Origin of the sequence: Enterobacter sp. 296B2, assembly GCF_034106185.1 — a bacterium.
Lineage (GTDB): Bacteria > Pseudomonadota > Gammaproteobacteria > Enterobacterales > Enterobacteriaceae > Enterobacter > Enterobacter cloacae_N.
The window spans coordinates 1-57,671 of record NZ_JAWNCA010000012.1 but is presented as its reverse complement, the minus strand read 5'-3'; the positions used below and the strand labels follow the sequence as shown (position 1 = coordinate 57,671).

Sequence of the window (57,671 nt, the reverse complement as noted above, 5' to 3'; positions counted from 1 at the left end):
TTCGTGCTGCGCCTGTTCGTCCGTGCCGCCCTGCTTTTTGACGCGGTCGAGGGTGATTTGGCGGAAGATAATCGCGATCATCTGGAAGGTCGAACCGCTGCCCAGCCCGGCGGTAAGGAACAGGCCCATAAACACCAGATAGAAGGCGACAAAGCTGCCGGAGCCAGAGCCGGGCAGGGTCAGGAAGATCAGGGCGCTAAAGAGGGCCATAAAGACGAAGTTAATCAGCGTGACCCGCACGCCGCCCAGTTTGTCAGAGATCATCCCGCCCGCTGAACGCGCCAGCGCGCCGATAAGTGGGCCAAAGAAAGCGAGGTGCAGGATGTTCACGTCCGGGAACTGGGTTTTTGACAGCATGGCAAAGCCCGCCGAGAAGCCGATAAAGGAGCCGAAGGTCGCCAGATAGAGCAGGCTCAGGAGCCAGAGGTGAAAGCGCTTCAGCACCGGCAGCTGGCTGGCGATGGAGGCTTTTGAACTGGCAATATCGTTCATGCCAAAAAACGCCGCAAGGGTTGCCAGCAGCAGCAGCGGCGCCCAGATCCAGGCCGCATTGGCCAGCCACATCGTCGAGCCGTCTTCCTGCGGCACGCCGTGCACGCCGAGGAAGGTAAACATCGGCAGGAAAATCACCAATGGCGCCACCAGCTGCATCACGCTGACGCCCAGGTTGCCCAGCCCGCCGTTGATGCCCAGCGCGCTGCCCTGTCTGGCTTTCGGGAAGAAGAAGCTGATGTTACCCATGCTGGATGCGAAGTTGGCCCCGGCAAAACCGCAGAGCAGCGCGATGATGATAAAAACCCAGTACGGGGTGGACGTATTTTGAACGGCAATCCCCAGCCAGACGCAGGGAATAATCAGGATAACGGTACTCAATACCGTCCAGTAACGTCCGCCAAATATTGGCACCATAAACGAGTAGGGGACGCGTAATATCGCGCCGGAGAGCGAAGGTAATGCCGTTAGCATAAAAAGCTCATCGGTGGAGAAATTAAATCCGACTTTATTGAGGTTGACCGCAACGGCGCTAAATAGCATCCACACGCAAAACGCAAGGAGCAGACAAGCCACAGATATCCATAGGTTTCTTCGTGCGATATGTTTTCCTTTATTCTCCCAAAATTGCGTGTTTTCAGGTTTCCAGTTACTCAACAGATGCTGATTATTCTTTTCACTTTGTTGCGACATATCGCCCTCTTGCTTACCTTAACGGAGAGAAAAATGAAGTAAAAACAAAAAGATGGGTGGTTATGTATTATTGGGTTTTTAGGATGCTTTGGGATACATCTGAAAGGATAGATAAAAAAGCGAACCCCCGAGATTAGAATGGAAATAAGGGTTCGCTTAATGTGTTACTAATTGTAAATGTCGCGTAAATTAATACTCCAGAAGGAGTATTAAAACAATTCCAGCGTGATATGTTTGTCGAGATGCTTATTAAACGCCGTATCGTCCATTTCAGGCATATTTAATACGGCGATCCCATCCAGGCCACAAACCAGCCCTATTAAACGCCAGGCGATATTTTCCGCCCGATCGCTAAGCGTGAACGCGCAGGCAGCCGCCCCGGCACGGATAATCGCCACGGTCTCCTGATGCCACATCTCCATGGTCAGGACATAAGCCGCTTTGATCTCGGGATCCCGGCTGGCGAGAATTTGGGCTTCCCGCCAGAGGCGAATGTAAGGTTCAAGGCCACCGTCGTCACTGCCGAGCATGCTGTGCAGCCGTTCCCGCCAACTGGCGTTTTCGCCCACCACGTCGGCATCCAGCAGCTCGCGGATCACGCGCACAAACGCCAGCGATTTTAACTCGCCGCCGGAGGCAAAGTGGTGGTGGACCTGTCCGGTCGCGACGCCCGCTTCTGCGGCAATGCGCCGTACCGTCATGGCGGCCAGCCCCTCGCTCAGGGCCACACGCATCGCGGCCTGGAGGATTGCTTCCCGTCTCTCTTCCTTGTTCAAATACCGCATTTCTTTCTACCCTCAATAGGACCGAAACGAGTGTAACAAAAAGCTGGACATGCGTTCAACTTTACGTAGGATCGCATCCTGGACATGTGTCCATGTTTGAATAAAAAGGAAATTTATGTTTCGTCAGTGGTTAGCGTTAGTGATTATCGTGCTGGTGTATATCCCGGTGGCGATTGACGCGACGGTGCTGCACGTGGCGGCGCCGACATTGAGCATGACGCTGGGCGCCAGCGGCAATGAATTGCTGTGGATCATCGATATTTACTCGCTGGTAATGGCGGGAATGGTGCTGCCGATGGGCGCCCTGGGTGACCGCATCGGTTTTAAACGGCTATTGATGATCGGCAGCACGCTGTTTGGCCTGTCGTCGTTGGCGGCCGCGTTTGCCCCCTCTGCAGGGTGGCTGATAGCGGCGCGCGCCTCGCTGGCGATCGGTGCGGCAATGATCATCCCGGCTACGCTTGCGGGGATCCGCACGCTCTTTACCGACGCGAAAGATCGCAACATCGCGCTCGGCGTCTGGGCGGCGGTGGGTTCAGGCGGGGCGGCGTTTGGTCCGCTGATTGGCGGTATGCTGCTGGAGCACTTCTACTGGGGCTCGGTATTTTTGATCAACGTGCCGATCGTGCTTATCGTCGTTACCCTTGCCGCGCGCTTTGTCCCGCAGCAGGAAGGGCGCCCTGAGCAGCCGTTAAATATCAGCCATGCGATCATGCTGATTGTGGCCATTCTACTGCTGGTCTACAGCGCCAAAACTGCGTTAAAAGGCGTTCTGTCGCCGTGGCTTGTGGCGTGTACCTTGCTCACGGGGGCCGTGATGCTGTTTATTTTCGTGCGTATCCAGCTGCGCGCCCGGGTGCCGATGATCGACATGCGCCTGTTCTGTCACCGCATCATTTTAAGCGGCGTGGTGATGGCGATGACGGCGATGATCGCGCTGGTGGGCTTTGAACTGCTGATGGCGCAAGAGCTGCAGTTTGTCCACGGCTTTACGCCCTTCGAGGCGGGCATGTTCATGCTCCCGGTGATGGTGGCTAGCGGATTCAGCGGGCCGATCGCCGGTGTGCTGGTGGGCCGTCTGGGGCTGCGCATTGTCGCTGCGGGTGGTATGGGCCTCAGTGCGGTCAGCTTTATCGGTCTGTCGATGCTTGATTTCAGCACGCAGCAGTGGCAGGCGTGGGGCCTGATGGTGCTGCTGGGCTTTAGCGCCGCCAGCGCGCTTCTGGCCTCGACCTCGGCCATTATGGCGGCCGCGCCGAAAGAGAAAGCTGCCGCCGCAGGGGCCATTGAAACCATGTCCTATGAACTGGGCGCCGGGCTGGGGATCGCCATCTTTGGTCTGCTGTTGACCCGCAGCTTCTCCGCGTCAATTAATCTGCCGCAGGGGCTCAATGCATCGCTCGTCGACCAGGCTTCGTCATCCATAGGTGAGGCAATGAAGGTAGCGCAGGATCTGACGCCAACGCTGGCGGAGCCGGTGATTGAAGCGGCGAAAAGCGCGTTTATCACCTCGCACAGCGTGGCGCTGGGCAGCGCAGGAGGAATGCTGTTGCTGCTGGCCGTCGGGATCTGGTTTAGCCTGGCGAAGGTGCCGAAGCCGTAAAATGTGCCAGGTTGAGCTTACCGGGCCTGCGGGAGCGTTTTTGCAGGCCCGGTAAGGCGGCTTATGTGTCCTGCGCGGCGGCAAGCACGCTGTGCAGCAGCACGTTTGCCCCTTTCTCTGCCCACTCCGGCAGGATCTTCTCGGCTTCGTTGTGGCTGATACCCTTCACGCAGGGAATGAAGATCATGCTGGCAGGCGCGACTTTGCTGACGTAGCAGGCGTCGTGTCCCGCGCCAGAGACCATGGATTTCGACGAATAGCCCAGTTCCGCTAGTGCTTTCTCCGTGCGGGCCAGGCATACGGCATCAAACGCAATCGGCGCGTAGTCAAAAATCCGTTCCACATCAGCCGTTACGCCCCGCGCGCTCAGGCTTTGCGCCGCCAGATGCAGCGCTGTCTCCATCGCTTCCAGCGCCTCCCGGGCAGGATGTCTGAACTCCACGCTGCACACCACGCGAGACGGCACCACGTTGCGCGAGTTTGGCGTAACCTGCGCCATACCGATCGTCGCGCGTCCGTCCGGCGCATGCCGATAGCCAATCTCTTCCACCTTCAGCGCCAGATCGGCAAATGCGGTTAACGCATCGCGGCGGCTGTGCATCGGCGTGGTGCCTGCATGGGCGGCGAATCCATCCAGCGTGAGGGTAAACCAGCGCTGGCCCATAGCCGCACGGACTAACCCGATATCGACGGCTTCATCTTCCAGGATCGGGCCCTGTTCGATGTGCAGTTCGTAGCAGGCGTGAACCGGAAACGCGCGGGCAGGGGCTTCCCCCCGGTAGCAGATGTTATCCAGCGCTTCCCCCACGGTGATGCCTTCGTTATCCGCGCGGGAATGCGCGTACGCTTCGCTAAACTGTCCCGCCCAGACCCCTGAAGCGAGCATGGCCGGTGCAAAGCGCGCGCCTTCTTCGTTAGTCCAGTTCACCAGCACAACGTCACGTTCAGTCTCAACGTGATAATCGTTAAGGGTTCGCAGCAGCTCCAGCCCGGCCAGCACGCCGTACACCCCGTCGTAGTTACCGCCCAGCGGCTGGGTATCCACATGTGAACCTGTCATGACCGGAGCAAGCTGCGGGTTTTTCCCGGCGCGGCGGATAAACATAGTGCCCATGCTGTCGATGTCGCAGGTGAAACCCGCGTCCAGCGCCCAGTCGCGCAGCAGGTTACGCGCAATGCGATCTTCCTCGCTCAGTGCCAGACGGGTCACGCCACCGGCGGGCGTGCCTCCGATCTGCGCCATCATCTCAAGGGTTGACCACAGCCGTTCGGCGTTAACGCGGATCATGTCTTGTCCTTACTGCTGCGGTAGCGGAAATCACAGCACGAACCGCCCTGCATGATGGTGGTCGTGCGGGTCAGCTTTACGTCCGGCGCATAGCCAACGATGAATTTTTCATCGCGCGCGCAGGAGAGCAGATGACCAATCTCGCCCAGCCCCATTTCGTGATACATCTCCGCGTAGCGGCAGCGGGTCACGTTGTAGTTGTACTGCTGGTCGTCGGCGTCGATCACTTTCACGTCAAGCGCGTTATCTTTTTCCCACAGATACTGCAGAGCGATGAAACTCTTGACGTCCGCGCCGTTGGGTTCTTTGCTGGCAAACGCTTTGCCTGCGTCAATCGCGGCCTGCTCGATAGCCTCGCCAATGACCGCCTGTGCGCGAGCTTTTCCTATCTCGCGCACCAGGATTTCATAAATTGGCTTAATAATTTCTGCTTCAATTTTGCGGCGGGCGAGAATGCCCAGCTCGTTATTATCACTCATCACATTGCCCTCACTGCGTTACTTCGCTTTTGCGCCACCCAGCACGGTCTGCGGCTGCCATTTGCCATCGACAACTTTGTAAACGGTGAAAGACGGCGATTTCAGGTTACCTTCTTTATCAAACGCGATCTGTCCGGTGACGCCGGCGTAGCTGATGGCGCGCAGGCCGGGCAGATAGTCGGACGGCTCAACGGAGTCTGCTTTTTCCATCGCCGCAACCAGCACGCGGGTAGCGTCATAGGCGAACGGGGCGTGCAGTTCGATATGGGTGTGGTAGCGTGACTGGTACGCCTGTTCGAACGCTTTACCGCCCGGCATCTGGTCTACCGGCAGACCCGGCTCCAGCGCGACCACGCCTTCGCCTTCTTTCTGCGCCAGCTGCAGGAACGTCTGGCTGACAAATCCGCCTGCGCCCATCAGGGTGGCGTTCATGCCCAGCTGTTTGATACGACGCGCCAGCGGTGCGGCCTGGCTGTCGACGCCGCCGAAGAAGATCAGATCGGCGTTTTTACTCCGGATAGCGGTCAGCACGGCGCTGAAGTCCACCGTTTTGTCATCCACATACTGACGATCGACAACCTTCACGCCCTGCGCTTCAAGCGATTTAATAAACTGGTCCGCCAGACCCTGACCAAAGGCGGTACGGTCGTCGATCACCGCAATGCGTTTGGCTTTCAGCGCGTTGACCGCGTACTGGCCGGCGAGCTGGCCGCCGTCATCGTCGTGGCCCATCACGCGGAAGCTGGTGTCAAAACCCTGTTTGGTATAGGCATGGCCGGTTGCGACCGGTGCCACCTGGGCGATGCCCGCATCGTGGTAAATGCGGGCCGCAGGAATGCTGGTGCCGGTGTTCCAGTGGCCGACCACACCTGCCACGCCGCTGTCGACAAGGCGCTGCGCGACGGCTACGGCAGTGCGCGGGTCTGACTGATCGTCTTCGGACTGCAGTTTGAAGGTTACCGCTTTGCCGCCGATGGTCGGGTGCTGCTTGTTGATGTCATCGATAGCCAGCTGCGCGCCGTTTTCCAGATCTTTACCGATACGGGCAGACGGGCCGGTGAGCGGGCCTGCCAGACCGATAACTACGGTTTCCCCTTCGGCGGCCCAGGCACCGGTAGAGGCAAAACTACCGAGCAGAATAGCGGCGCTGAGCGCACTGATTTTTACTGTTTTCATTGTATTTCCCTGATGTTGGCTGGTGTTGTTAAACAGGCATTTCGCCCAAATAAATCTGTGCAATCTGGTCGTCATTGAGCAGCGCTTTCGATTCGCCATGATGAACAATGCTGCCGCTGTCCATGACCCACGCGCTGTCGGTGACTTCCAGCGCGAGACGGGCGTTTTGTTCGATGAGAAGCAGGGCAACGCCGCGCTCGCGCAGGTCGGCGATGACGGAAAAAATGTTTTCTACCATCTTCGGCGCAAGGCCCATCGAGGGTTCGTCGAGGATCAACAGCCGCGGGTGACTGAGCAGGGCACGGTTAAGGGCCAGCAGCTGTTGCTCACCGCCGGACAGCAGGCCGGCAAGCTGATGCTGGCGTTCGCCCAGACGCGGGAAGCGCCCGAAAATATCGTTCATCTCGCGCTTAACGGTGACAGTGTCACGCCTGAGCCAGGCGCCCATCTGCAGATTTTCCAGTACCGTCATGCGGGAGAAGATCCCGCGTCCCTCCGGGACCATGACCAGCCCGTCGCGGAGCAGGGCTTCGGGGCTGTGTTTACGTACCGCTTTACCGCTGAATTCAATGCTGCCGCTAAAGCTTTCCAGCCCGGTAACGGCGCGCACGGTGGAGCTTTTCCCCGCGCCGTTAGCGCCGATCAGCGTAGCCTGTTCGCCCTCGTGAAGGGTAAAGGAGACATCGCGTACGGCCTGAATGCCGCCGTAATGCACGTCCAGACGTTCTACCTTCAGTAATTCAGACATGGGGGTTGCCTCCAAGCCAGGCGGCGATCACCGCCGGGTCGCGACGCACGCTTTCCGGCGTGCCGGTGGCGAGCGTTTTGCCGTAATCGAGCACCGTCAGGCGGTCGCAGATGCCCATCACCAGCTTGACGTCATGCTCAATCATCAGCAGGGTTTTACCGTCATCCCGGATACGGGTAAGTAGTTCGCCAAGCGCCACTTTTTCCGCCGCGTTCATCCCGGCGGCGGGTTCGTCCAGCGCCAGCAGCAGCGGTTCCGTTGCCAGCGCGCGGGCAATTTCGAGACGGCGCTGGTGACCATAGGCCAGATCGCGGGCGCGGTAGTGGGCGAACTTCGCAATACCGGTGTACTCCAGCCAGTGCCAGGCCAGCTCCCGGGTCTGCCTCTCTTCCTCGCGTGCACGTCTGTGGCGGCTCAGCGCGGCCCACAGACCGTTACGGGTGCGCACGTGGCGGCCCACCATCACGTTTTCCAGCACCGACATGTCGTTAAAGAGGCGCACGTTCTGAAAGGTGCGCGCAATCCCGGCGGCGGTAACGTTCTCAATGTGCTTCGGGAAATAGGGCTTATCGGCAATAGAAAACTCACCGCTGTCCGCCGGATAAAGCCCGGTGATCAGGTTAAAGCAGGTGGTTTTTCCCGCCCCGTTAGGGCCGATGAGTCCGTAGATCTCACCCTTATTTACGCAGAGCGAAACGTCGTCCACGGCGGTAAGGCCGCCGAAGCGTTTTGACATATTACGCACGGTTAACAGACTCATGTATTCACCTCTTTGTGGCGTACCGGCCAGATCCCAGAGGGGCGCACCAGCATGACCAGTACCAGCGCCAGGCCGTAGAAAAGCTGACGCAACACTTCCGGGTCAATCAGTACCGTGCCGAACAGCGCCTGCTGTATCGGGGCTGCCTGGCTGCGCAGCAGTTCCGGCAGGGCGGTAAGCAGTACCGCGCCGAGGATCACGCCGGGAATGTGCCCCATACCGCCCAGCACCACCATCGCCAGCACGGCAATGGATTCCTGTAAAGTGAAGGATTCCGGGGAGACAAAGCCCTGAAACGCGCCGAACAGGGCGCCCGCCACGCCACCAAAAGAGGCGCCCATCGCAAAGGCCAGCAGCTTGTAGTTACGCACGTTGATGCCCATCGCGCGGGCCACATCCTCGTCTTCACGGATGGCGTGCCAGGCACGACCAATACGGGAATGCTGCAGGCGCAGGCAGACAACAATAATCGCCACAATGACCAGCATCAGCAGGTAGTACCACAGCCACAGGGCAGGCACTTTAACGCCGAACCAGTGATAGACGCCGCTGAACTTCAGGCCGAACAGATTCAGCGTATCTACCCCAGTGATGCCCTTTGCACCATTGGTGATGTTCACCGGACGGTCGAGGTTACGCATCAGGATGCGGATAATTTCCCCAAATCCGAGGGTCACTATCGCCAGGTAGTCGCCACGCAGCTTCAGCGTGGGAGCACCCAGTAAAATGCCGCAGACTGCGGCAACAAGCGCAGCCAGCGGAATAATCAGCAGATATGATGTGTGCAGCCCGTCCGGGAACCAGACGCCGAGGAGAGGAAATACCTCCAGCAAATGTGGCGAGGCCATTAGCGCAGCGAGGTAAGCCCCGACCGCGTAAAAGGCGATAAACCCCATATCCAGCAGGCCGGTATAGCCCACCACAATATTGAGCCCCAGCGCCAGCATGATGTAGAGCAGGGCGAAGTCGATAACGCGCACCCAGTAGTTGCCGCCCAGCTGCGTGGCTACCATGGGGGCAACCAGCAGCGCAAGGCAGAACAGGCTCATGCCTGACCAGAATTTGCGCGTTGTTGCCGGGGTCTGGAGTTGAAGTGTTGTCATGGTATTCCTTACGCTCTGTGCGCCACGCGCTCGCCCAGCAGGCCAGCCGGACGGAAGACCAGCACCAGGATCAGCACCATAAAGGCAAAGACGTCCTGATAGTTGCTGCCAAATACGCCATCGGTTAGTTCACCAAGGTAACCTGCGCCCAGCGCTTCGATAATGCCGAGCAGGATGCCGCCAACCATTGCGCCACGAATGTTGCCAATGCCCCCCAGTACGGCGGCGGTAAAGGCTTTAATCCCGGGCAAAAAGCCCATTGAGAAGCTGGCGTTGCCGTAGTTGCTCGCCATCATCACGCCTGCCAGCGCGGCAAATACGCCACCAATGGCAAACGTCAGGGTAATAATGGCGTTTGGGTTAACCCCCATCAGCATTGCCACGCGTGGGTTTTCCGCAACGGCGCGCATGCCGCGCCCCAGGCGGGTGTATTCCACCAGCAGCCACAGCCCAGTCATTACCGCCAGCGCCAGGACAACGGTGACGATACCGGTGACGGTGATGATGGCGGGAGGATGCGCTTCGCTGCCGGATGTGACGGCGATAGGGTCCATCGGCAGGATCTGCGGGAACATCAGCGGGTTGCGCGTCCAGATAATCATCGCCAGGGTTTGCAGCAGGACGGAGACGCCGATACCCGAGATCAGCGGCGCCAGGCGCGGGGCGTTGCGCAGCCGGCGGTAGGCAAAGCGCTCAACGGCCATGGCCAGCAGGGCGCAGACGGCCATCGCAATCACAAGGGCAACACCAAGCTGCAACAGCAGCGGCATGTGCGGAAAGGTGGCGTTCAGGGCGTTAATGGCGGAAAGCGTGGTGAGCGCCCCGACCATCAGAATATCGCCGTGAGCGAAGTTAATAATGCGCAAGATGCCATACACCATGGTATAGCCCAGCGCGATCAGCGCGTAAATGCTTCCCAGCATCACGCCGTTGATCAGTTGTTGTATGAGTGTATCCAACGTTTGTACCCGCAAAGAGCTTCTTCTGCGGCTACCATCCGATAAATGAATTAAATTGTAAAATACACATATATTATTTCTTATGATAAACCGATATTGCTTTATCTTGATGATTTATATAAAGATAGTGTAAGCCTGTTTTTGGCGGATAAGCCTAAAGAAATCAATATATGAATAAAACAGAACAATTAGCGGATGCGTCTGCTTATGCAGACAGTCGCCTGGCAAACGATCCACCGCTTCGGGCCGTACGTGCCTTTGAGGCCATTGCCCGGCTGGGCAGCGTCACGCTGGCCGCGCAGGAACTTGAGATCTCACCGTCGGCTGTCAGCCATCAGCTCAAGGTGCTCGAAGGCTATCTGCAAATGCCACTGACGGAGCGTCAGGGGCGAAGGCTGGTGCTGAGCCAGCACGGACGTGAATACTACCGCTCGATCCGTGCGGCGTTTAACGTGCTGCGCCAGGCAACGGAACATCTGGCTGAGCAGGCGCAAACGCGTCAGGTCACCATCAGCCTGATCCCGCTCTTTGGCATGGGGTGGTTTATCCCGCGTCTGCCTGCTTTTATGCGCGCGAATCCGCAGACCGAGATCAACGTAGTGTATGCCAACCATCGTAACTATCTGAGCGATGCGTCGGATATGTCGATTCGTTTTGGTAACGGTCAGTGGGCGGGCTATCAAAGTGAAAAGCTAATTTCCGGACAGATGGTGCCGGTGTGCAGCCGCACGTTTTTGCGTATTCATGGCCATATCGACACGCCTGAGCAGCTGCTGCAAATGCCGCTGCTGCATGATGAAGAGCGCACCACGTGGGCGCAGTGGTTTCTGTTGCAGGGGGTAAAACGTCCTCTCCGGCGCAGCGGCCCTCTGTTTGAAGACGGGCTGTTGACGCTGGCAGGTGTGCAGGCCGGGCTGGGCTGCGCGTTAATGCGCGAGCCGCTGATCGCACCTTACCTGGAGAGCGGTGAGCTGGTGAAGATATTTGACCTACCCATCGATGACGGGCGCGACTATCACCTCTGCGTACGTACAGATTCAGAGATGACCGAGGACGGTAAGCTGCTGCAAAACTGGCTTCGCAGGGCTGCGGGCGGGGAGTCGTCTGCGGGGTAAAGAGAAGAAAAAAGCCAGCTTATTCAGCTGGCTTTTGTACAAACAAGGTTTAGAACTGGTAGGTCAGACCCAGCGCAACGATGTTGTCGGTACCGATACCTGCCTGGCGAGTGAACTGGTTATCGTCCAGCAGGTTGATTTTGTAATCCACGTAGGTGGACATGTTTTTGTTAAAATAGTAGGTCGTGCCAACATCGATGTATTTAACCAGATCCTGGTCGCCGAAGTTCTCGATGTCTTTACCTTTAGACTGCAGGTAAGCAATGGATGGACGCAGGCCAAAGTCGAACTGGTACTGAGCCACAACTTCGAAGTTTTGCGCCTTGTTTGCGAAACCGTAAATGTCGCTGCGGTTGCCGTTAGAGGTACCGAAGCGGGTCGCGTTGTAGGTCTGAGAGTACTGCGCGGCAAGGTAGATATTGTTCGCGTCGTACTTCACGCCGCCGCTGTACACTTCAGCGCGGTCGCCTTCACCGTATACGCCAGCCGCATTCTGGTCAGCGGTACGTTTGGAGGAGGACATTGCCCCCCCAACGCTGAAGCCTTCACCCAGATCGTAAGTCAGGGATGCGCCGTAGCCGTCGCCGTTCTGGTTCAGCAGGCTGCGGCCGTTGGTGTTTTCACCGCTTACGCTGCCGTTTTTACCCTGGTACTGCAGGGCAAAGTTCAGGCCGTCAACCAGACCGAAGAAGTCCTGGTTACGGTAAGTTGCTACGCCGTTTGCACGAGACTGCAGGAAGTTGTCTGCGCCGTAGGTGTCTCCGCCGAATTCTGGCAGAACGTCGGTCCAGGAGGTCACGTCGTAAACCACGCCGTAGTTACGACCGTAATCGAATGAACCGGCTTCAGCGAACTTCAGACCTGCGAAGGCCACACGGGTCCAGGACTGGTTGTCGCCTTCGTCTTTGTTACCCTGAATCTGGTATTCCCACTGGCCGTAACCGGACAGCTGGTCGTTAACCTGGGTTTCACCCTTGAAGCCGATACGCATGTAGGTTTTATCACCGTCTGCGCCAGCGTCATCAGAGAAATAGTGCAGACCTGTCACTTTACCGTACAGATCCAGCTTGTTACCGTCTTTGTTATAAATTTCAGCTGCGTTTACAACGCCTGCTGCCAACATGGAAGTGACTGCCACTGCAACTAATTTAAGTTTCATCTTAAATATTCCTTATAATTTTTTTTCAGTATTTCCTGAACCATTGCGAGCAATTTCTATACGAGGCTGTTCGACAACGGCGTGCTATTTTTAAAAATCTTGTCGCTGCCTTTCAATAATAAGTTTCAAAATATGAGTAATAATTTCATTTAGTGTGATCGAGATCGGGTTAATGACGCCATGATAATTTGAGGTGGCGAATATTTAATCGGCGTGGATTTATTTTTAAACGGTTCCGGAGGCGTGGACTATTGCATTTCTTACTATTAAGGACGGTAATATTCGCAGGGAAGTAGTTACGCGCAGGTGTCAGGTTATGTCAATTTAAGATGTGTGGAATTTACGAAAGGAAGATAATATAAACAGAACCTAAACGATCTCACTAATGTTCAGATTAATATTTTCTGGTGCGATCACATATTAAATTTATGTTAATTTTCTGCCGGGTTTAATCACACCCGGCAGAAATCCGGACGCTATTTCCGGGTGGCGTACCAGCAGAGCAATGACCCGGCGCAGACCATCAGCGCGCCCTGCCAGAACGAGAAAGAGAGGGGAGAGCTCAGCAGCACGGCAGCAAGCGCGGCAGAGAGAACGGGAGTAAAATAGGACACGGCAGCCAGCACCGTAACGTTACCGTGCAGAATGCCAATATTCCATGCGGCATAGCCAAACCCAAGCGCGATACCGCACATAACGAGCTTCACGATAACCGGAAAACTGAACACCATTTCCGGCTGATCGCTCAGAGAATATTTCACCCACAGGCTGAGCGCAGTTAACAAAACAAAGAGGGTAATACCGTTTTGGCCTCTGGCAAATTTAGCGGTTACCGTGCAGTAAGCGGCCCAGATAAATGCCCCCGCAAAGGCCAGTGTATAGCTGAGCGGGTTCGAGACGATATTGCGGATTATTTCATCAATATGTAGCCCTTGCTCACCGCCTAATACCCAACACACGCCGAGCAGCGCGATAGCTAACCCGGGAATGACCCACAGCGTTGATTTCTGTCCGTTGAATAAAATAGCAAAGACGATCGTCAGGCTCGGCCAGAGATAATTTACCATACCGACTTCAATGGCCTGCGCTCGCGTGGCGGCATAGCCTAACGACAGCGCCAGGCAAATTTCGTAACTGACAAACAGTACGCTGCCTGCAATAAGATACCCGGGAGAAAAACGTTTAATATCAGGAAATCCTACCGTCACCAGGCAAAGCAATCCGCTGAGGGTATATATCATCGCCGCGCCGCCGACCGGCCCAAGCCCTTCACTCACGCTGCGAATCAGGCCCACCATGGTGCTCCACAACAGTATTGCCGCCAGTCCCGTGAGCGTTGCTCTCTTTCTGTCCATTACGTCTTCATCGCTAAAAAAACAAAGGAAAAATGTATCGCATTAATCCTGACCCTGTCGCGAATTATTCTCTCAGGCGTTTAACCCTAAAGGATTATTCAAACGCGGCAGCGGTGACTATTAAGGGGGCGAAGTCAGGCGACCTTGATTTGACGCAAAAAAAACAGGGACTTTGCTGTTAGTTTGCGGCGCGAAGTCTTATCAGATAACGAGGACAACAATGGACGTCAGCCGCAGACAATTTTTCAAAATCTGCGCGGGCGGTATGGCCGGAACCACAGCCGCAATGCTGGGATTTGCTCCCAAAATGGCGCTGGCTCAGGCACGCAACTATAAGCTGCTGCGTGCGAAAGAGATCCGTAACACCTGCACATACTGCTCCGTGGGTTGTGGGCTATTGATGTATAGCCTGGGCGATGGCGCGAAGAACGCCAGAGAAGCGATTTACCATATTGAAGGGGATCCGGATCATCCGGTGAGCCGCGGGGCACTCTGCCCGAAAGGGGCGGGCCTGCTGGACTATGTCCACAGCGAAAACCGCCTGCGCTACCCGGAATACCGCGCGCCGGGCTCCGACAAATGGCAGCGTATCTCCTGGGATGAGGCTTTCTCCCGTATTGCAAAACTGATGAAAGCCGACCGTGACGCCAACTTTATTGAAAAGAACGAGCAGGGCGTAACGGTCAACCGCTGGCTCTCTACCGGGATGCTGTGCGCATCTGCGGCAAGCAATGAAACCGGCATGCTGACACAAAAATTTGTGCGCTCTCTCGGCATGCTGGCGGTAGACAACCAGGCGCGCGTCTGACACGGACCAACGGTAGCAAGTCTTGCTCCAACATTTGGTCGCGGTGCGATGACCAACCACTGGGTTGATATCAAAAACGCTAACGTCGTGGTGGTGATGGGCGGTAACGCCGCTGAAGCCCATCCGGTGGGGTTCCGCTGGGCGATGGAAGCGAAAAACAACAACGATGCGACGCTTATCGTCGTCGATCCGCGCTTTACGCGTACAGCATCTGTGGCCGATATCTATGCGCCGATTCGCTCCGGTACGGACATTACGTTCCTGTCCGGCGTGCTGCTGTACCTGATTGAAAACAACAAAATCAACGCGGAATACGTTAAGCACTACACCAACGCGAACCTGCTGGTGCGGGATGATTTTGCCTTTGATGACGGGCTGTTCAGCGGCTATGACGCTGAAAAACGCCAGTACGACAAGTCCTCGTGGAACTATCAGTTCGACGAAAACGGCTATGCGATGCGGGATGAAACCCTGACGCATCCGCGCTGCGTGTGGAACCTGCTGAAGCAGCACGTTTCCCGCTATACGCCGGACGTGGTGGAGAACATCTGCGGCACACCGAAAGCGGACTTCCTGAAGGTGTGTGAAGTGCTGGCCTCCACCAGCGCCGCCGACAGAACCACCACGTTCCTGTATGCGCTGGGCTGGACACAGCACACCGTGGGCGCGCAGAACATCCGCACCATGGCGATGATCCAACTGCTGCTCGGCAACATGGGGATGGCAGGCGGCGGCGTGAACGCGCTGCGCGGCCACTCTAACATTCAGGGCTTAACCGATCTCGGTCTGCTCTCCACCAGCCTGCCGGGCTACCTGACGCTGCCGTCTGAAAAGCAGGCCGATCTGCAAGCGTATCTTGAGGCCAATACGCCAAAAGCGACGCTGCCGGATCAGGTGAACTACTGGAGCAACTATCCGAAATTCTACGTCAGCCTGATGAAATCCTTCTACGGCGACGCAGCGCAGAAGGAGAACGACTGGGGCTTTGAGTGGTTGCCGAAGTGGGACCAGGCTTACGACGTCATCAAGTATTTCAACATGATGGATAAGGGCAACGTCACGGGCTATATCTGCCAGGGCTTCAACCCGGTGGCCTCCTTCCCGGACAAGAACAAAGTCGTTCGCAGCCTGAGCAAGCTGAAGTACATGGTGGTTATCGATCCGCTGGTGACCGAGACCTCCACCTTCTGGCAGAACCACGGGGAGTCAAACGATGTCGATCCGGCGTCGATTCAGACCGAAGTGTTCCGCCTGCCATCTACCTGCTTTGCGGAAGAGGACGGCTCTATTGCCAACTCCGGCCGATGGCTGCAGTGGCACTGGAAAGGGCAGGACGCGCCGGGCGAAGCGCGTAACGACGGCGAAATCCTGGCCGGCATTTACCATCGCCTGCGCGAAATGTACCGCACTGAAGGCGGCAAAGGCGCTGAGCCGCTGCTGAAGATGAGCTGGCACTACAAGCAGCCGGATCGTCCTGAGTCTGAGGAAGTCGCGAAAGAGAACAACGGCGTGGCGCTGGCAGATCTCTACGACGCCAACGGCAACCTGGTGGCGAAGAAAGGCCAGTTGCTGAACAGCTTCGCGCTGCTGCGTGACGACGGTACCACGGCATCATCCTGCTGGATCTACACCGGCAGCTGGACGGAGCAGGGTAACCAGATGGCGAACCGCGACAACGCTGACCCGTCAGGCCTGGGCAACACGCTGGGCTGGGCTTGGGCATGGCCACTGAACCGTCGCGTGCTGTACAACCGTGCGTCCGCCGACGTGAACGGCAAGCCGTGGGATCCGAAACGGATGCTGATCCAGTGGAACGGGACGAAGTGGACGGGGAACGACATCCCGGACTACAACACTGCCGCGCCGGGCAGCAACACCGGGCCGTTTATCATGCAGCCGGAAGGGCTGGGACGCCTGTTCGCCCTCAACAAGCTGGCGGAAGGGCCGTTCCCGGAACACTACGAGCCGATGGAAACGCCGCTCGGTACTAACCCGCTGCACCCGAACGTGGTCTCCAGCCCGGTGGTGCGGATCTACGAAGAGGACGTGCTGCGCCTGGGCAAAAAGGACAAATTCCCGTATGTAGGAACGACCTATCGCCTGACCGAGCATTTCCATACCTGGACCAAGCACGCGCGGCTTAACGCCATCGCGCAGCCGGAACAGTTTGTGGAGATAAGCGAAACACTGGCGAAAGCGAAGGGCATTTCCAACGGCGACCGCGTGAAGGTGAGCAGCAAGCGCGGTTTTATTCGCGCGGTGGCGGTGGTCACCCGTCGTTTGCAAAGTCTGAACGTGCACGGCCAGCAGGTAGAAACTGTCGGTATCCCGCTGCACTGGGGCTTTGAGGGCGTGGCGCAAAAAGGTTACATCGCCAACACCCTGACGCCAAACGTCGGCGATTCCAACTCGCAAACGCCGGAGTACAAAGCGTTTCTGGTCAACATCGAGAAAGCGTAAGGAGCGATTAAATGGCGATGGAAACACAAGACATTATTAAACGCTCCGCGACCAACCCGATCACCCCCGCGCCCCGCGCGCGGGACTATAAGGCAGAAGTCGCCAAGCTTATCGATGTCTCCTCCTGCGTGGGCTGTAAAGCCTGCCAGGTGGCCTGTTCGGAGTGGAACGATATCCGCGACGAGGTGGGGCACTGCGTCGGGGTCTACGATAATCCGGCGGATCTGAGCGCCAAATCCTGGACGGTGATGCGCTTTAGCGAAACCGACCAGAACGGCAGGCTAGAGTGGCTCATCCGCAAAGACGGCTGCATGCATTGTGAAGATCCGGGCTGCCTGAAGGCTTGCCCGTCTGCCGGCGCGATTATTCAGTACGCCAACGGGATCGTCGACTTCCAGCAGGACAACTGCATCGGCTGCGGGTACTGCATCGCGGGCTGTCCGTTTAATGTCCCGCGCCTCAATAAAGAGGATAACCGGGTATATAAATGCACCCTGTGCGTGGACCGCGTCAGCGTCGGGCAGGAGCCTGCCTGCGTCAAGACTTGTCCCACTGGTGCTATCCACTTCGGCACCAAAAAAGAGATGCTGGACGTGGCGCAAGAGCGGGTGGACAAGCTGAAAGCGCGCGGCTACGACAAGGCGGGCATTTACAACCCGCAGGGCGTGGGCGGCACGCACGTAATGTACGTGCTCCACCATAACGATCAGCCGGAGCTGTATCATAATCTGCCGAAAGATCCGGCGATCGATACCTCCATCAACCTGTGGAAAGGGGCGCTTAAACCGCTCTCCGCGGCGGGCTTTATCGCCACCTTCGCGGGGCTGATTTATCACTACATCGGTATCGGGCCAAACAAAGAGGTGGATGACGACGAGGAGGAGCATCATGAGTAAGTCGAAAATGATTGTGCGCACGAAGTTTGTCGATCGCGCCTGTCACTGGACGGTAGTGATCTGCTTCTTCCTGGTGGCGGTCTCCGGGATTTCGTTCTTCTTCCCAACGCTACAGTGGCTGACCGAAACCTTCGGTACGCCGCAGATGGGGCGCATTCTGCACCCGTTCTTCGGCGTGCTGATTTTTGTGGTGCTGATGTTTATGTTCGTGCGTTTTGTCCACCATAACATCCCGGACAAGCAGGATATCCCGTGGGTGAAAGGGATCGTCGAAGTCCTGAAGGGCAACGAGCATAAAGTCGCGAAGGTGGGCAAATACAACGCCGGACAGAAGATGATGTTCTGGACCATCATGAGCATGATTTTTGTGCTGCTGGTGACCGGCGTAATTATCTGGCGTCCGTATTTTGCCCAGTATTTCCCCATTCAGGTAATTCGCTACGCGCTACTGATCCACGCCACGTCGGCCATCATTCTGATCCACGCCATCCTGATCCATATGTATATGGCGTTCTGGGTAAAAGGGTCGATTAAAGGCATGATTGAAGGGAAGGTGAGCCGCCGCTGGGCGCAGAAACACCATCCGCGCTGGTATCGTGACGTGGAACGCCTGGAAGCGAAACAGGAAAGTACGGAAGGGATCAAGTAAGACCTGCGCCGTCGGCTCTGCCCGGCGGCGCTGCGCTTGCACGGGCCTACCCCTGCTATATCAGAACCGCTCTTCCACATACCGGAACGGATATTTTGTGGGTTTAACTTTACCAATTTTACGTTTCGGTAAATCCACCTTGTCTACGTGTATTTCTTTATAGGGGATTTGCGTCAGCAGGTGCGAAATAATATTCAGGCGCACGCGTTTTTTATCTTCTGAACGGGCCACAAACCACGGTGCCCAGGCTGTATCGGTGGCTTCAAACATGGCGTCGCGGGCGAGGGTATACTCGTCCCACAGGTTAAAAGATTTAATGTCCATGGGGGACAGCTTCCAGATTTTGCGCCCATCGTTGATGCGGTCGCGCAGGCGGCGCTCCTGCTCTTTTGGCGTCACCTCCAGCCAGTATTTCAGCAGGATAATGCCGGCATCGACCATCGCTTTTTCCATGACCGGCGTGCCGTCCAGAAATTTCTCCACCTGTTCTTCGGTACAGAAGCCCATCACGCGCTCGACGCCCGCGCGGTTATACCAGCTGCGGTCGAAGATGACGATTTCGCCCGCTGAGGGCAGATGCGGCACGTAACGCTGGAAGTAGAGCTGGCTTTTTTCTTTATCGGTAGGCGCGGGAAGCGCGACGACGCGAAAGACGCGCGGGCTGACGCGCTCGGTAATCGCTTTGATGGTGCCGCCTTTACCGGCGCCGTCGCGCCCCTCAAAAACGATACACACCTTCAGTCCTTTGGCGACAACCCACTGCTGGAGCTTGACCAGTTCAACGTGCAGGCGGCGCAGCTCTTTTTCATATTCTTTAGTCTTTAGCGGAGCACTCTTTACGACTTCAACAGCGACAGGGGCTTTCTTTTTACTTCCCATAATTGTCATCCTCTGGTTGTCCGGCACGGGAAAAACGAGGCCGCACGACAAAGTGTAATCCACCTGAATTAATGGATTAATGTGTCAGCCAGCTGATTTGAACTGGCTCACCATACAAGATTGTTCAATAATGCCCGTCGCGAGTTTTTAACCTGTGGTTGCGGTATGAAAAAGACAATTTTTTCGCTGGCGCTTGGCACGTTTGGCCTGGGAATGGCTGAATTTGGCATTATGGGCGTGCTAACCGAGCTGGCGCATGACACCGGCATTTCGATTCCCTCCGCCGGGAATATGATCTCGTTTTATGCTTTCGGTGTGGTGGTTGGCGCCCCGATTGTGGCGCTGTTTTCAGGCAAGTTCTCCTTAAAAACCACGCTGCTGTTTCTGGTGGCAATGTGCGCTGTTGGCAATGCCCTGTTTACGTTTTCTACGTCGTATTTCTGGCTGGCGCTGGGGCGGCTGATTTCCGGTTTTCCGCACGGGGCCATTTTTGGCGTCGGGGCGATAATCCTCTCCAAAATTGCACCACCGGGTAAGGTGACGGTCGCGGTGGCCGGGATGATCGCCGGTATGACCGTAGCCAACCTGGTGGGCGTGCCGCTGGGGACCTGGCTGGGGCACGCCTTTAACTGGCGCTATACCTTTTTCGTGATTGCGGTGTTCGACGCGCTGGTGATCCTCTCAGTTCTGCTCTGGGTGCCGGACATCCGCGACACGTCAGAAATCAAATTGACCGAGCAGTTCAAATTTCTGAGGAAACCTGAACCCTGGCTAATTTTTGCCGCCACGATGTTTGGTAATGCCGGGGTGTTCGCGTGGTTTAGCTTCGTTAAGCCCTTTATGGTCAATGTTTCCGGCTTTTCGGAAGGGCTGATGACGGTCATCATGATGCTGATGGGGCTTGGCATGGTGTTAGGTAATCTGCTGAGCGGTAAGCTCTCTGGCCGGTTTAGCCCGCTGCGCATTGCGGCGGCTACCGACATGGTGATTGTCGCCTCACTGCTGCTGCTTTTTGCCTTTGGCGAACTGCAAGCGGCCTCGCTGGTCATGGGCTTTATCTGCTGTGCCGGGCTGTTTGCGCTCTCCGCGCCGCTGCAGATCCTGCTGCTGCAAAATGCGAAGGGCGGTGAGATGCTGGGGGCGGCAGGAGGGCAGATGGCGTTTAATCTCGGCAGTGCGATCGGTGCGTACTTCGGCGGGATGATGATTACCCTCGGCTTTAGCTGGCGTTACGTCACGCTGCCAGCGGCAATACTCTCTTTCTCGGCCATGAGCGCGCTGCTGATTTACGGTTACCTGCGGGCGAGACGTGCTCAGGCTAACGCTCGCGCGCTAGCCTGATGGGGTTCACGCAAGCCAGGGTTCACCCAGGGTCAGCATCAGGCGGTTGGCCCAGGCGAAAAACGCGGCAGACTGCACCAGATCAAGCTGCGCCAGGGTATCCAGCCCCTCTTTTTCCAGCGCGGCGAGGTGTAGCGGCGTGGCGGCAGGCGGCGTGACAGACAGCGCCCCCGCAAAGTTAATTTCCGCCTGCCAGCGTGCAGACTGCCCCTCGCTGAGGGACTGCCCCGGCCGCACGGCCAGCAGGGCCTCTACCGCAGCGTCATCCTTTGACAGCTGGCTGGCTTTACGCGCATGGACAGATGCGCAGTAGATGCAGCCGTTAATTTTACTGGCGACCGTTGCGGCCAGCTCGCGCTCGGCGCGCGGTAATCCCCCCGGCGTATAAAAAATTCCTTTATCCGTTAGCGTGCGCTGTTCAAGTACCGGCAGGTTGCGCCCCAGCAGGCGGAAGTAGTCGGAATCGGTATGGCCAAATTTCGCCAGGATGGCAACCTCATCGTCACGGAAGTCCGCCAGCGGTTTGGCCGCTATCCACGGTTCCCATCCCAGCTCCTGCTGGGTGAACGCGACGGGTGCCGCCTTGCCGGTGACCGTGGTTGCGGTCGTGTGCCAGACGCCTGCCGCCACCGGCGTTTCGCTTGCCGCGACGGGCCTGTCGTTCAGCAGCCGCAGCCCGGCGACGAGTCGGCTCTGGAAGCTCACAAACGCGACGAGCTGCGCCAGGGTAACGATGCCTTCCTTGCTCCACCCGGCCTGGGTCAGCGCCGTTAACGCGGCCGGCGTGGCTTCGACGGGTGAAAATGTCAGCAGGCGCGCGAAGTTCAGCGCCGGGGTCAGGCGCTCCGAGGTGGGGTCGGCCAGGCCAAACCCCGCATAGTGCGCGGCCAGCGCCTCCGCGCTGTGCCACCTGGCGACTTTGGCCGCCACGGCGAAGCGCTCGTCGAGTGCAAAATCATTATCCTGCTGGCTAAACAGAATTTCGTAGCTGCCCTGGGCGTGGCGTGTGGCGGCATCTCGCGTAGCGCGCGCCTCTGCCAGAGGGGAACCGGGTTTAATTTCCGCCAGCTCGGCGAGAATGTCCTGACTTAATGACATAGGTGTCTCCTCAAAGGATGTGGGGGGCAATCTTTTCTGCGATCAGCTCAACGGAGCGCAGCGTGTCGCGGTGCGTGGGTTCGACCGAATGGACCTGGAATGAGATATCCGTGGCGCGCCTGAGAACGGAGTCAGCATTCAGCGAATGCAGCACCGTATCGGGGGAACCGATATGCGCGTCAAACTGGCGGATATAATCGGTGACGGTGTCACCTTTAACTGCGTGCCCGGCAGCGCGATGCTGCCAGGCCTGTTTCGTGAGGCCCGGCGTTGCGACCCTGAGTGCATAGTCATCGCTGTCGGCGACGAACGCCGTACGGGAGGCCAGAATACGCGGCGCGATGCCCGCAGGTAGCGCATCGAGGTAGGCATCCACAATCGGGTTCTGGATCGCGTCGAGCGTTAAATTCGGGCGGTCTGCCGGGCGAGGCTGCGTGCGGGAGAGCATTAAACCGTGTCCAGCCCGGGCGGCGCGAACGGCACCGTCAACGGAGAAGGTGGCAATCCAGATACGGTCGGCAAGCTGTGGCGCCGGCGGGTAAAGGTGGTTATCCGGATGGGTCAGTGAATCCCCGCGCCAGGCGCTTTGGATCACATGCAAATGGTCCGCAAAGGCCGCGCCGCGACCCTCAAACGTCAGGCCGAACGGCAGAAATGAGGTCGGTGTGCCGCCCGATCCAAAACCGACTTCAAGACGACCATCGGCGAGTAAATCGAGCACGGCGGCATCTTCCGCCACGCGCAGCGGGTTTTCCATCGGCAGGGTAATGATGGCCGTGCCCAGCCGGATGGTTTCGGTATGCGCGGCCACGTGCGCCAGAAACAGCAGCGGTGACGGCAGGCCGCCTTCACTTTCGTGGAAGTGGTGCTGCGCAATCCAGGCGCTGTCAAAGCCGTGGCGTTCGGCGTGGCGGATCTGTTCGGTTGCTAGACAATAGCGCTCCTTCGGCGTGGCGTCGTCAAGCAGGCGGGTGAAAAATCCCAGGCGTTTTCGCGTCATGCGAGCTCCTCCGTAGCGGGTGAAAAATGGGGAATGGCGTCAATCAGCTCCCGGGTATAGTCGTTCTGCGGTGACGCGAATAAGGTTCCGACATCGCCCTGTTCGACCACCTGACCGCTGCGCAGCACCGTGACGCTATGGGCGATCCGGCGGACGGTGGACAAATCATGCGTGATGAAGAGGTAGGTCAGTCCCAGCTGCTGCTGCAACTGCTGAAGCAGAGCCAGAATCTGCGCCTGCACGGTGACGTCCAGCGCGGAGGTGGCTTCGTCCAGCACCAGAATGGTCGGCTCCAGGATCAGTGCCCGGGCGATGGCAACGCGCTGACGCTGTCCGCCTGAAAGCTCCCGGGCGGTGCGGCTCAATATATCGACCGGCAGGGCAACCCGCTGTGCCACGGTCTCGACCCGGACTTTGCGCTCCGCCTTACCGAGGCGAAAAAAGTTCTTCAGGGGCTCTTCGATGATGTCAAACAGCGTCTGACGCGGGTCGAGAGAGGCAAACGGGTTCTGGTAAACAAACTGGATCTTCTGGCGCAGCTGGCGGCGGGCCTCGCGGCTGAGCGCGGTGGCATCAATATCGTCAATGATGACCTGCCCGCTGTCGGCCTGTTCAAAACCCAGCAAAATACGGGCGAGGGTGGTTTTCCCGGAGCCGGATTCCCCGACCAGCGCGTGCGTACTACCGCGCCTGACGTCAAACGTCACCCGATCCAGCGCCTGAAGCTGATGACCTTTGCCCAGGGAGAATTGTTTGCTGATGGCGCGGGCGCGAATGGCCGGAGACGCGAGCGGGCGGCCGGCCACCGGGGCGATGGTCAGGCGCTGGCCCTGGAGATCGCTCAGCAGCTGGCGGGTGTAGGCGTGCTGAGGCGTGCGTACGATATCGGCGGTGTTGCCTTGCTCCTGAACCTCGCCATCGCGAAAAACCAGCAGCCTGTCCGCGCGCTGCGCGGCCAGCGCAAGATCGTGGGTGACAAACAGAACGGCGGTACCCGATTCCCGGCGCAGGATATCCAGCAGATCGAGAATACGCTTTTGCACCGTCACATCCAGCGCGCTGGTGGACTCATCGGCAATGATGACGTCCGGGCGCAGGGCAATGGCGATGGCAATCAGCACGCGCTGTTTCATCCCGCCGGAGAGCTGATGGGGATACTGCGTCATGCGCTGCTCGGGGTGGCTCAGGCCGACCTTTGTCAGCAGGTCGAGCACCTGTTCGTCGCGCCGGGCGCGGGTCACTTTCTGGTGTAGCTGAATGATTTCTCCGACCTGCGCGCCGATGGTTTTCACCGGGTTGAGCGAATTACCCGGATCCTGCGGAACCAGGCTAATTCGCGCCCCGCGAAGAGTATCGAGACGCCTGGCGGACCATAGGCTAATCTCCTCGCCGTTGAGCGATATTTTTCCCGCATCGCGCCGGGCGTTGTCGGCCAGCAGACCAATGATCGCCTGTGCCGTGGTCGTTTTGCCGGATCCGGATTCACCGACAAACGCCAGCATTTCCCCTCGCCCGAGCGTGAAGCTGACGTTATGCACCACCTCTCGCCACTGACGCGCGGTACGGTAGCTGATCGTCAAATTTTCCACTGAGAGAACGGTCATTAGCGACCTCCGCTGAACTGTTGGCTGATACGGTTGGTGGCCAGCACCACGGCGATGACGACGACGCCGGGGAAGGTGGTTAACCACCAGGCGGTAGAGAGATAGTTACGGCCTTCGGCGATCAATAAGCCCCATTCCGGCACGGGGGGCGGGGTGCCGTAGCCGAGAAAGCTCAGCGTGGAGAGCGCCAGGATGGCCTGACCAAACTGCAGTGTGGCAAAGGCGAGGACGGCGGTTAACGCGTTGGGCAGGATGTGTCGCCACAGCACGGCGAAAAACGTCCCGCCGCTGCCAAACGCCGCCTCGACGTAATCCGTGTGCCGGATGCGCACCACTTCACCGCGCGCGAGGCGGGCGAAGCTGGCAATGGAGGCAACGCCTACGGCAATCGCGGCGTTAACGGTGCCAAACCCGAGCAGAATAATGACCGTCAGTGAGAGCAGCAGAGACGGGATGGACAGCAGCACGTCGACAAAACGCATCAGGAAAGACTCGACGCGTCCGGCGAACGCCCCGGCAACCACCCCTAAGCCGGTACCCACCACCAGACCCATCGTCACGGCGGCCAGCGCTGCGCTCAGGGAGTGTGAGGCACCGTACACGATGCGCGTGTAAACATCGCGGCCAAGCTGATCGGTGCCGAGCCAGTGTCCCGCCTGCGGCGCCAGGCGTTGTGCCCCGGCGATGCCCTCAATCGGGCTGTAGTGGGTTAACAGGCCAGGCGCCACGGCGGCAAAAGCGGCGAGAATAATCACCCCCCATGCCAGCCACAGTCCCGGTTGCCATTCCACTTCCTGCCACGCTGGAACGCGCTTTCGCGCGGCGGCGGCGTAATCGACCAGGCTCATGAAGCACCTCCGGTAACGGTTTGCAGACGGGGATCCAGCAGCGGCATCAGCAGATCCACCAGCAGATTAATCAGGACAAAACCGAGGGCGGAAATCATCACTACCGCCTGAAGCACGGCGATATCCTGGTTATTCACCGCCTGTTGGGTCAGCTGGCCGAGCCCGCTGCGGCCAAAAACGGTTTCGGTAATCAGCGCCCCGGCAATCAGCTCGCCCAGCAGCAGCCCGGCAATGTTCAGGACCGGTAGCAGGGCGTTGCGGGTGACGTGACGCCACAGAACGGCGGTTTCACTCAGCCCTTTGGCCCGGGCGACGGCGACAAACGGCTGCGTTGCCACCTGGTCCAGGCTGCGCATCAGGATTTGCGCCAGCGGGGCGGAGATCGGGATCGCGACGGTGACGATTGGCAGGATCAACCCCTGCAGTGGCGTCGGGTTAATGACCGGGATCAGCCGCAGCTGAAAAGAAAAGAGCTGGATGAGGGCAATCCCCAGCCAGAAAGTGGGTAAGGAGATAAACAGGACCGGCAGCGACTGGAGGGTACTGCTCAGCCAGCGCAGACCCGGCAGACGCGATGCAAAAGCCAGCGCAAACGCCAGCAGGACCGCGAGCACAAACGCGGGCAGGGCAAGACTCAGGGTATCCGGCAGATTGCTGGCAATCAGCTCGCTGACCGGCACCCCTGCCTGTAACGAATAGCCGAAATCCCCGCGCAGCATCGCCAGCAGCGTGTGGCCGTATTGCTGCCACAGCGGGCTGTCCGCGCCGTAGGCCACGCGCATCTCCTCGATTTGCGCCGGGCTTAGGCCCAGGTCCGGGTTCTGAAATTTAATCAGCACCGCGTCGCCCGGCAGCACCTGGAGCAACACGAACGAGAGGGTAAAGGCGGCCCACAGTACCAGCAGCCCGTGCCCAAAGCGTTGAAGAAGTGCGTGGCGCATCGTCAGCTCCTCAGTGTTTCTCAATCCACGCGCCGTAGAACGACGGGCGGCCTACCGCTTCAAAATTGACGCCTTTCAGCCACGGCGCACCGGCAAAGACCTGCGGTTCCTCGAAAATCGGGATGACGTAGGCGTTATCCAGCAGGTAGCGCTGGGCGTCGCCCGTCAGCTGCAGGCGTTTTTGCGGATCGACCTCAGCCGAAATGTTCACCAGCAGTTCATTCAGCTTGTCGTCGCGGAAGTTTTTAACCTTGTCGCTGGAGCCGCCCTTTTGCAGCAGCGCGTCGCGGTTAGCCGGGTAGAACATGCTTTTCACCACGTCAGGAGCGGCGCGGCCTACTTCGGAGACGGTTAACGGGGTTTTCAGCGGATCAAGGTTATCCAGCGTGCGGCTGCCTGCGTCACCGGCTTTGACGCTCAGCGCCACGCCCACCTGTCGCCACTGCTGGGCAACCAGCTGCAGCACCTCTTTATTTTGCGGCTGCGGCAGGGATTCATACACCGTCAGTGCCAGACGTTGGCCGTCTTTGGCGCGGACCCCGTCGCTGCCCGCTTTCCAGCCCGCGTCGTCCAGCAGCTGGTTGGCTTTTACCGGGTCAAAGGTCAATTTGTCGCTGAGATCGACAAAGCCTGCTGCGGAATCGGCAATCACCGACTTCGCCTGCGGATAGTTGGCCGAGAAGAGGGTCTCGACCACCTGTTTTGCGTTGGTGGCATGCAGCAGCGCCTGGCGTACGCGAATATCGGAGACCAGCGGGTTATCCGGACGGAAGCTGATGCTGTCGTTCACCCCACGCGTTGGGGCAGCGTAGATTTTATAGCCCTGGTCGGTCGCCTGCTTTTCGTCATACGCCTGCACCTGGCGAATAAAGTCGGCCTGGCCGGCCAGAAGGGCGCCGATGCGCACGCTGTCTTCCTGAGTGACGATAAACTTGATGCCGTCCAGATTGGCTGGCCCCTGCTGTGGCAGGTTTTTGGGCCCCCACTGGTAGTCCTTACGGGCTTCGAGCGTCACTTCACGCCCCAACTTCTCGTCCTTCACCACAAACGGCCCGGAGCCAATGATGTGGCGGGCGTCACCCAGCTCTTCGAAGTTGCGCTTCAGCGTGCTGAGCGAAACCAGACCCGAGCCAATGGTGGCGGTGCCCTGCAGGAACCCCGGCGACGGTTTTTTGAAGTAGAACTTCACGGTCAGCGGGTCGATGACTTCGCTACGATCATAGTTATTGATCACTTCTGACACCGGCAGGCGCTGCGCCTTGTTACCTAAGCCGTAGGTATCAAAGTTTTTCGCCACGGCGTTAGCATCCAGCGGCGTGCCGTCGGAGAAGGTAATACCGGGACGCAGTTTAAAGGTGTATTCGGTTTTATCGGCGTTGGTGGTCCAGCTTTCTGCCACCCAGGGTTCCACCTCCAGCGTCTTTGGGTTCTGCCACGTCAGTTTGTCGGTGATCTGGTTCAGAATGCCGCCGTTCGGGTAGAAGCCGCCGGCAGGCGGATAGAGGTTGGTGTGCGCCTGTTGCTCCAGATAAATCAGCGTGCCGCCTTTAACAGGCGCATCCGCGGACCAGGCTGCGGTGGTCGTCAGAATCAGCGCCGTCAGCAGCGGCAGACGAAATGGGGTTTGCATGGTGAATTCCTTTGTTATCTTCTTGTTAGCGTCGGATTCATCATCGGGCGCGCGGGAAAACAAGTGAACAAAGGAATTAAGATAAGGATTGCCGGAAAATGGCTATAAAAAAACCGCCCCGGTAAGGAGCGGTGATGTACGGTGGGTGATTACGAACGCAGGTCAATCACCATACGGCCACGGATCTGGCCCTGTTCCATCTCTTTAAAGATGGCGTTGATGTCTTCGATCGGACGCATCGTCACTTTCGGCACCACTTTGCCCTCGGCCGCAAACTGGAAGGCTTCCTGCAGATCCTGACGGGTACCGACCAGCGAACCCACCACCTGAATGCCGTCCAGCACCAGACGCGGAATATCGAGGCTCATCGCTTCCGGCGGCAGGCCAACCGCCACCACGCGGCCACCGGCACGCACGGCATCAACGGCGGAGTTGAATGCCGCTTTGGCGACGGCAGTGACGACTGCGGCATGGGCACCGCCGGTTTTCTCCTGCACAATTTTCGCGGCATCTTCGCTGCGGGAGTTAATGGTTAAATCCGCACCCATGCTGGCCGCCAGCTTCAGCTGTTCGTCGTTAACGTCAAGGGCGATGACTTTGGCGTTAAAGACGTTTTTAGCATACTGCAGCGCGAGGTTACCCAGCCCGCCAAGACCGTAAATGGCGATCCACTGGCCCGGTTTGATACCCGAGACCTTCACCGCTTTGTAGGTGGTAACGCCGGCGCAGGTGATGCTGCTGGCCGCCGCCGAATCCAGGCCGTCCGGCACTTTTACCGCATAATCCGCGGTGACGATGCACTCTTCAGCCATCCCGCCGTCAACGGAGTAACCGGCGTTTTTCACGTCGCGGCACAGAGTTTCGTTGCCGGTATTACAGTATTCGCAGTGGCCGCAACCTTCGAAAAACCACGCCACGCTGGCACGATCGCCAACTTTCAGTGATTTCACGCCGGGGCCGATTTCCTTCACGATGCCAATCCCTTCATGGCCCAGGATCACCCCGGTTTTATCGCCGAAATCACCATTCTTCACGTGAAGATCGGTATGGCATACGCCACAGCATTCCATCTTCAGCAGGGCTTCCCCGTGCTTTAGCGGGCGTAAGGTTTTTTCGGTGACGTTGACCTGATGATCCTGAGTAACAACAGCAGCCTTCATGTGTATCTCCTTGTTCATGATAAGTATCTGCATAGCAGGGTAATACCTCTTAAGGATTAATACATTAGCCTGGTAATGCAAGGCTGCAGCAACATAATGTCATCATTTAAGCCGATTTCAGATTAAGAATACGGCGTTCCTCTAATAATTAAGGGGGAAAATACTGGCCCGACGAGAGAGACTCGCCGGGCGCAGATTTACAGCAGTGCTTCTATCTCCTCAATCTCTTTACGCCATTGCGCCTGCAGCTGCGGCTTTTGATGCTTCGGCTTACGCGCCAGATCGTCTTCCAGCAGCGTTTCCAGCGCGACCAGCCGTTCAAGCAGATCGTCGTACGGGGAGGAGGGTTGAACCTCACCAGCGGCGATGACGGGCGCGGTGGATGTCACCAGCCCCGCGCTTTCACGCAGGCGCTCAAACACCGCTTCTGCATCGTGCCACTCGCTCAGCTTCCCCTCTTCAATCAGCCAGAAGCGGTTGCAGCTTTGGCTGATTAACTGTCGGTCATGGCTGACCAGCAGCACGCCCCCTTCGAACTGTTGCAGCGTTTCCGCCAGCGCCTCTTTGCCTTCCATGTCGAGATGGTTGGTGGGTTCATCCAGCATCAGCAGGCTATAGCGGGCAAGCGTCAGGCCGACAAACAGCAGACGAGAGCGCTCGCCACCGCTGAGCGTACTGACTTTTTGCCCGTGACGCGCCCATGGGAATCCCGCGCTTATCAGTGCCATTTTGCGGTTCTGCGGATCCGGCGCGAAAGGATCCAGCGCGTCGAGCAGCGTGGCGTCATCCGGCAACTGATTCAGCGTCTGGTCGTAATAGCCTGGCGACACGCGCGGATGGATTTTCAACCCGCTGTCTGCGGGCATATCGGCAAATTGTTGCCAGATAAGCCTCATCAGCGACGATTTACCGCAGCCGTTACGACCGACAATCGCCACGCGGTCGCCGCTTTTTAGCCGCGCAACGTCGATGTTAAACAGCGGCGGGAGCCCCGGAGCAGGCGGAACGTCGAGGTTTTCCATCTCCAGCAGACGGTCTGCCCGCAGCGCGTCACCGCGCAGGGTTAACGTCCACTGGCTGCCTGCCGTTACTTCCGTCTGGCTCTCCTTCAGCCGTTCGACCTGTTTTTCCATCTGTTTGGCTTTGCGGGCCAGGTCTTCGTTGTCGTAAACCTTGCCCCAGGTCGCCAGCCGCTTCGCGCTGGCGGTTACGCGGTCGATCTCCTTTTGCTCCGCCTTGTGGCGCTGCGCGTCGCTTTCATCTTTTGCTGCAAGCGCCCTGCGCGCGGCCGTGCAGGGAAGGGCGAAGTAGTGCAGCGTTTTATCGCGCAGGATCCAGCTGCCGTTGGTGACGGCATCCAGCAGCTGTCTGTCGTGCGAGACCAGCACGAAGCTGCCTGACCAGTTCTGCAGGAAGTGTTCCAGCCAGAGCATGGTCGGCAGGTCCAGGTGGTTGCTGGGTTCATCGAGCAGGAGCAAATCCGGCTCGTGAATCAGCGCCCGCGCCAGCAGCAGGCGGGTGTGTTGCCCGCCGCTCAGCGTGGCGGATTGCAGCATCATATCCTGCGGCGTGAAGCCCATGCTCGCCAGCAGGGTTTCGGCTTTCCAGCGCAGGCTATCGCGCTCAGCTAAGGGCAGCTGTGCGAGTACCGCATCCAGCATGGTCAGCGGGAAAATGGCGTCCGGGAGATGTTGCTCCACGCGTGCCATCAGGCAGTGCCCGGCCAGCGCGACCGTTCCGGCGGCAGGGGAATCAGTGCCGTCCAGCACCTTCAGCAACGTACTTTTGCCGCAGCCGTTGTCGCCCAGCAGGCCAATGCGGTCGCCTTTTTTCAGCGTAAAGGAGAGTGAGTCGAAGAGCGTGCCAAACGCCGTATCAACGCGTAAAGATTGTGCAGTGAGTAAAGTGCTCATTGTTGCTTACCCAAGAGTTACAGGCATGTTTATGCCTCGTCAAACATCGCTGACGATAACTCAGTAAGCCCGAGAGAAGGGATTTCAGGGGTTGGTGTCTTCGCTCAAGCAGAAGTTATCGCAGCACGATACCGATAACGCTTGAGCCGGTGCGATCACCAAATGTATGTGAAACATTGAAAATTTCACGATACAGCATAATTGGCCTCCTTATATGTTTTGAGTTTGCAGGTAGCTATCACTATATAACTTTTTTCAGGATAAACCTAGAAGAAGGGCAGCATTGCTGCCCAGGATTATCTTTTCCGTAAGAGCAAATAAAGAACCAGCGTGGACACTGACGCAATCAATATGGCAATACCTAAAAAAAGGTAAAGAACAAAATCCATGATCAATTCGTCGCCATATATTTCAAAATGCTCCGCAAAAGAGTACTGCGTTTCAGGTGGAACAAATTTATATAGTGTGAGTAGTGACAGAAACACGACCGTACACCATAGCAGTGCCAGGAGTACCATCTTCATTAATAAACCTGCACAACGCCATGAGCTATCATATAGTTTCCCAGTTGCTGCCCTCCTGTACGAAGTAAGGCGGATGCCAGGACCTTAAAATCACTCTGACTGTAAAGCGTGATACATCCCTTACTTAATCCCGATGGTCCGATAGGGTGCAGTCTGAACTCTCCTCGCCTTACCCCATCCACAAAAGTCTCATCGTTCATCAATCCATCATCGCGATACAAAGCAAACCACTCGCTGCGATTCGAACCCGTGAAAAATGCATTTAAACTGTCCTTTGTTTGAGTATACCAACCACCTTATCCACGTAATAGTATGTAATATCGGCCCGGAGGGAGAGGGCCTATATCGGGTAGAGACGCGCTTTCGGGACGATTTGTTGCATTACCATTCCCAGAAAATGCAGGGAAAAAACCCACACCGGGCACAGACAATGTTGCATACTTACCGCCGTTAAGGTGGAAATAACACTGCAGGAGATTCATGAACGATCATTCCATGAATCAGCAAAGATGATGTTACCGTCACAATGCCGCCACGTGATTTTCTCATAACGTAGGGAAATATTTTCAAGATGGTTATGTTTTTCCATCGCTGGATTTTTTACGTCATGCATTACCGGGCATATTGAGACAACTTTAACGTTCTCCAGATACATGTTGAAGTACTCGACCTCCTGACCAGCATCATTGATCTTATACCACTTAAACTCGGCACTTTTCAGCGTTTGGCCTTTTGCCACAGCCTTGTATAAGTAAGGGCTAGAACTGTCAAACTCCTTTTCAAATACCAGGGCACTATGAACGCGCGTACCCGTTATTTTTCCTGTCATGTTATCTGTGGGCAGATGCAGTCCATGACCGAACCCTAATATCTCGATACTTCCCTCGCGATCTTGTACATCAACAGCCCCTTTGATATCTGCGCCACCGTCATCTTTAAGCCAAAGGTATGCCGGAATTGCCATTTCAAAACTCCTTTTTCAATTAATGAATTTAGTGATGCGGAACGTTACTAAACCTTTAAAAGAAACTGTTTATTAGGCAAAAAATGTTATGCTAAATATTTATATTTCAACGAGATATGCATTATTGTTGAAATATTGATTTTTTAAATAATGTTCAATGAAATGCTGTAGTAGAGGCAAAGAAAATAAAGGAAGGAGGGGATTCACGTTCCCTCTCCCTTTTGAGGAGAGGAAACGGTCGGAGCGGATTAAATCGAGGTCCGGCGATAGCTGCGGTATTCAGGCATCCAGAAGTTATCGTCAATAGCCTGCTGCAGCGCGTCGGCAGAGGTTTTCACCGCCACGCCCTGCTGCTGCGCCATTTTACCGACCGCAAACGCGATAGCGCGCGACACCTTGTGAATGTCTTTCAGCTCCGGCAGCACCAGCCCTTCACCGTTGTTGACCAGCGGCGAGTAGCCCGCAAGGGTTTCGCTCGCCGACATCAGCATCTCATCGGTAATGCGGGACGCGCCGGAGGCGATCACGCCCAGACCAATGCCCGGGAAGATATAGGAGTTGTTGCACTGGGCAATCGGATAGGTTTTATCTTTCCACACCACCGGGTCGAACGGGCTGCCGGTCGCGACCAGCGCGTTACCTTCGGTCCAGGCGATGATGTCCTGCGGTGTCGCCTCCACGCGGGAGGTCGGGTTGGAAAGCGGCATCACGATAGGGCGCGCGCAGTGCTTGTGCATCTCGCGAATAATCTCTTCGGTGAAGAGACCGGTTTGCCCGGAAACACCGATCAGAATATCCGGCTTCACGTTGCGCACCACGTCCAGCAGGGATAGAACTTCGTTGTCGGTATCCCAGTTTTTCAGGTTCTCGCGCTTCTGCACCAGCTTGGTCTGGAACGGCAGCAGGTTTGGCATGCCGTCGGTCAGCAGGCCGAATCGGTCCACCATAAAGACGCGGGAGCGGGCCAGCTCTTCGCTTAAGCCTTCACGCTGCGTCTGGGCAATAATTTGCTCGGCAATACCGCAGCCCGCAGATCCCGCGCCAAGGAAGACGATTTTCTGGTAGCTCAGCTGGCTGCCGGCCGCGCGGCTGGCGGCGATAAGCGTCCCCACGGTCACCGCTGCGGTGCCCTGGATGTCGTCGTTAAAGGAGCAGATCTCATCGCGGTAGCGGTTCAGCAGAGGCATCGCGTTTTTCTGCGCGAAGTCTTCAAACTGCAGCAGAACGTCCGGCCAGCGGTGCTTCACGGCCTGGATGAAGTCGTCGACAAACTGGTAGTACTCGTCGTCGGTAATGCGCGGATGGCGCCAGCCCATGTACAGCGGATCGTTAAGCAACTGCTGGTTGTTGGTGCCGACGTCCAGCACTACCGGCAGGGTATACGCCGGGCTGATGCCGCCGCAGGCGGTGTAGAGAGAGAGCTTACCGATTGGGATCCCCATCCCGCCAATGCCCTGGTCGCCGAGGCCGAGAATACGTTCCCCGTCGGTGACCACAATCACTTTAATATTGTGATTCGGCACGTTCTGCAGGATGTCGTCCATATTGTGACGGTTCTGATAAGAGATAAAGACGCCGCGTGAGCGACGGTAGATCTCAGAGAAGCGTTCACACGCCGCACCCACCGTTGGGGTGTAGATCACCGGCATCATCTCTTCGAGATGGTTTTGCACCAGGCGATAGAAGAGGGTTTCGTTGGTGTCCTGGATGTTGCGCAGGTAAATGTGTTTGTCGATCTCGGTTTTGAAGCCCTGATACTGGATCCACGCACGCTCTGCCTGCTCTTCAATGGTTTCAACCACTTCCGGTAGCAGGCCCAGCAGGTTAAAGCTGCTGCGCTCTTCCATGCTGAAGGCGCTACCTTTGTTGAGCAGGGGGAATTCGAGTAAAACCGGGCCGGCATAAGGGATATATAAGGAACGATGTTTTTTCAGTTTGTTGTCCATGTCACTCACTCTTTTTTTGAAGATCCGTCCCTGACACTGCTGTTTGTCATCTTTCTGGCCTGTGCTACGGGGTGCGGTCGGGCGGTATTATAAAGGAGCTAAATATTAATTACCGCAACACATAAACAAAAACACCATCGGTTTTGCCGATGGTGTTCTGGATCTTAGTCTGGAACTTACTTGCCCGCGTGGCGTTTTCTGCCGGTGGCGTGAGTGACCTGCGTTTCGTGGTCGCCTTCAATCACCACTTTACGCTGATTAGAAAGCTTGTAGTTCAGTCCCAGAATGTGGCGTGCCTGACGGTTCGATTTCATGTTAACTCCTCAATCCTGTTGATAGTTTTAAGGACCAGTTTGCTTTCGCAAACGAAATGTAACCCCTTAGGTTGCAGATCCAGCTTAGCAGGTTTTTACAAAGGTGCGTTTTGCCCGCTGACGACGTAGTTAATGGTCTGCTGGTAGATGTCACTGAGGATGTCATTATCCGTGGACTCCACCCATTTGGTCAGTTCCATCAAAATGTCATCTTCAGTCACAGCACCGTGCTCGGCGTGAAGACCCTGCGCAATCGCGTTAACGAGTTCAGGTTGTGCTGCTGCGGTATTAGCCGGGTAATAAGTAAACATGCTGCCTCCGTGTCGTTGTCTGTTTAATGGTACGGCTCGCAAAAAATTTAATTCATAAACAGAATGGCAAATATTTTCCCGGTTGTGGCTCAGATTCATCTTAGAAATAAAAACGACATAAGTGTATGCTTTTATGCGCTTTTAAAATGTGGGGATATATTGATGTGTAGCGGTGAGGATATTTTTGGGAGCTCCTGCCATCACGAAAATATAGCAGGAGCCGTTTTTAAATTACCACTTCATTTCGCCAGTATTCACTTTGGCGCTTAATTCCAGAGAGCTCTCTTCAGCCAGGCCCGGATACTGTTTTTTCAGGGTACCGATGACGCCCGCTGAGTCTTTATGTGCCGATAACGCCTGTTCAAAATGCTGCAGATAGCCACGGGTAAAATCAATCGCCCCGGTTCCTGCAGGCGGAGTACCCAGATAGTGGCCCGGGATCACGCGTTCAGGTTTGTGCGCGGCCATATTGTCCAGGGTTTGCTGCCACTGCTGACGGCGAGCCGGCGTCTGGGTATCTGCCGTCCAGACGTGAATGCCCCAGGAGACGCCGGTGCCGCCAAGGATCGTTTTTGCAGACGGGATCCACACATAGGCCGCGTAGCTGTCCGGCTGCTCGATATCGATCTTTTCACCGTCAATCATGAACGTGGTGGAGGCGAGCACCTGCGGCACCACCAGCTTAGTCGGCGCGCCGTCCTTCATCTGCGGGCCCCAGAAGGCGAGCTTGGCGTCTTTGGTGGCCTTAATATGGTCAACCACCTGCTGCGTGGCCACCACTTTGGCATTCGGGAAGGCTTTCACCAGCGGCTGCAGGCCAAAGTAGAAATCCGGATCGCCGGCGGTGATCACAATCTTATTCAGGGTCTTACCGCTGCGGCGAATTTTCTCTACCAGCGCTTCGCCATCCTTCACGCTGAACTGCGCGTCAAACAGCACTGCCTCTTTCGGGCCGGACACCAGCGTGGAGGAGACCGCGAAAATGCCTTTTTCCTGCGGGTTATAGGTATCAATGGTCAACGGTGCGGCAAAAGCAGCCGGAGCGAAAAGGGTGGAAAGCAGGGCAATATGAGTGAGTTTCATGCTGTTGTCTCAGTTGTTCAGGAATATCGCTATTGTACGGATATTCTCATTTGCCAGAATTCCTGAAACAAGACATGCTTAGTTTCATAAATCGAGCAGATGGAGCTTTTATGGATCGCGTTATTGCCGCTCAGGTCTACAACCGGATATGCGAGCTGGGAAGTTTGAGCGCGGCGGCGCGCGCGCTGGGCATTTCCCGGCCGATGGTGAGCCGCTACCTGGAACAAATGGAGAAGTGGGCGGGTACGCGGCTGGTAAACCGCTCCACGCGCAAGCTAACGCTGACCGCGGCGGGGGAAAAGGTGCTGCAAAAAACGCGGACGCTCTCGCAGATCTCGCAGGAAATCGAAGGTCAGTCGGTAAAAGATTTGCCGTCCGGCACGCTGCGGGTGGCCTGCGCGCACTTTACCGCGATGCACCTGATTGCGCCCGTGCTGCCCGGACTGCTCTCACGCTACCCGCAGCTGCGCATCGAGCTGGACGTGAACAATCACCCGGTCAGCCTTGTGGGAGAGCGCATAGACGTCGCCGTGCGCATTACGGATACCCCCGAACCCGGCATGATTGCCCGCCGGCTGGGGGAGTGTCGCTCCGTACTCTGCGCCTCGCCGGCGTACCTGGCGCAGCACGGAACACCCGCCAGCCCCGAAGAATTAGCGCAGCACAACTGCCTGCACTACAGCTTTTTCGCCGGCCAGTCCTGGCACTTCCTTACGCCGGAAGGCGAAAGCCTGAGCGTGGCCGTCAGCGGCAACCTGAGCGCCAGCATCTCTTCGCTGCTGATGGACGCGGCGATCGAGCACTGCGGCATTGCCATGCTGCCGGAGCGCGAAGCGCGTGCCGCGCTGGAGAAGGGATTGCTGGTGCCGGTGCTGGAGGCGCTTAAGCCGAAACCGCTTGCCATCCATGGCATTTATCAGTCCCGGGAGTATCAGCCTGCCGCGCTGCGCGTGTTCCTCGATGAACTTTCGCGCTACCTGGCATAAGAAGGGATTACTTCGCCTTTAGCCAGGGAGACGCCGTGCTCCAGAAAATAATATCGGCCCCGAGATAGCTTTCGCCGAAGCGGACAAATTCCGCTTTGGTAAAAGGCTTACCGGTCTGTGGATTCTTATAGGTCAGGGTCGGTTCCTGAACCGCCATGGCGATGAGCGGCAGCGTCTGTTTATTTTTATGGAAGAAGGGATAGGCATTCTTCATGTGTGCCTTGCGGTTGGGAACAATGTCCGGCCCGCCCAGGCCGATATTATTGGCGCTGGCATACGCAAAAAGACGTCCCATGTAGTTGTGGTCATTGTCCCACTCGCACGGCCAGAAGTTCACGTATTGCACCACTTGTGATTTCTGAAAAGCCTTGCGCGCAAAGGCCAGATTTTCCATCTCCCCTGCGAAATAGCTGTCGCAGGTAAACCCCGCTGGCGGATTTTTTTCGTCGATATCAATGGCGGTTTCAGGCAGGTTTACGCCATACACCTCGCCGTCAAAGCGTTTTGCGAGCGCTGCCAGCAATGCCTGGTAGCGCTGGCGCACCGTGGGGTCCCACTGACGCGCTACCCATCCCGCGCCGACAGGCTTGCCTTCGCCGGGGTTATCGAACTGCGGCGCAATCCCGCCGTTGTATTGCTTATCGTGCATCAGATAGTCCGGCACGTAGCGGGCGTCCGGCTCAAAAAAACGATCCTGGATCTGAATAAAGAGTTTTTTCCGGGCGGATTTAACGCGCGCCAGATCCTGCTCAATTCGCGTGAAGTCATAGCTGTCCTTCTCGGGTTCAAGCAGGCGCCAGTTGTACACGATCTGCACGCCGCCGATGTCGCTACGCGCAACAAGCGGGAGCGCCGCGTCGAGGTCGCCCGAACTGGTATAGATAAAGTTCTCCGGCGTTTTGGCCAGTGAAGACAATGAGAGAGCCAGCGTGGTTACCGCGACGGCCATCCTGATTTTTAGCGTCATATCGTTATCCTTGTTGTCGGTACAGCAGGTGAAAGTCCCGGAATCGTCTGTGTTCCTGGGCGTGTCAGATGCGTAGTCTATACTTAACCCTTTGTAAGCCAAAAGGAGAGCAAGAATGACGATTCATAAGCACGGTTCGGCACACTGGTCTGGCGACATTAAGCGCGGAAAAGGAACGGTTTCCACCGAGAGCGGCGTTCTCAATCAACAGCCTTACGGCTTTAACACCCGCTTTGAGGGTGAAAAGGGGACCAACCCCGAAGAGCTGATCGGTGCGGCACACGCGGCCTGCTTCTCAATGGCGCTGTCGCTGATGCTCGGAGAAGCGGGCTATACCGCTGATTCGATTGATACGACCGCGGACGTCTCTCTGGATAAAACCGACGGCGGCTTTGCCATCACCAAGGTTGCACTGCAAAGCAAGGTAACCGTTCCGGGCATTGCGCCACAGCAGTTTGACGGCATTATTCAGAAAGCCAAAGCGGGCTGTCCGGTGTCGCAGCTCCTGAAAGCCGAGATCACGCTGGACTATAAACTCAACTAAGCATGAGCCGGGTTAAGACCCGGCTATTTTTTTATGTAGCGAAAAAACCCTTAATCAATTCCCTTCTGAAATCCTTCTTCAGCTGCAGCGACGTGATCCTGAAAAATACAGCCGGGTAAAACAGCTGTAACAAGAAGTAATTAACCCAGATTACGCCAGCAGCGAACGTTACGGCCCTCGCGTGAGGGCTGTAACGGCTGGGGACGTTCACACCCCTGCGCTGCCATCGGGCAGCGGTCGCGGAAAAAACAGCCTTCGGGCAGATGACGGTTGCCGGGAAGCTCCGTTTTGCGTAACGCCAGCGTTTCATCCAGCGGTTCACCGGTGCGGGGAACCGAGTCGAGCAGCAGGCGAGTATAGGGATGGCGCGGCTCGCCAAGCACCTGCGCGGCGCTGCCCAGCTCAACAATCTGCCCAAGATACATTACCGCCACGCGATCACTCATGTGTCTGACCACCGAGACGTTATGCGAGATCAACACGTAGGTCAGATTACGTTGCTGCTGCAGGGTCACCAGCAGGTTGAGGATTTGCGCCTGCACGGAGATATCCAGCGCGCTGGTGGGTTCATCAAGCACGATAATATCAGGGTCGGACGAGAGCGCACGGGCGATGGCGATGCGCTGGCGCTGCCCGCCGGAGAAGGCGTGCGGCAGTCTGTCGAGATATTCCGGGCGAATGCCCACCTGCAGCGCCAGATCCTCCGCCAGCTGACGGCGCTCGCGCTCGCTGCTGCGTTTTTGCACCCACACCGGCTCGGTGATGATGCGCCAGACCGGCAACCGCGGGTCGAGCGAGGAGAGCGGATCCTGAAATACCATCTGCATGCCGCCCGCGTGGTGCGTCCGCAGGCACGCGCCGGTGCTGGGCTTCAGCATGCCCATCAGCAGCTGGGCCAGCGTGCTTTTCCCGCAGCCGGATTCCCCGACGATGCCGAGCGTTTCACCCCGACGGATCTCAAGGTCCAGCCCGTTAAGCGCATGGACATGTTCCGTCACGCGGCCCAGCCAGTTTTTACGCGCCGCAAAGTTCACGTGCACGCTATCCAGTTCCAGCAGTACATCAGACATGGTGTTTCTCCCGTTGTGGATACCAGCAGGCAGCCTGTTGGCCTTCTGCGCCAGTGGGCACTAAGCGCGGGGTTTCGCTGCATTTCGCCCCGGCGGCAAAGCAGCGCTCGCGGAACGCGCAACCCTGCGGAAGCTCGCTGAGGTTGGGCACCGTGCCGGGGATGGCGGGAAGCGGGGCGCGCGGCTGGCCGTGTTCCGGCGCGCACTGCAGCAGCCCAATGGAATAGGGATGCACAGGGCGGTGGATCAGCGTTTGCGTGGCGCCGCTCTCGATCACGCTGCCGGCATACATCACGTACATTCTGTCGCAGAGCTGCGACACCACGGCCATATCATGGCTGATGAACAGCACCGAGGTGCCGCTGGCCCGCGCCTTATGCTTAAGCAACCGCAGCACCTGGAGCTGGACGGTAACGTCCAGCGCGGTGGTTGGCTCGTCGGCGATGATCAGCTCCGGCTCGCAGGAGAAGGCAAGGGCAATCATCACCCGCTGGCGCATGCCGCCGGAGAGTTCAAACGGATAACGATCCATGACCTGTTTCGCGTCCGGGATTTGCATCTCTTCCAGCAGGGCGATCGCCTTCTGCTGCGCCTCGCGCCGGGAAAGCGGCTGATGCTGGCGGATCACCTCCACCATCTGTTTGCCAATCCGCCGCGTCGGGTTGAGAGCGGTCATCGGCTCCTGAAAAATCATCGCCACTTTAGCGCCGCGCCACTGACGGAGCTGTTTCTCGGACGCCGTCAGGACGTTTTCACCGAGTAATCTCACCTGACCGTGATGAATACGGTAGCTGCCCTCCGGCAGCAGGCGCATGGCGAGCATGGCGGTAACGGATTTGCCCGACCCTGATTCGCCCACCACACCGACAATTTCGCCCCTGCCGATCTCCAGCGAGACGTGGTTCAGCGCATGAACCTCACCGCGAAAAATCGGGAAGCTCAGGTGCAGGTCTTCAATATTGAGTACCGATTCGGTCATCACTGTTTTCCTCCCGATTTCGGGTCCAGCAGATCGCGGATGCCGTCACCAAACAGGTTAAAGCCCACGGCAGTAATCAAAATCGCCGCACCGGGAAACGCGCAGTACCACCACTGGTCCAGGACGTAGTTACGGCCCACGGCCACCATCGCGCCCCATTCGGCAGTGGGCTGCTGCGCGCCCAGGCCAATAAACCCCAGCGTGGCGGCCATCAAAATGGCGCTGCCGATATCCAGCGAAGCCTGCACAATCAGTGGCGGCAGGGCGTTGCGCAGGATATGCCAGCGGATCAAATGCCAGCGGGAAGCGCCAAAGGTGCGTGCGGCCTGCACGTAGGTAAACTGGCGCACCACCAGGGTTTGCCCGCGTGCCAGGCGGACGTAAAACGGGATGCGGACAATCGCAATCGCCAGCATGGCGTTGAACAGGCTCGGACCGAGCGCGGCGGCCAGCGCCATGGTCAGTACCAGAGAGGGAATGGAGAGCATAATGTCCATCACCCGCATGATGATGGCGTCACCGCGCCCGCCCAGTACACCGGACAAACAGCCCAGCAGTGAGCCAATGCCGCCCGCAATCACCACGACCGCCAGCCCGGCGGTAATCGACTGCTGGCTTCCCGTCAGCACGCGGCTGAACAGATCGCGTCCTACCTCATCGGTACCAAACCAGTGCTGCGCAGACGGCGCCTGCAGGCGGGCGGTCAGATCCAGTGCGTTCGGGTCATGCGGCACAATCCACGGTGAGGCCACCATCAGAAAGAGCATCGCAATCATAATGACGCCGCCAACGATCGTGAGCGGGCTTTGACGCAGCATCCAGAACAGCTTTGCCCAGTTGACGCGTTGTCTGGCGGTTATCACCGGAACGGGTGTTTCCTGCGTTAACATCATTCGGCACCTCCGCGCCCGATTCGCGGGTCAATCCACAGGTAAAGCAGATCGACCACCAGATTAACCAGCACGTAGGCCAGCGAAACGACGACCGCAAAGCCCATCACTGCCGGGAAATCGAGCGCCTGAATGGACGTCACCACCCAGGCGCCCATGCCCGGCCAGGCAAAGACGGTCTCGGTCAGTACGGCACCGTAAAGCAGATCGCCCAGCGCCAGCCCGAGCACGGTAATGGACGGGATCATGGCATTGGGCAGGGCGTAGCGCAGGACGATGTACCAGCCGGGCAGGCCGCTGGCGCGCGCGGTGCGGATGTAGTCCTCGCTGAGCTGCTCCAGCATCGCCGAGCGCACCTGGCGCGCGACAATCCCCAGGTGAACAAACGCCAGCGTCAGCGAGGGTAAAATCAGGTGCTGCAGCACGTTAAAGAACACCTCACCGTTGCCCTCCAGCAGGGCGTCCAGAAGATAAAACCCGGTGACGTGGGTCGGCGGGTCAAGCCAGTCATCCAGCCTGCCGCCGCCGGGCAGAAGCTGCAGGTGCCCGTAGAACAGCACAATGACGCCCAGCCCAAGCCAGAAGGCCGGGGTGGAGATCCCGGTCATCGCCATTAAACGCACCAGGTGATCCAGCCAGCGGTTGCGGTAGACCGCCGACAAAATCCCCAGCGGCACGCCGATCACCAGCGCCAGCAGCAGAGAACAAAAGGCCAACTCCAGCGTGGCGGGGAAAAAGGCCTTCAGGTCTTCCGCAACCGGGCGTCCGGTACGGATGGATGTGCCTAAATCACCGTGGGCCAGGGCGTCCAAGTAGCGGCCAAACTGAACATACAGGGGCTGGTCCAGCCCTAACTGCTGGCGGATGTTCTGCACGATTTCGTCGCTGGCGCGGTCGCCTGCCAGCAGACGGGCCGGATCGCCGGGGATCAGGTGTGAAATAATAAAGGTAATAATACAGACACCGGCCACCACCAGGAGTAACCCCCAGCAGCGCTGGCGCACTATGCTCCAGAACGTCATACGCTTTCCCCCAGCGAGAACCGTTATTTACTCATGGTGGCGATGTTGAATACCTGCTCCAGCATCGGATTAAAGGTGAAGCCCTTGACCTCTTTGTTCATCGCCAGCTGGTAGTTTTTCTGGAACAGATAGACGTAGGCCGCTTCGTCGATGACCACCTTTTGTGCCTGCTGGTAATCTTTGGTGCGTTCCGCCTGGTCAGTCGTTTTCAGCGCGGCCTGCAGCAGCGAATCCACCTCTTTGTTCTCATAGAACGAGCGGTTGCCCGGCAGCCCTTTTTTGTCCGATTCGAACCAGTAGTTCATAAACATGTACGGGTCGGCAAAGTCCGGGCTCCAGTTGCCGATGGCGATGTCGTAATCGCCTTTGCCGACGCGATCGCGCATGGTGGCATTGGCCAGTTTCTCCAGCTTGACGTTAATGCCGATCTTGCCGAGGCTGGCCTGAGTGGAGAGGGCGATTGGCTCCCAGTTTGGATCGTTGTCCGAGTAGAGGAAGGTCAGGCTGGCGGGTTTGTCTTTGACCTTCTCCAGCGCCGCTTTGGCTTTGGCCTCGTCGAAGCTGTACTGCATTGCCGCGGCGTCAAAGCCCCACATACCTTCCGGGATCGGGCCGCGCATCTGCTTGCCGTTGCCGCTCAGAATGCCTTTTACCATCCCCTGGTAATCCGTCGCCCAGGAGATAGCCCGGCGTAAATCCACCTGATTGAGCGGCGCTTTGCTGTTGTTGAGGTAGAGATAGGTCACGCGCAGGGACGGGTATTCGGCGACGGCGACTTTGCCTTCCTGCTTCAGGGCCGCGAGCTGATCGACCGGCAGGGAGTCGGCAATGTCCAGATCGCCGCGGGAAAGCTGCAGTCGGCGCGAGGCGCTCTCGCCGATAATTTTCACCGAGACGCGCTTAAAGTGCGGCTTGTCGCCCGGCCAGTGGGGGTTAGGCACCAGGATCAGCTGCTGGCCTTTCTGCCAGCTTTTGAGCATAAACGGCCCGGAGCCGGCGGTGTTTTGCGCCAGAAAACCGCGCGCATCGTCAGCGGCATTGGCCTTCAGCACCGCCGGGTTAATGATAGACGCCCCGTCGTTTGCGAGCGTGTAGAGGAAAGGCGCGAACGGCTGGCTGAGGGTGAATTTCACCGTGTGGTCATCCACGGCATCAATTTTTAGATCTTTCGGGAAGGCTTCAGACGGCCCCTGGCCGAGCTTCAGCAGGCGCTCAAAGGAGAGCTTGACCGCCTCGGCGGTGACCGGCGTACCGTCGGAGAATTTGGCGTTATCCGCCAGGGTAAAGGTCCACTCTTTCTGGTCGTCGGATGCCTTCCAGCCCGTCGACAGATCGCCCTCCACCTCGGTAGAGCCGGGCTTGTACTTGACCAGACGCTGGTAGGACGGATAGGTGACGGTCCAGTCGTTGTTATCAATGGTGATGGCAGGATCGAGCGTTTGCGGATCGGCGGCTTTACCGATTGCCAGCATGTCTTTCGGAACGGCAGCCAGCGCCAGCGGGGTGCTTAAAACCAGCGTGGCGGCAATCAGGGTTGTGAGAAGCGTTGTTTTCATGGCAGAGCTCCAGGTTAAAGAGAGGTGTGCGTCAGGGGAAAACAGGCAAAACGGTCTTCCAGCAGCGGGTAGCTGGCAGCGTTCGGCAGTTCGAAGTGCCACCATTCGCTGCTAATCCCCACAAAACCGCCGCCGAACATGATGGCGTTCAGCAGCAGACGGTTGCGCTGGGCATGCGGGGGTACGGAAGGGTGATAGGGATGCGATCGGTCATGCATTTCGTCAAAGCCGGCGCCCATATCCAGCACGCGGTTATGTTCGTCCATCAGGGTGACGTCGATGGCCGTCCCGCGGCTGTGATTAGAGCCAATCGCCACGTCGACCACGTATTCCGGGTTCGGGCAGGCGTCCCACAGCTGGGCCTGCGCCTGCTGCGGGCGATAGGCGTCGTAGACCACCAGCTTCAGCCCGGCCAGCGCGGCAATGCTGATGGCTTTTGCCAGCGCGGTGGCCGCGTCGGTATGCAGCAGGCACAGCGCCTCCTGATAGATCGGGCGGCCGGTGATGTTGTCGGCGGTGGCGTACTTCAGATCGATGTGCAGCGTGGGAAACGTCTTCGCCACATCAATCAGTTCACTCTCTTCGGGCATAGCTCCGCTCCTTTAGCGTTCGAATTGACCAAACTCTTGTTGTAATTGTCGGTTTACCGCCAGGCGCGCCGGGAGTGCATCACCCAGCGCTTCCACCACGCCCGACAGCAGCAGGTTGAACAGACAGCTCACGGGGGCAAGTGAATCCCAGAAATGACCGGTATCGGTTTTCACCTGCAGTAAATCCATCGGGTAATCCCGCGCCCACGGGCACCAGATGTCGGTGATCAAGGCCAGCGGAATGCCTTTCTCGCTGGCGACGCGGCAGTACTGGCGGGCCATCGCCGAGTAGGTGCGCGTGTCGGTCAGCACAACATAAGGGTGCGAAAAACCCGAGTTCAGGGATTCAACCCAGCTGCCGGAAGCCCCCTCCGAATAGCTCACGCGCGGACGGAGATATTCGAGGTGGCTGAAGAAGGCGTTGGCAATCCCGCGCGTGGACTGGATCCCCAGCACAAACACCGCGTCGGCGTGGGCGAGGTTGTTCACCACCTGCCGGAAGGCGTCCGTTTGTGCCAGCTGATACACCTGCGCGATAGCGTCCACCTCCAGCGCCAGGGCGTGCTGAAGGCGGTTGGGCAGGGGGGGCTGCTGCTGCCAGGAGTCCAGCCGCTCGTTCATACCCCAGGGCTGATACGGATCGCGCAGGCTTTTTTTGGCATCTTCCAGGTTGCGATACCCCAGCTTGCGCAGGAAGCGTCCGACGGTAATTCCGCTGGTTCCGCTCGCCTGGCCGACGCTCTCTGCCGTTTCAAACGGGATTTGCGCGGCGTGCGCCAGCAGCCAGCTTCCCACCCGCTTTTCGCTGGGCGTAAGCTGGCTGAACGTCGCTTCGATACGGCTCAACATCTCTGGTTTCGTCGTCATACCGCCTCGCTGTTAACTGGCTGTCAAAAGCTGGATGAGTGTTATCCGGTTAACAATGCACGACGCGTGCCATGTTCACAGGGCGGTCAAAGCCCGCTGCGCTGTAAACTTCATGCAATATTTAGTTAACCGATGATCAACATTTGTGCAGCGTAGTTCACTTTTGGTGCAGTGGCTGACGCGGCAGGTATGAATTTGGTGAATACGTCAGCCCGTTCACATTTTTGATAAGATAGATGTACTGTGAATTTTAAAGGGATCCCGGCATGGCGAATTTGCCCTGGCGAATCAGCATGCGCCTGGTGGCGCTTGCAAAGAAAACAGGGATGGTCGTGGGGATCGTCCTGGTCGTCCTGCTGGCGGTGCGGGTTTATCTCTCGCAGCAGGGGCCGGAACTGCACCTATGGCACACCTGGCGGGCAGATGAGATGTCCGTACGTGAAATGGATAACGCCGACTTTGCCGGTTATGTCGCCCGGGAAAACGCCATTTTCGCCGATCTCGATAACGCCGTGACGGCGAAAACGGGGCGCGAGGAACAAACGCCGCTAAACCGTTATTATCGCCAGAGCCTGGTATGGCCGGGGCAGTTTACGCCCGATGCCAACCGCTCCTTTGTGCTGATGCCTGCCGGGAAGCCGCGCGGCGCGGTGGTGTTGCTGCACGGGCTGACGGATTCGCCTTACAGCGTCAGGCACCTCGCCGAGAACTATCAGCAGCGCGGCTTTGTGGCCGTGGTTCCGCGCCTGCCCGGACACGGCACCGCGCCCGGTGCGCTGACGGACGTTGACTGGGAGATGTGGCTCGCCGCAACGCGTCTTGCGGTGCGGGAAGCCACGCGCCTGACGGGGGAGAACGTGCCTCTGCATCTGGTGGGCTACTCCAACGGCGGGGCGCTGGCGATGAAATATGCCCTCGATGCGCTGGAATCGCCTGCGCTTCGTCGACCGCAGCAGGTGGTACTGCTTTCACCGATGATCGGTGTGACGGCCTTTGCGCGCTTTGCCGGTTTCGCCGGATTACCGGCGCTGCTGCCGGCGTTTGCCAAAGCGGCGTGGTTGAATATCTCCCCGGAATATAACCCGTATAAATACAACTCGTTCCCGGTGAACGCCGCCCGCCAGTCCTGGCTGTTGACGAAGGCCCTGCAGGAGCAGACAGGCCGCGAGGCGCGGGAGAACAGGCTGGCGAATTTGCCGCCGGTGCTGGCGTTCCAGTCGGTCATGGATTCCACGGTCAGCACCCGCGCGGTGGTGACCGGCCTGTTTGACCAGCTTCCGGCAAACGGCAGCGAACTGGTGGTGTTTGATATCAACCAGGCGGCCAGCTTCCGTCCGCTGTTCAAGCCGTCGTCGTGGACAGCAACCTCGGCGCTTCTGCCGGTTGCGCAGAGACGTTACAGTGTCACGATTATCACCAATGCCAGCGAGCACAGTTTCTCGACGGTGGCGAAAACCACCCCGGCAGGCAGCATGCGGGAGACGGTTGTGCCGCTTGCGCAGGCCTGGCCGCAGGATGTCTATTCCCTGTCGCACGTTGCGGTGCCGTTCCCGCCGGATGACGATCTCTATGGTCGCGAACCTGGGGTGAAAAACCGCTATGGCATCAGCCTGGGGACGATTGCGCTGTGGGGAGAAACGTCCGTGCTGAGCGTCGGAAAAGAGGCGCTGATGCGGGTCACCTCAAACCCGTTTTATGGCTATATGCAGGAGAGGATTAACAGCCGGATTGGCGACGAGAAAAAGTAGCGTTCTATACGTGGTGTGAATGTGTTAGGTCACATTGTTAAAGTATGTTAAACAGTAGCTTTAAGGCACCTTTCATTCATCGGAACACCTTTTTGTGCTGACCACGCTGATTTACCGAAGCCAGTTAAAATTATCCTGTCAGTCCTCCGTGCTGAGGGAGCTGGTGGAGCACGCCCGGATCCGCAATGCCAATCTGAATATCACCGGGGTTTTGCTCGCAAAGGGCAGTGACGTGCTGCAAATACTCGAAGGTTCTGAGGAGAGCGTGGTTAAGCTGTTCCATAAAATCCGCGATGACAAGCGGCACAGTGGGGTGGTTGAACTGATGCGGGATTATGGCCCGCGCAGGCGTTTTGAAAATGTCGGTATGCTGCTGTTCGATCTGCAGACGCAGTCACCGAAAGAGGTGCTGCAGTCGGTTCTGAATTACAGCAGGCTGGACAGCTATCTGACATCCGATGACCGGGTGTTCAAATTTATTCAGACCTTTATTATGGGCAAACGTCCGGCCCCGTCGGGGGAACGCTACGATCCGGCAAAGTGGACGCTCTCAACGGAAAACTTGCCTCTGGGTGAGAGCCTGGATCTGATTGCCAGCCAGCGTTGCCAGTTTGCGCTTCAGCCCATTGTTGAGCCCTCGGAAGGCAAGATCAGCTCCTTTGAAGCCCTTATCCGCGGCAATGACGGCGGCAGCCCGGAGCATTTCTTCAGCTCTCTGGACCCGGCCAAAGTTTATGAAGTCGATCTACAGACGAAAGCGTATGCCTTCGCGCTGGCCGAAAAGCTGGGGATTGGCAGCCATAAGATTGCGGTCAATCTGCTGCCGATGTCGCTGGTGAATGTTCCTGGCGCAGTGGCGTTTCTGGTTGATCAGATTAAACAGCATGGGCTTCAGCCGGAGCAGGTGGTTATTGAAATCACAGAAAACGAGATGATCTCCGGACTTAACCAGTTCAACAGCGCCATTAAGCAGCTTCGCGGCGAGGGCGTTGGGCTGGCAATTGATGATTTTGGTTCCGGCTATGCCGGTCTTTCGCTGCTGACCCGGTTCCAGCCGGATAAAATTAAGATTGACCGGGAGATAGTTAGCGATATCCACCTCAGCGGCCCGAAGCAGGCGATTGTGCGCTCCATCATCAGCTGCTGCTCCGATCTTGAAATTACCCTGGTGGCCGAAGGGATCGAGAAGTTAGAGGAGTGGTGCTGGCTCGAATCTGCCGGGATCCGCCGCTTCCAGGGCTTTCTTTTTGCTCGTCCGCAGCTTAACGGCGTCGGCGATATCCGCTGGCCGCATCTGAAACGTTAGGCAATTTTCCTCCCGCGTTATTTCCCCTTTGGCCTGCCTGTGCTTAAATAGCTAAAACGGTTTAATATAGTTTAGCTTCGAGGGTCACATGGAAAAAATTTGGGTACTTGGTGATGCGGTAGTGGATTTATTGCCCGATGGTGAAGGGAAATTACTGCAGTGCCCCGGCGGCGCACCGGCAAACGTCGCGGTGGGCATTGCCCGTCTGGGCGGTCAGAGCGCGTTTATCGGCAGGGTTGGCGACGATCCTTTCGGGCGCTTTATGGCGAAAACTCTTGCTAACGAGCGGGTCGACGTGAAGTACATGCGCCTTGACCCGACGCACCGCACCTCTACGGTAGTGGTCGATCTGGACGACCACGGCGAACGTTCGTTTACCTTCATGGTGCGCCCGAGCGCCGATCTGTTTCTTGAACCCGCTGAGCTGCCGACGTTCAGCGCGGGCGAGTGGCTGCACGTCTGTTCCATCGCGTTAAGCGCAGAGCCGAGCCGTTCTGCGACCTTTCAGGCGATGGACGCCATCCGGAAAGCGGGCGGTTATGTAAGCTTTGACCCCAATATTCGCCCTGATCTCTGGCCGGATGAAAACGCGCTGCGTCGCTGCCTGCAACAGGCCCTGCAGAGCGCCGACGTGGTGAAACTTTCCGTTGAGGAACTGACGTTTTTAACCGGCGATACGGATGTACAAGACGGTTTGAACGCGCTGATGCAGCGCTGTCCGGCGCGTCTGGTGCTGGTGACGCAGGGTAAAGAGGGCGTTATCGCCTGGCATCAAGGCGAGGTGAAACACTATCCGGCTAACCCTGTGCAATGCGTTGATACCACCGGCGCGGGCGATGCCTTCGTCGCCGGGCTGCTCTACGGGCTGGCCGCCGGTCAGGAGCTGGTCCCGGTAATCGCCTTAGCCCAGCGCTGCGGCGCGTTAGCCACTACGGCAAAGGGGGCGATGACCGCGTTGCCCTGGCAGCACGACCTGTAATCCTTCCTTCACGGGCCGCCGACCGGCGGCCTGAATTGTCGCCTCGATCACACTTACTAAAACGGTTTAGCAAAAAAGATTGCCGATCCAAAATTCCGGGGTTTAGTATCAGCAACCTAAACCGGTTTAGCAATTTAGCACATTCGATTAATACTTTTAGGGATGCGACAAAATGTATAAAAAACGCAGACTTGCCGTGATGATAGGCATGCTGGCCGGCAGTACCTCTGTTTTTGCTCAGACGGATATGACAAGTATCGAAGCGCGCCTTGCCGCAATGGAGCAGCGCCTTCAGGCTGCTGAAGCGCGTGCGCAGGTCGCTGAAAAACGGGCCACCGAAGCCGAACAAAAAACGCAGCAGCTGGTAGCCGCCCAGCAGCAGACGCAAACCACGGCCCAGGCGGTGGCGCAGCGCACCACCGCGCTGGAGAAAAAAGCGGACCAGAGCAGTGGGTTTGAGTTTCACGGCTACGCCCGTTCCGGCCTGCTGATGAACGATGCGGCCTCCAGCAGCAAAAGCGGTCCATACCTGACCCCGGCCGGGGAAACCGGCGGTGCGGTAGGGCGTCTGGGTAACGAAGCCGACACCTACGTCGAGCTGAACCTGGAGCACAAGCAAACTCTGGATAACGGGGCGACCACGCGCTTCAAGGCGATGCTGGCCGACGGTCAGCGAACCTATAACGACTGGTCAGCCGATACCAGCGATCTCAACATTCGCCAGGCTTTTGCGGAGCTGGGCAACCTGCCTGATTTTACCGGCGCGCTGAAGGGCAGTACCTTCTGGGCGGGTAAACGCTTCGACCGCGACAACTTTGATATTCACTGGCTGGATTCCGACGTGGTGTTTCTGGCCGGTACCGGCGGCGGCGTCTACGACGTGAAGTGGAACGATTCGCTGCGCAGCAACTTCTCGATCTACGGCCGCAACTTCGGCAGCGTGGAGCAGACGGACAACAACGTTCAGAACTACATCCTCAGCATGAACCACTTCGCCGGGCCTTTGCAGGTGATGGTGAGCGGTCTGCGGGCGAAGGATAACGACGACCGGAAAGACGCTAACGGCGATCTCATCAAAACCGACGCGGCAAATAACGGCGTTCATGCCCTGGTGGGGCTGCACAACGAGAGCTTCTACGGCCTGCGTGAAGGAAGTGCCAAAACGGCGCTGCTGTACGGCCACGGCCTGGGTGCGGAAGTAAAAAGCATCGGATCCGACGGCGCGCTGCTGTCTGATGCTGATACCTGGCGCTTCGCAAGTTACGGTGTCACGCCAATCGGCGGTGGCTGGAGCGTTGCGCCTGCCGTGCTGGCGCAGAGCAGTAAAGATCGCTACGTCAAGGGCGACAGCTATGAGTGGGTGACGCTCAACACCCGCCTGATTAAAGAGGTAACCCAGAACTTCGCGCTGGCGTTTGAGGGAAGCTATCAGTACATGGACTTAAATCCGGAAGGCTATAAGGACCGCAACGCCGTCAACGGCAGTTTCTACAAGCTGACCTTTGCGCCAACGTTAAAAGCGAGCAAAATCGGCGATTTCTTCAGCCGTCCGGAGCTGCGCCTGTTTGCCACCTGGATGGACTGGAGCAGCAAGCTCGATAATTACGCCAGCGATGATGCCTTTGGCAGCAGCGGCTTCAACGCCGGCGGGGAATGGAACTTTGGGGTCCAGATGGAAACCTGGTTTTAACCCATCACGCTCCCGCCCGGCGGGGGCGTTTCGCACATCATAAAAAGAAGTCAGGCAGAGGTATCTATGGATGTTAATCAAATCGCCCGCGAGCTTATTCCGCTGCTCGGTGGTAAGGAAAATATCGCCAGCGCGGCGCACTGCGCTACGCGTCTTCGTCTGGTGCTGGTCGATGACGCGCTTGCCGATCAGCAGGCGATCGGTAAGGTCGACGGCGTAAAAGGCTGTTTTCGTAACGCCGGGCAGATGCAGGTGATTTTCGGCACGGGCGTGGTGAATAAAGTCTACGCCGCGTTTATCCAGGCGGCGGGGATTAGCGAGTCCAGCAAGTCTGAAGCGGCGGATATCGCGGCGCGCAAGCTGAACCCGTTCCAGCGCATTGCGCGTTTGCTTTCCAATATCTTCGTTCCGATCATTCCGGCGATTGTGGCGTCCGGCCTGCTGATGGGCCTGCTCGGCATGGTGAAAACCTACGGCTGGGTTAACGCGGATAATGCCCTCTACATCATGCTGGACATGTGCAGTTCGGCGGCGTTTATCATTCTGCCAATCCTGATCGGCTTTACCGCGGCGCGGGAATTCGGCGGGAACCCGTATCTGGGGGCGACGCTCGGCGGCATTCTGACCCACCCGGCGCTGACCAACGCCTGGGGCGTGGCCTCCGGCTTCCACACTATGAACTTCTTCGGCCTTGAGATCGCAATGATTGGCTATCAGGGCACGGTATTCCCGGTGCTGCTGGCCGTCTGGTTTATGAGCATCGTAGAGAAAAACCTGCGCCGCGCAATCCCGGACGCGCTGGATCTGATTTTGACACCGTTCCTCACCGTCGTTATCTCCGGTTTTATCGCCTTGCTGATTATCGGCCCGGCGGGGCGCGCGCTGGGCGACGGCATCTCCTTTATCCTGAGCACGCTGATTGAACACGCGGGCTGGTTGGCCGGGTTACTGTTCGGCGGACTTTACTCGGTGATTGTGATCACCGGTATTCACCACAGCTTCCACGCGATTGAAGCCGGGCTGCTGGGTAACCCGTCGATTGGCGTAAACTTCCTGCTGCCGATCTGGGCCATGGCGAACGTGGCGCAGGGCGGCGCATGTCTGGCGGTGTGGTTCAAAACCAAAGACGCGAAAATCAAAGCCATTACCTTACCGTCGGCGTTCTCTGCCATGCTGGGCATCACCGAAGCGGCCATTTTTGGTATCAACCTGCGCTTCGTGAAGCCGTTTATCGCCGCGCTGATCGGCGGCGCGGCGGGCGGGGCCTGGGTGGTGTCAGTGCATGTCTACATGACCGCCGTCGGGCTGACCGCTATTCCGGGCATGGCTATCGTGCAGGCCAGCTCGCTCCTTAACTATATTATCGGCATGGTGATTGCCTTCGGCGTGGCGTTTACCGTCTCGCTGCTGCTGAAATATAAAACGGACTATGAATAATGACGTTACCTTCCCGCTGGCCTGCGATCCTGCAGGCCGTTATGAAAGGGCAGCCCCGCGCGCAGGCGGATAGCCACTACCCGCAGTGGCACCCCGCGCCGGTGACGGGGCTGATGAACGACCCGAACGGGTTTATCTGGTTTGCTGGCCGTTACCATCTGTTTTATCAGTGGAACCCGCTGGACTGTGAGCATCGCTTTAAGTGCTGGGGACACTGGAGCTCTGCGGATCTGGTGCACTGGCGGCACGAGCCACTGGCGCTGATGCCCGACGAAGCGTATGACCGCAACGGCTGCTACTCCGGTAGCGCCGTGGATAACCACGGCGTCCTCACGCTGTGCTACACCGGCAACGTTAAGTTTGATGACGGCAGCCGCACCGCCTGGCAGTGCCTGGCGGAGGAACAAGCGGACGGAACCTTTAAGAAGCTGGGGCCGGTGCTGGCGCTGCCGGAAGGCTACACCGGACACGTGCGCGACCCGAAGGTATGGCAACACGACGGGGAGTGGTACATGGTGCTCGGCGCGCAGGATGTGCAAAAGCGTGGCAAAGTGCTGCTGTTTAAATCAGCCGATTTGCACGCCTGGACTTCCTGCGGGGAGATCGCCGGTCACGGGGTCAACGGCCTGACGGACGCAGGGTACATGTGGGAGTGCCCGGACCTGTTCGCCCTCGACGGGACGCACGTGCTGATCTGCTGCCCGCAGGGGCTGGCGCGCGAGCCGCATCGCTACCTCAACACCTATCCGGCCACCTGGATGAGCGGGGCGTTTGACTATACTAACGCCGCATTCGATCACGGCGAGCTGCACGAGCTGGACGCGGGCTTTGAGTTTTACGCCCCGCAAACCACGCTGGCGGAGGACGGACGACGCATTCTGATCGGCTGGATGGGCGTACCGGACGGGGAAGAGATGCTTCAGCCCACGCGGGCGCACGGCTGGATGCACCAGATGACCTGCCCGCGAGAATTGCGCTTTAGCGACGGCAGGCTCTGGCAGACCCCGGCGCGCGAGCTGGCGGCGCTGCGTGAAGATGAGCAGCGCTGGCAGGGGCGCGCCAGCGAGGCGCCGGAACTGGACGCGACGCGCCTGGAGTTTGAGCTGGGTGCATCGCAGGTGAATATCGATTTTGCCGGCGCGCTGCGCCTCACGGTCGATGAGCAGGGTTTACGCCTTGAACGCGCGAGCCTGAAAACCGGTGAAACATTGACCCGCTACTGGCAGGGGGAGGTTCGTCATTTACGCGTTCTGTGCGACTGCTCCAGCGTTGAAATTTTCGTCAATCACGGTGAAGGGGTGATGAGCAGCCGCTATTTTCCTGACCATCCGGCCCGGGTACGATTCGAAGGTGCGTTCGACATCACATTACGCTACTGGTCGCTGCGCGCCTGCATGATAGAATGAGGGTTTTGGCAGCCGGATCTAAGTCGTTGTGAGAAAAACAAAACGCGTCACCATCAAAGACATCGCGGAGCTGGCGGGGGTGTCAAAAGCCACCGCCAGCCTGGTCCTGAACGGGCGCAGCAAAGAGCTTCGCGTGGCGGAAGAGACGCGCGAGCGTGTGCTGGCGATTGCAAAAGAGCACCACTATCAGCCCAGCATTCACGCCCGGTCGCTGCGCGATAACCGCAGCCACACCATTGGTCTTGTCGTTCCGGAGATCACCAACTACGGTTTTGCCGTGTTTTCTCACGAGCTGGAGACGCTGTGCCGCGAGGCCGGCGTTCAGCTGCTGATCTCATGCAGCGATGAAAACCCAGGGCAGGAGACAGTGGTGGTGAACAACATGGTGGCGCGTCAGGTGGACGGGCTGATTGTGGCCTCCAGCATGCTGAATGATGCGGACTACCTGAAGCTCAGCGAGCAGCTGCCCGTGGTGCTTTTTGACCGCCACATGAACGACAGCGCGCTGCCGCTGGTGATCACCGACTCCATTACCCCGACGACGGCACTGGTAGCGGACATTGCGCGTCAGCATCCGGATGAGTTCTACTTCCTCGGCGGACAGCCGCGCCTGTCTCCGACACGCGACCGCCTGGAAGGGTTTAAGCAAGGTCTGCGAGAGGCCGGTGTGGCGCTGCGCCCCGAGTGGATCGTTCACGGCAACTATCACCCGAGCTCCGGGTACGAGATGTTTGCCGAACTCTGCGCCCGCCTGGGACGTCCGCCAAAAGCGTTGTTCACCGCCGCCTGCGGGCTGCTGGAGGGGGTGCTGCGCTATATGGGCCAGCACAACCTGCTGCAAAGCGATATCAGGCTAGCCAGCTTCGACGATCACTATCTCTACGATTCGCTGACGATCCCGGTGGATACCATTCGTCAGGACAACCGCCAGCTGGCGTGGCACTGCTTTGATCTGATAGGCAAATTGATCGAAGGGGAGACGCCGCAAACATTGCAGCGCAAGCTGGATGCCACTCTGCAGCGGCGCTATAAGCCAGCGGTATAGCCCCGCGCGATACATCAATAACTTTAATTAATTTAAGTTTTGGAAGCGCCGATAACCATAAGGAATAATTCTCCTTGAGGTATTGGTTTATGTCGTTGAAAAAGTCGTCCCTGATTGTCCTGTTCTCGCTGCTTTTGTTCTTTATCGTCAGCACCGTGACGAGCGTTGGCCTCATCATTAAAAGTAATAACTCCCTGGATAACGTGAACAAAGAGATCCAGGTGGTGCTGTCGATTATTGACCCCATCAACCACAGCCGTACGCTGCGCGTGCGGGTGATGGAGTACGTGAAGATGGTGGAAGCGGGCAACTCGACAGACGAGTCTGCAAAGCTTGCCGCAGTGAAAGAGGCGCTGACCAAAGCCGACAATGCCTTTGCGGCCTTTATGGCTTCGCCGCGTCTTACGGATGAAGCGCCGCTGGTGAGTGCCTATCAGGACGCCTGGCAAAACTACCGCAACCAGGGGCTGGCACCGCTGATCGATGCCGCGGCGGCGCACGATGTCGCTAAATTTAACGCCCTGATCCCGGAAGTTTCCCGCCTCGACCGTCAGTACGAAATCGTGCTCGACCAGGTGCTTTCGGTCCACCAGAAATACGCCAAAAGCCTGAACGAAGATGCGAGCAGTAATTTTGTCTCCGGCCTGGCGATGATTGCCGTTATTGCCTGCCTGTTTGTGGCGGTGATTGTCGCGGTCAGCCTCTTTATGAAGCGCTTCGTCTTTGCCCCGGTTAACCTGGCGCGCGAGCACTGCAGCCAGATTGCGGCGGGCAAGCTGGACACTCCGGTGCCGGTGAAGGGGAGTTCACATAACGAAATCGACCACCTGATGGGCTCGATGGAGCAGATGCGTCAGGCACTGCTCGCGACCATCGCCCAGGTGCGCGATGCGAGCCATACCGTGACGCACGCGGCCCAGGAGATTGCCTCCGGGAATATCGACCTGGCGTCACGTACCGAGCAGCAGGCTTCCGCCTTAACCCAGACGGCGGCCAGCATGGAAGAGCTGAGCGCGACGGTGGCGAACAATACCGACAACGTCTATCAGGCCGGTAAACTGGTGCAGGACGCGGTGAAAAATGCCCACACCGGTGAAGCGGTGACCCGTGAAGTGATCGACACGATGAACACCATCGCGGCGAACTCGAAGCGCATCGAAGACATTACCAGCGTGATTAACAGCATCGCTTTCCAGACCAATATTCTGGCGCTGAACGCGGCGGTTGAAGCGGCGCGCGCCGGTACGCAAGGTCGCGGCTTTGCGGTCGTGGCCAGCGAAGTGCGCACCCTGGCGCAGAAAAGCGCGGTGGCAGCCAAGGATATCGAGAGCCTGATTGCGCAGTCGGTCTCCAGCGTGAAAAACGGTGCGGAGCTGGTCAGCCGCTCGGGCGAGGTGATTGACTCGATTATTTCGTCGGTGAATAAAGTGAATACGCTGATGGAGCAGATCTCCGTCGCCTCCGAAGAGCAGAGCCGCGGGATCAGCCAGGTCGGGCAGGCGGTGACCGAGATGGATGGCGTCACCCAGCAGAACGCCGCGCTGGTGCAGCAGTCTGCTGCGGCAGCGGCATCGCTGGAAGAGCAGGCGCAGCAGCTTTCACGGAGTATTTCGAGTTTTAGGTTGCCGGTGCAGGCTTGATTGATGATAGGAGGCTCCTGAAAGGGGCCTTTTTAAAGAGCAGTCAAAAAAAACAGGCAGTGCCATTCACGCATTGAGTTCGATACAGAGGCGAGCAAGAAAAAATGAAAATATATCAACCAAAGTATGCGAGGTCTAATTAATTTTATTATGTGGTATTGTATATGACATAAAAACAACTACTTTTTTTAGTCGTTTTTTATTGCGTGATACGATTAATAGAAGTATGTTATCCTTCCATGAATAAGGGTTTTTCATGGCTGTAACTAAGTGATATTTTGACTCTACAGTCATGCTTTTATCGCATAAAAATTATCCAGTTATACAAAGTTAATCTCTGGCGTGAGGACGTATTATGAAGTTTAATGACTTAAAAAAATGGACTTTATCAGACAATACTATTGGTTTATTGCTTTTTGTAGAGCGTTCCCTCGAGTTATCTTATGATGGAACCCCAGTCCCTGAGAAAATAATAGAACCAACAATTTGGGAAATCTTAGATGATTGTTATAAGTTAATTTCTCTTGTTGAGTCAGGAGTAAGAAAAAATGCTCGTGACGAATTAGATTACTTCTTAGAAAAACTGGTGAGCTGTATAAAAAACGATCCAGTTGCAAAAGATATGCTTTATGGTAATGAAAATTATACGTTAAATAGGCTGAATACCAACTCGGTAGAGGAATTACGTACCTTACTTAATTTATTAAAAGGTACTCTTTCAGCTAATAATTATTGGAGGAACCTTCAGCTTAAGACTTTAGACATTGTTAAAGATAAAAAAAACAAAAGAGATATTATAGAATGTGCAGAAAGATGTTATTATTTTTTAATTCGAGTAGGATATGTTAAATCTAGTATATATTAC

Annotated in this window: 50 protein-coding genes and 1 pseudogene (1 of these 51 running past the window's edge); 17 read left to right on the top strand and 34 right to left on the bottom strand. The window is 57.5% G+C overall.

Annotated elements, in window-relative coordinates:
- Both URZ40_RS11245 and URZ40_RS11240 read right to left on the bottom strand, forming a co-directional pair.
- Positions 1 to 1,185, bottom strand: the 5' portion of a protein-coding gene (locus URZ40_RS11245; RefSeq protein WP_320720551.1) for a NarK family nitrate/nitrite MFS transporter. 201 nt of this gene lie to the left of the window's left edge; 1,185 of the gene's 1,386 nt are visible here — the first part of the coding sequence; it begins with the start codon at positions 1,183 to 1,185; its stop codon lies off the left edge, out of view.
- Positions 1,186 to 1,394: 209 nt separating this feature from the next.
- Positions 1,395 to 1,970 carry a TetR family transcriptional regulator gene (locus URZ40_RS11240; protein WP_320720550.1) on the bottom strand — a complete coding sequence of 192 codons (576 nt, stop codon included), beginning with the start codon at positions 1,968 to 1,970 and terminating at the stop codon, positions 1,395 to 1,397.
- Positions 1,971 to 2,085: 115 nt separating this feature from the next.
- Between URZ40_RS11240 and URZ40_RS11235 the strand changes: the two genes are divergently transcribed.
- On the top strand, positions 2,086 to 3,573 hold the full coding sequence (locus URZ40_RS11235) for an MFS transporter (RefSeq protein WP_116339714.1): 1,488 nt from the start codon (positions 2,086 to 2,088) through the stop codon (positions 3,571 to 3,573).
- Positions 3,574 to 3,634: 61 nt separating this feature from the next.
- Here URZ40_RS11235 and URZ40_RS11230 read toward each other — a convergent pair whose 3' ends face one another.
- Genes URZ40_RS11230 through URZ40_RS11200 form a run of 7 tightly spaced genes read right to left on the bottom strand, consistent with a single transcriptional unit; the run spans position 3,635 to position 10,086 of the window.
- Positions 3,635 to 4,861, bottom strand: coding sequence for a Zn-dependent hydrolase (locus URZ40_RS11230; RefSeq protein WP_320720549.1), 1,227 nt, complete (start codon positions 4,859 to 4,861; stop codon positions 3,635 to 3,637).
- Positions 4,858 to 5,340, bottom strand: a complete 483-nt coding sequence (locus URZ40_RS11225) for an L-2-amino-thiazoline-4-carboxylic acid hydrolase (protein WP_116339718.1) — start codon at positions 5,338 to 5,340, stop codon at positions 4,858 to 4,860. Before URZ40_RS11225 ends, URZ40_RS11230 begins: the two co-directional genes overlap by 4 nt.
- Before the next feature lie 18 nt (positions 5,341 to 5,358).
- The gene (locus URZ40_RS11220; protein WP_320720548.1) at positions 5,359 to 6,516 is read right to left on the bottom strand and encodes a branched-chain amino acid ABC transporter substrate-binding protein; all 1,158 of its coding nucleotides are present in this window, start codon (positions 6,514 to 6,516) and stop codon (positions 5,359 to 5,361) included.
- Positions 6,517 to 6,544: 28 nt separating this feature from the next.
- Positions 6,545 to 7,264 carry an ABC transporter ATP-binding protein gene (locus tag URZ40_RS11215; RefSeq protein ID WP_320720547.1) on the bottom strand — a complete coding sequence of 240 codons (720 nt, stop codon included), beginning with the start codon at positions 7,262 to 7,264 and terminating at the stop codon, positions 6,545 to 6,547.
- Entirely contained in the window at positions 7,257 to 8,024 is a 768-nt protein-coding gene (locus tag URZ40_RS11210; RefSeq protein WP_320720546.1) for an ABC transporter ATP-binding protein, read from the bottom strand. The genes URZ40_RS11215 and URZ40_RS11210 overlap by 8 nt, the downstream gene beginning before the upstream one ends.
- On the bottom strand, positions 8,021 to 9,127 hold the full coding sequence (locus tag URZ40_RS11205; RefSeq protein WP_320720545.1) for an ABC transporter permease subunit: 1,107 nt from the start codon (positions 9,125 to 9,127) through the stop codon (positions 8,021 to 8,023). Before URZ40_RS11205 ends, URZ40_RS11210 begins: the two co-directional genes overlap by 4 nt.
- Before the next feature lie 8 nt (positions 9,128 to 9,135).
- Positions 9,136 to 10,086, bottom strand: coding sequence for a branched-chain amino acid ABC transporter permease (locus URZ40_RS11200; RefSeq protein ID WP_192982180.1), 951 nt, complete (start codon positions 10,084 to 10,086; stop codon positions 9,136 to 9,138).
- Positions 10,087 to 10,256: 170 nt separating this feature from the next.
- On the opposite strand from URZ40_RS11200, the gene URZ40_RS11195 reads away from it, so the two are divergent.
- Positions 10,257 to 11,201, top strand: a complete 945-nt coding sequence (locus URZ40_RS11195; protein ID WP_116339731.1) for a LysR substrate-binding domain-containing protein — start codon at positions 10,257 to 10,259, stop codon at positions 11,199 to 11,201.
- Between the two features lie 49 nt (positions 11,202 to 11,250).
- Here URZ40_RS11195 and URZ40_RS11190 read toward each other — a convergent pair whose 3' ends face one another.
- Positions 11,251 to 12,360, bottom strand: a complete 1,110-nt coding sequence (locus tag URZ40_RS11190) for a porin OmpC (RefSeq protein ID WP_320720544.1) — start codon at positions 12,358 to 12,360, stop codon at positions 11,251 to 11,253.
- A gap of 476 nt (positions 12,361 to 12,836) precedes the next feature.
- Entirely contained in the window at positions 12,837 to 13,715 is an 879-nt protein-coding gene (gene yddG, locus URZ40_RS11185) for an aromatic amino acid DMT transporter YddG (protein WP_316379200.1), read from the bottom strand.
- Between the two features lie 220 nt (positions 13,716 to 13,935).
- Here yddG and fdnG point away from each other — a divergent pair, with 220 nt between their 5' ends.
- Genes fdnG through fdnI form a run of 3 tightly spaced genes read left to right on the top strand, consistent with a single transcriptional unit; the run spans position 13,936 to position 18,528 of the window.
- Positions 13,936 to 16,983 (top strand): formate dehydrogenase-N subunit alpha, encoded by a 3,048-nt coding sequence (gene fdnG / locus URZ40_RS11180; protein WP_320720543.1) that lies wholly within the window; start codon positions 13,936 to 13,938, stop codon positions 16,981 to 16,983.
- Between the two features lie 11 nt (positions 16,984 to 16,994).
- Positions 16,995 to 17,879, top strand: a complete 885-nt coding sequence (fdxH, locus tag URZ40_RS11175) for a formate dehydrogenase subunit beta (RefSeq protein ID WP_166711265.1) — start codon at positions 16,995 to 16,997, stop codon at positions 17,877 to 17,879.
- Entirely contained in the window at positions 17,872 to 18,528 is a 657-nt protein-coding gene (gene fdnI / locus URZ40_RS11170; protein WP_316379198.1) for a formate dehydrogenase-N subunit gamma, read from the top strand. Before fdxH ends, fdnI begins: the two co-directional genes overlap by 8 nt.
- Before the next feature lie 60 nt (positions 18,529 to 18,588).
- Here the strand turns inward: fdnI and ppk2 are convergent, their stop codons facing one another.
- On the bottom strand, positions 18,589 to 19,407 hold the full coding sequence (gene ppk2, locus URZ40_RS11165; protein WP_080329185.1) for a polyphosphate kinase 2: 819 nt from the start codon (positions 19,405 to 19,407) through the stop codon (positions 18,589 to 18,591).
- Between the two features lie 165 nt (positions 19,408 to 19,572).
- On the opposite strand from ppk2, the gene araJ reads away from it, so the two are divergent.
- The gene (araJ, locus tag URZ40_RS11160) at positions 19,573 to 20,748 is read left to right on the top strand and encodes an MFS transporter AraJ (RefSeq protein WP_320720542.1); all 1,176 of its coding nucleotides are present in this window, start codon (positions 19,573 to 19,575) and stop codon (positions 20,746 to 20,748) included.
- Between the two features lie 6 nt (positions 20,749 to 20,754).
- Here araJ and URZ40_RS11155 read toward each other — a convergent pair whose 3' ends face one another.
- The 14 genes and pseudogenes from URZ40_RS11155 to URZ40_RS11090 all read right to left on the bottom strand — a co-directional run bounded on the left by URZ40_RS11155 (position 20,755) and on the right by URZ40_RS11090 (position 36,084).
- The gene (locus URZ40_RS11155; protein ID WP_320720541.1) at positions 20,755 to 21,846 is read right to left on the bottom strand and encodes an alkylhydroperoxidase domain protein; all 1,092 of its coding nucleotides are present in this window, start codon (positions 21,844 to 21,846) and stop codon (positions 20,755 to 20,757) included.
- A gap of 10 nt (positions 21,847 to 21,856) precedes the next feature.
- A complete protein-coding gene (locus tag URZ40_RS11150) occupies positions 21,857 to 22,846 on the bottom strand; it encodes a putative FMN-dependent luciferase-like monooxygenase (protein WP_320720540.1) in 990 nt (329 codons plus the stop codon).
- Positions 22,843 to 24,450, bottom strand: a complete 1,608-nt coding sequence (locus URZ40_RS11145; RefSeq protein WP_320720539.1) for an ABC transporter ATP-binding protein — start codon at positions 24,448 to 24,450, stop codon at positions 22,843 to 22,845. The genes URZ40_RS11150 and URZ40_RS11145 overlap by 4 nt, the downstream gene beginning before the upstream one ends.
- Positions 24,450 to 25,298: an ABC transporter permease gene (locus tag URZ40_RS11140; RefSeq protein ID WP_163329503.1), complete on the bottom strand. Its 849-nt coding sequence runs from the start codon at positions 25,296 to 25,298 to the stop codon at positions 24,450 to 24,452. The genes URZ40_RS11145 and URZ40_RS11140 overlap by 1 nt, the downstream gene beginning before the upstream one ends.
- Positions 25,295 to 26,239, bottom strand: coding sequence for an ABC transporter permease (locus URZ40_RS11135; protein WP_320720538.1), 945 nt, complete (start codon positions 26,237 to 26,239; stop codon positions 25,295 to 25,297). The genes URZ40_RS11140 and URZ40_RS11135 overlap by 4 nt, the downstream gene beginning before the upstream one ends.
- Before the next feature lie 10 nt (positions 26,240 to 26,249).
- Positions 26,250 to 27,869 carry a TIGR04028 family ABC transporter substrate-binding protein gene (locus tag URZ40_RS11130; protein WP_320720537.1) on the bottom strand — a complete coding sequence of 540 codons (1,620 nt, stop codon included), beginning with the start codon at positions 27,867 to 27,869 and terminating at the stop codon, positions 26,250 to 26,252.
- 149 nt (positions 27,870 to 28,018) lie between these two features.
- Positions 28,019 to 29,029, bottom strand: a complete 1,011-nt coding sequence (adhP, locus tag URZ40_RS11125) for an alcohol dehydrogenase AdhP (protein ID WP_266153367.1) — start codon at positions 29,027 to 29,029, stop codon at positions 28,019 to 28,021.
- Between the two features lie 197 nt (positions 29,030 to 29,226).
- Positions 29,227 to 30,942, bottom strand: coding sequence for an ABC-F family ATP-binding cassette domain-containing protein (locus tag URZ40_RS11120; protein ID WP_320720536.1), 1,716 nt, complete (start codon positions 30,940 to 30,942; stop codon positions 29,227 to 29,229).
- Between the two features lie 523 nt (positions 30,943 to 31,465).
- Positions 31,466 to 31,948: pseudogene (locus tag URZ40_RS11115) on the bottom strand (DUF2778 domain-containing protein).
- Positions 31,945 to 32,430: an Hcp family type VI secretion system effector gene (locus URZ40_RS11110; RefSeq protein WP_182945432.1), complete on the bottom strand. Its 486-nt coding sequence runs from the start codon at positions 32,428 to 32,430 to the stop codon at positions 31,945 to 31,947. Before URZ40_RS11110 ends, URZ40_RS11115 begins: the two are co-directional and overlap by 4 nt.
- 248 nt (positions 32,431 to 32,678) lie before the next feature.
- A complete protein-coding gene (locus URZ40_RS11105; RefSeq protein WP_116339756.1) occupies positions 32,679 to 34,376 on the bottom strand; it encodes an NAD-dependent malic enzyme in 1,698 nt (565 codons plus the stop codon).
- A 176-nt stretch (positions 34,377 to 34,552) separates the two neighbouring features.
- A complete protein-coding gene (gene sra / locus URZ40_RS11100) occupies positions 34,553 to 34,690 on the bottom strand; it encodes a stationary-phase-induced ribosome-associated protein (protein WP_008501714.1) in 138 nt (45 codons plus the stop codon).
- A gap of 95 nt (positions 34,691 to 34,785) precedes the next feature.
- Positions 34,786 to 35,001 carry a biofilm-dependent modulation protein gene (gene bdm, locus URZ40_RS11095; RefSeq protein ID WP_013096534.1) on the bottom strand — a complete coding sequence of 72 codons (216 nt, stop codon included), beginning with the start codon at positions 34,999 to 35,001 and terminating at the stop codon, positions 34,786 to 34,788.
- 231 nt (positions 35,002 to 35,232) lie between these two features.
- Positions 35,233 to 36,084, bottom strand: a complete 852-nt coding sequence (locus URZ40_RS11090) for a Vmh family MBL fold metallo-hydrolase (RefSeq protein WP_320720535.1) — start codon at positions 36,082 to 36,084, stop codon at positions 35,233 to 35,235.
- A gap of 110 nt (positions 36,085 to 36,194) precedes the next feature.
- Between URZ40_RS11090 and URZ40_RS11085 the strand changes: the two genes are divergently transcribed.
- Positions 36,195 to 37,070 (top strand): LysR family transcriptional regulator, encoded by an 876-nt coding sequence (locus URZ40_RS11085; protein ID WP_320720534.1) that lies wholly within the window; start codon positions 36,195 to 36,197, stop codon positions 37,068 to 37,070.
- A 7-nt stretch (positions 37,071 to 37,077) separates the two neighbouring features.
- Here URZ40_RS11085 and URZ40_RS11080 read toward each other — a convergent pair whose 3' ends face one another.
- Positions 37,078 to 38,037, bottom strand: coding sequence for a hypothetical protein (locus URZ40_RS11080; protein ID WP_320720533.1), 960 nt, complete (start codon positions 38,035 to 38,037; stop codon positions 37,078 to 37,080).
- Between the two features lie 115 nt (positions 38,038 to 38,152).
- Here URZ40_RS11080 and URZ40_RS11075 point away from each other — a divergent pair, with 115 nt between their 5' ends.
- Complete coding sequence (locus URZ40_RS11075) at positions 38,153 to 38,581, top strand: OsmC family protein (protein WP_028013230.1); 429 nt, start codon at positions 38,153 to 38,155, stop codon at positions 38,579 to 38,581.
- 140 nt (positions 38,582 to 38,721) lie between these two features.
- On the opposite strand, the gene URZ40_RS11070 is transcribed toward URZ40_RS11075, so the two are convergent.
- From URZ40_RS11070 to URZ40_RS11040, 7 genes are read right to left on the bottom strand one after another with little or no spacing between them, the layout of a single operon-like run.
- Positions 38,722 to 39,651 (bottom strand): ABC transporter ATP-binding protein, encoded by a 930-nt coding sequence (locus tag URZ40_RS11070; RefSeq protein WP_320720532.1) that lies wholly within the window; start codon positions 39,649 to 39,651, stop codon positions 38,722 to 38,724.
- Positions 39,644 to 40,630: an ABC transporter ATP-binding protein gene (locus URZ40_RS11065; RefSeq protein ID WP_316379188.1), complete on the bottom strand. Its 987-nt coding sequence runs from the start codon at positions 40,628 to 40,630 to the stop codon at positions 39,644 to 39,646. Before URZ40_RS11065 ends, URZ40_RS11070 begins: the two co-directional genes overlap by 8 nt.
- Positions 40,630 to 41,523 carry a D,D-dipeptide ABC transporter permease gene (gene ddpC / locus URZ40_RS11060; protein ID WP_316379187.1) on the bottom strand — a complete coding sequence of 298 codons (894 nt, stop codon included), beginning with the start codon at positions 41,521 to 41,523 and terminating at the stop codon, positions 40,630 to 40,632. The genes URZ40_RS11065 and ddpC overlap by 1 nt, the downstream gene beginning before the upstream one ends.
- Positions 41,520 to 42,542, bottom strand: coding sequence for an ABC transporter permease (locus URZ40_RS11055; protein ID WP_316379185.1), 1,023 nt, complete (start codon positions 42,540 to 42,542; stop codon positions 41,520 to 41,522). Before URZ40_RS11055 ends, ddpC begins: the two co-directional genes overlap by 4 nt.
- Positions 42,543 to 42,565: 23 nt before the next feature.
- A complete protein-coding gene (locus tag URZ40_RS11050; RefSeq protein WP_302218321.1) occupies positions 42,566 to 44,098 on the bottom strand; it encodes an ABC transporter substrate-binding protein in 1,533 nt (510 codons plus the stop codon).
- Between the two features lie 14 nt (positions 44,099 to 44,112).
- Entirely contained in the window at positions 44,113 to 44,688 is a 576-nt protein-coding gene (ddpX, locus tag URZ40_RS11045; protein ID WP_316379184.1) for a D-alanyl-D-alanine dipeptidase, read from the bottom strand.
- 12 nt (positions 44,689 to 44,700) lie between these two features.
- On the bottom strand, positions 44,701 to 45,555 hold the full coding sequence (locus URZ40_RS11040) for a MurR/RpiR family transcriptional regulator (RefSeq protein WP_320720531.1): 855 nt from the start codon (positions 45,553 to 45,555) through the stop codon (positions 44,701 to 44,703).
- Positions 45,556 to 45,821: 266 nt separating this feature from the next.
- On the opposite strand from URZ40_RS11040, the gene URZ40_RS11035 reads away from it, so the two are divergent.
- The 9 genes from URZ40_RS11035 to URZ40_RS10995 all read left to right on the top strand — a co-directional run.
- Positions 45,822 to 47,303 (top strand): alpha/beta hydrolase, encoded by a 1,482-nt coding sequence (locus tag URZ40_RS11035; RefSeq protein WP_320720530.1) that lies wholly within the window; start codon positions 45,822 to 45,824, stop codon positions 47,301 to 47,303.
- A 94-nt stretch (positions 47,304 to 47,397) separates the two neighbouring features.
- Positions 47,398 to 48,609, top strand: a complete 1,212-nt coding sequence (locus URZ40_RS11030; protein WP_316379181.1) for a diguanylate phosphodiesterase — start codon at positions 47,398 to 47,400, stop codon at positions 48,607 to 48,609.
- 88 nt (positions 48,610 to 48,697) lie between these two features.
- Positions 48,698 to 49,588, top strand: a complete 891-nt coding sequence (locus tag URZ40_RS11025) for an aminoimidazole riboside kinase (protein WP_316379180.1) — start codon at positions 48,698 to 48,700, stop codon at positions 49,586 to 49,588.
- Positions 49,589 to 49,760: 172 nt separating this feature from the next.
- Positions 49,761 to 51,278: a carbohydrate porin gene (locus URZ40_RS11020; protein ID WP_116339786.1), complete on the top strand. Its 1,518-nt coding sequence runs from the start codon at positions 49,761 to 49,763 to the stop codon at positions 51,276 to 51,278.
- A gap of 66 nt (positions 51,279 to 51,344) precedes the next feature.
- Positions 51,345 to 52,715 carry a sucrose-specific PTS transporter subunit IIBC gene (locus URZ40_RS11015; RefSeq protein WP_320720529.1) on the top strand — a complete coding sequence of 457 codons (1,371 nt, stop codon included), beginning with the start codon at positions 51,345 to 51,347 and terminating at the stop codon, positions 52,713 to 52,715.
- Complete coding sequence (locus tag URZ40_RS11010) at positions 52,715 to 54,121, top strand: sucrose-6-phosphate hydrolase (RefSeq protein WP_320720528.1); 1,407 nt, start codon at positions 52,715 to 52,717, stop codon at positions 54,119 to 54,121. Before URZ40_RS11015 ends, URZ40_RS11010 begins: the two co-directional genes overlap by 1 nt.
- Before the next feature lie 28 nt (positions 54,122 to 54,149).
- Positions 54,150 to 55,166 (top strand): LacI family DNA-binding transcriptional regulator, encoded by a 1,017-nt coding sequence (locus tag URZ40_RS11005; protein WP_320720527.1) that lies wholly within the window; start codon positions 54,150 to 54,152, stop codon positions 55,164 to 55,166.
- 89 nt (positions 55,167 to 55,255) lie between these two features.
- A complete protein-coding gene (locus URZ40_RS11000; protein ID WP_116339794.1) occupies positions 55,256 to 56,806 on the top strand; it encodes a methyl-accepting chemotaxis protein in 1,551 nt (516 codons plus the stop codon).
- A gap of 355 nt (positions 56,807 to 57,161) precedes the next feature.
- The coding region (locus URZ40_RS10995) for a hypothetical protein (protein ID WP_320720526.1) at positions 57,162 to 57,671 on the top strand (510 nt) is incomplete at its 3' end.

Bases quoted from the DNA above. Each gene is read 5' to 3' on its own strand.
- URZ40_RS11240 (WP_320720550.1), bottom strand. From the start codon at position 1,970: ATGCGGTATTTGAACAAGGAAGAGAGACGGGAAGCAATCCTCCAGGCC.
- URZ40_RS11235 (WP_116339714.1), top strand. From the start codon at position 2,086: ATGTTTCGTCAGTGGTTAGCGTTAGTGATTATCGTGCTGGTGTATATC.
- URZ40_RS11230 (WP_320720549.1), bottom strand. From the start codon at position 4,861: ATGATCCGCGTTAACGCCGAACGGCTGTGGTCAACCCTTGAGATGATG.
- URZ40_RS11225 (WP_116339718.1), bottom strand. From the start codon at position 5,340: ATGAGTGATAATAACGAGCTGGGCATTCTCGCCCGCCGCAAAATTGAA.
- URZ40_RS11220 (WP_320720548.1), bottom strand. From the start codon at position 6,516: ATGAAAACAGTAAAAATCAGTGCGCTCAGCGCCGCTATTCTGCTCGGT.
- URZ40_RS11215 (WP_320720547.1), bottom strand. From the start codon at position 7,264: ATGTCTGAATTACTGAAGGTAGAACGTCTGGACGTGCATTACGGCGGC.
- URZ40_RS11210 (WP_320720546.1), bottom strand. From the start codon at position 8,024: ATGAGTCTGTTAACCGTGCGTAATATGTCAAAACGCTTCGGCGGCCTT.
- URZ40_RS11205 (WP_320720545.1), bottom strand. From the start codon at position 9,127: ATGACAACACTTCAACTCCAGACCCCGGCAACAACGCGCAAATTCTGG.
- URZ40_RS11195 (WP_116339731.1), top strand. From the start codon at position 10,257: ATGAATAAAACAGAACAATTAGCGGATGCGTCTGCTTATGCAGACAGT.
- URZ40_RS11190 (WP_320720544.1), bottom strand. From the start codon at position 12,360: ATGAAACTTAAATTAGTTGCAGTGGCAGTCACTTCCATGTTGGCAGCA.
- yddG (WP_316379200.1), bottom strand. From the start codon at position 13,715: ATGGACAGAAAGAGAGCAACGCTCACGGGACTGGCGGCAATACTGTTG.
- fdxH (WP_166711265.1), top strand. From the start codon at position 16,995: ATGGCGATGGAAACACAAGACATTATTAAACGCTCCGCGACCAACCCG.
- fdnI (WP_316379198.1), top strand. From the start codon at position 17,872: ATGAGTAAGTCGAAAATGATTGTGCGCACGAAGTTTGTCGATCGCGCC.
- ppk2 (WP_080329185.1), bottom strand. From the start codon at position 19,407: ATGGGAAGTAAAAAGAAAGCCCCTGTCGCTGTTGAAGTCGTAAAGAGT.
- araJ (WP_320720542.1), top strand. From the start codon at position 19,573: ATGAAAAAGACAATTTTTTCGCTGGCGCTTGGCACGTTTGGCCTGGGA.
- URZ40_RS11155 (WP_320720541.1), bottom strand. From the start codon at position 21,846: ATGTCATTAAGTCAGGACATTCTCGCCGAGCTGGCGGAAATTAAACCC.
- URZ40_RS11150 (WP_320720540.1), bottom strand. From the start codon at position 22,846: ATGACGCGAAAACGCCTGGGATTTTTCACCCGCCTGCTTGACGACGCC.
- URZ40_RS11145 (WP_320720539.1), bottom strand. From the start codon at position 24,450: ATGACCGTTCTCTCAGTGGAAAATTTGACGATCAGCTACCGTACCGCG.
- URZ40_RS11140 (WP_163329503.1), bottom strand. From the start codon at position 25,298: ATGAGCCTGGTCGATTACGCCGCCGCCGCGCGAAAGCGCGTTCCAGCG.
- URZ40_RS11135 (WP_320720538.1), bottom strand. From the start codon at position 26,239: ATGCGCCACGCACTTCTTCAACGCTTTGGGCACGGGCTGCTGGTACTG.
- URZ40_RS11130 (WP_320720537.1), bottom strand. From the start codon at position 27,869: ATGCAAACCCCATTTCGTCTGCCGCTGCTGACGGCGCTGATTCTGACG.
- adhP (WP_266153367.1), bottom strand. From the start codon at position 29,029: ATGAAGGCTGCTGTTGTTACTCAGGATCATCAGGTCAACGTCACCGAA.
- URZ40_RS11120 (WP_320720536.1), bottom strand. From the start codon at position 30,942: ATGAGCACTTTACTCACTGCACAATCTTTACGCGTTGATACGGCGTTT.
- URZ40_RS11110 (WP_182945432.1), bottom strand. From the start codon at position 32,430: ATGGCAATTCCGGCATACCTTTGGCTTAAAGATGACGGTGGCGCAGAT.
- URZ40_RS11105 (WP_116339756.1), bottom strand. From the start codon at position 34,376: ATGGACAACAAACTGAAAAAACATCGTTCCTTATATATCCCTTATGCC.
- sra (WP_008501714.1), bottom strand. From the start codon at position 34,690: ATGAAATCGAACCGTCAGGCACGCCACATTCTGGGACTGAACTACAAG.
- bdm (WP_013096534.1), bottom strand. From the start codon at position 35,001: ATGTTTACTTATTACCCGGCTAATACCGCAGCAGCACAACCTGAACTC.
- URZ40_RS11090 (WP_320720535.1), bottom strand. From the start codon at position 36,084: ATGAAACTCACTCATATTGCCCTGCTTTCCACCCTTTTCGCTCCGGCT.
- URZ40_RS11085 (WP_320720534.1), top strand. From the start codon at position 36,195: ATGGATCGCGTTATTGCCGCTCAGGTCTACAACCGGATATGCGAGCTG.
- URZ40_RS11080 (WP_320720533.1), bottom strand. From the start codon at position 38,037: ATGACGCTAAAAATCAGGATGGCCGTCGCGGTAACCACGCTGGCTCTC.
- URZ40_RS11075 (WP_028013230.1), top strand. From the start codon at position 38,153: ATGACGATTCATAAGCACGGTTCGGCACACTGGTCTGGCGACATTAAG.
- URZ40_RS11070 (WP_320720532.1), bottom strand. From the start codon at position 39,651: ATGTCTGATGTACTGCTGGAACTGGATAGCGTGCACGTGAACTTTGCG.
- URZ40_RS11065 (WP_316379188.1), bottom strand. From the start codon at position 40,630: ATGACCGAATCGGTACTCAATATTGAAGACCTGCACCTGAGCTTCCCG.
- ddpC (WP_316379187.1), bottom strand. From the start codon at position 41,523: ATGATGTTAACGCAGGAAACACCCGTTCCGGTGATAACCGCCAGACAA.
- URZ40_RS11055 (WP_316379185.1), bottom strand. From the start codon at position 42,542: ATGACGTTCTGGAGCATAGTGCGCCAGCGCTGCTGGGGGTTACTCCTG.
- URZ40_RS11050 (WP_302218321.1), bottom strand. From the start codon at position 44,098: ATGAAAACAACGCTTCTCACAACCCTGATTGCCGCCACGCTGGTTTTA.
- ddpX (WP_316379184.1), bottom strand. From the start codon at position 44,688: ATGCCCGAAGAGAGTGAACTGATTGATGTGGCGAAGACGTTTCCCACG.
- URZ40_RS11040 (WP_320720531.1), bottom strand. From the start codon at position 45,555: ATGACGACGAAACCAGAGATGTTGAGCCGTATCGAAGCGACGTTCAGC.
- URZ40_RS11035 (WP_320720530.1), top strand. From the start codon at position 45,822: ATGGCGAATTTGCCCTGGCGAATCAGCATGCGCCTGGTGGCGCTTGCA.
- URZ40_RS11025 (WP_316379180.1), top strand. From the start codon at position 48,698: ATGGAAAAAATTTGGGTACTTGGTGATGCGGTAGTGGATTTATTGCCC.
- URZ40_RS11020 (WP_116339786.1), top strand. From the start codon at position 49,761: ATGTATAAAAAACGCAGACTTGCCGTGATGATAGGCATGCTGGCCGGC.
- URZ40_RS11015 (WP_320720529.1), top strand. From the start codon at position 51,345: ATGGATGTTAATCAAATCGCCCGCGAGCTTATTCCGCTGCTCGGTGGT.
- URZ40_RS11010 (WP_320720528.1), top strand. From the start codon at position 52,715: ATGACGTTACCTTCCCGCTGGCCTGCGATCCTGCAGGCCGTTATGAAA.
- URZ40_RS11000 (WP_116339794.1), top strand. From the start codon at position 55,256: ATGTCGTTGAAAAAGTCGTCCCTGATTGTCCTGTTCTCGCTGCTTTTG.